We start from the raw sequence: 44,624 nt of genomic DNA, 5'->3' as shown, positions 1-44,624 counted from the left end.
CAACCGCACCCCGCGCACCGACGACCCCACCGAGGACTGGCCCGTGCGGCCAGGCGACCACCATGCGACCACCACCTGACCCGACAACAGAAAGAGCCGGCACCTGGTTTCCCAAGTACCGGCTCTCACAACCGACTTCACAGTCGGGACGACAGGATTTGAACCTGCGCCCCCTTGACTCCCAGTCGCCCGGCGATAGCCATCGCTGCACGTCAGACGGTAGACAGCCCGCGCTGTCCGTTCACCGAAAGGCGCCACGGGGGTGGCGGTGAACGACGCGTGGTCCCCGACCAGTCCCCGACTCGCCGCCTTCCAAGCTCACCTTCCATGGGCAGGCCGGGGGTCCTCACTCTTCCTGGTGCTCATTGGATTTGCAGGAACGGGCTGGGGGCACCGTGCCATGAGATCGACAGTGTGTCGCGAGCACGGGTAGCGGCGACGAAGAGCAGATTGCGGCTCTGCTTGAGTTCGCGCTCGTAGCGCTTGGGGTCGGTGTGGAGGTACTTCTCGATCAGGGCGGTGCGGGGCAGGATGCCGTCGCTTGCGCCGATGATGGCGAGCTTCTGGTACTCCAGGCCCTTGAAGCGGTGCATGGTGCCGATGTGTACCTCACCACCGCCCTGGGGGCCGTCCTTGGTGAGGGTCGCGGTGGTGATGCCGTGCTTGATCGCGAGGTCGGAGGCGACGCGGCCGGCCATGTCGCCGTCCGCGACGCAGACGGCCATGGTGCCGTGGGGATTGCGGACGGTACCGTCCTCGGCGGGTCGGGTGATCTCCTGACGCCAGAGCTTCAGCCTGGCGGCGAGCTTGGTGATCTCGTCGTCCCAGTCCGTGCAGGCGATGAACTCCGGTGCCGGGCCACGGAGCAGGGAGTGGTAGCCGTTGAGGTTGTCGGTGCCGTCGTCGAGGTCGTCGTAGGTCGCGTCGCCGACGACCTTGGCGGCCTGGTTGAGGATCTCCTGCGTGGTGCGGTAGCTGAGGGTCAGTTTGGAGGAGCTACCGCGGATGTTGATCCCGACGGTGGAGAGGGTGACCTGGCGGTCGTAGATCCGCTGGTGGGTGTCGCCGGCGATGAACAGGTCGTTCGAGCCGGGGGCCGCCATCGCGCGCAGCATCTTCCAGTGGGCGGCCCCGAGGTCCTGTGCCTCGTCGACGACGATGTGCTGGTAGCGGTGGCGCAGGTAGCGGATGGCGGAGCTGTTGTCGTCGAGGTGTTTCAGGTCGCCGCCGCCGATCGCGGCCTTCTGCTCGGCGCGGTCCTTGATCTTGCGTGCGCGCTCCATCTCGTAGCGCGCGGCACGCTCCGCGGACTGCGCCCAGGTCTCACGCTTCATGCCGTTCAGGCGCAGCGTGAACTGTTCCAGCACCTGCCAGACGCTTGCGCGTTCGGGGCGGGTGAGGGAACGGCCCATGCCGGCTCGCCGGGCTTTGAAGTAGTCCTGGCGGGTGGCGAGCGACTGGCCGAGGATCACCTGCTCCCACTCGTCGAAGAGGAAGTCGGCGTCCCAGCGCCGCTCCGCGTCGTATTCGAACAGGACTTCGCCGAGGACGTCCTTCGCCTGGGCGTCGCCAATGAGTGAACGCTGTGCGCCGGCGGCGCTGTTCTCGTTGAGGACGCCCTGGGCCAGGAGGTCGATGTGCTTGATGTCCACCCGGGCGAGCAGGTCGGGGGTGACCAGGGAGCTGAGCCGGGAGCGCAGGTCGGCGGTGAGGTTCTTGGTGTAAGTGGTGAGCAGGATCGGCTTGTCCCGGCCGGGTGGGAGCTGGGCGGCGAGCCTGGCGGTGCGGTGCAGGGCCACGATGGTCTTGCCGGTTCCGGGACCACCGCTAACCCGGGCCGAACCCTTGTGGTTCCGCTCGACGATCTTGCGCTGGGTGGGGTGGAGATAGACCTTCCAAGCCCGGAAGTCGCCCTCGGCGAGCACGTCGCGCAGGTCGTCGTCAACGGTGGTGACTGCGGTGCGGGTGAGGGCGGCGCCCATGTCGTCCTCGAAGCCGGGTTCGAGGACGGTGGCGGCGGGCCCGGTGATCTCCTCCTCCACCTCCTCGACGCTCATGCCGGCGCCCAGACCGGTGAGTACTTCGGCGGTGAGGCGCGGTGCGCCCGCGACGAGTTGGTCGAGTTCATCATCGGTGGTGACCTGGAGGGCCACCTCGATCAATGCTTCCGCGACGCCGAGGCGGCGGAGGTCGTCAGCGGTGCAGGCAGCGAGGAGCGGCGGCGCGGAGGGTTCGACGGCAGGCGCGGCAGCGGAAGCGGCGGTGGCAGGTTCGTCCGGGTGGACCGCCTCGGCCGGATCGGGCGTGAGCTGGATACCGGCCCGCTTGAGCACGCTCTGGCCGACGACGCCTAGGTCGACGAACTCGATCTCTCCGGTGACCCGGTTGATGGCGACGCTGAGTTCTTCGTAGACGTGCTTGCGGTGCCGGACCGCGACGACGAGCCATTGCTCGACGCCGTCCGGGCCCACACCGGCGGGGGCGAGGAGCGCCCGGTACGAGGGGTCGATCCTGGCCCGGAAGATGCGGCGGTCGCCCTTGAGTGGTTTGAGGTCGAGCTTGGGATGCCCCGGATCGTTCCGGAACAGGTGGCAGAAGTCGTAGAACTTCGTCTTGACCGACGAGTCCATCTTGTAGAGCTCGTTCTCGGCCTTCTGGTACAGGCTCAGGCGTGCAGTCATCGTGCGGCACTCGGTTCGTGGGAGTCGGAGGCGGAGTCGGGCCGGTCGGTGTGATCGGGGAGAGCGACGCGCAGGTCATCGACGAGGCCGAGCCATTCGTCGGCCGCACGGACGGTGAAGCCCGCGTCGCGGTACGCCTGCCAGGTCTTGCGGCTTTCCTCGTCCTCGCTGTCGTACGGATCGGCCATCACGGCGATCCGCACACCGGGGTCGGTCCAGACGAGGTCGGCGAGCCAGCCGCGCTCGCCCAGCTCGAAGCCGTGGACGGGGGCCCTCTTGCCATGGTCCGCCAGGGCGTGGGCGAGGCGGGCCAGCGGGGCATCGGGGTCGTCCTCGTCCAGGTAGCCGAGGATCTCGCGGTCCCACAGCAGGTCCCGCACGGCGGCCTCCAACGGGGTGTCGTCGTCGCGCAGCCCGACCACGGCAGGCTGAGCGACAGCCCGCTCGCCCTCGCCGTACTGGACAACCAGGGATTCGAGTTCGCCGATCCCGCCGAATGCCTTGAGTGTGCCGGGGTCGAACCCACCCGCGGTGGCCGTGGTGAGCTGGATGCCATCGCCGCCGTTGTGGGCGAGGAACTGCAGGAGGTTGGACCACTGGAGCCAGGCGCGCCACCGGGCCTTGTGCTCGGGGGTGCCGAGCTGATCGGTCTCCGCATCGTCGAGACACACCAGCGCCGTCCAACCGCCGGTGGCACCGTCGACCAGGAACGCGACGGGCAGCCCGGACTGATCGCAGCTCTGGAACAGGTTGAGCGTCCCATTTCCCGTCACGGCGGCCGGGTCGATGCCGTCGGTGCGGCCCCAGGCTTCGAGCAACGCCGCGAGCGTTCGACGCGTCTGCTCCGCGGAGCCACCGGCGACGAGCGACACCGGATCGTGGCGGAGCAGTCCGCCGACCACAGCCGCGGCCCGCCGCCCCCACGCTGCGTCGTCTGGGCTGCGCAAGTACGCGAGGACCTGGCTCATCGGGTCGAGAAAGGCGGTGGAGTCCAGGTCCTCCGCACCGTGCTCGGTCAGCAGCTGCCTCGCCAGCCCCCGGGCGGTGTGCGAGTAGGGCGGCCACACCGACTCGGCCACCTCGCGGTCTCCCGAACTGACACCCATCTGCTTTTCGAACGCGACCAGGTCGTCCCAGGTGAGCTGGAAGACCGCCCGCCCCTTCGCCCGCAGCCGGTTGCGCTTGTCCGCATCCCCGGCGAGCCGGTTGTGACGTCGTGAGGCGTGGAAACGGCGGCCGTCGAGGTACACGGTCACCTTCCGCTTGGGGCCCTCAGTGCGTTCGAAGGTGAAATCGGTGCGGGTGAAGCCCTCGCCGCGCTGCGCGGTGAGGCGCCAGCCATGGACGGCGGTCGAGTCCTTGAGCCGGAGGTAGCCGCTGTTGTCGCCGCTCTCGTCGAGCGAGGCGTCACTGTCCTGCTGCTCGACCCACGCCCGAAGCACGGTGAGGAAACGTGCCTCCAGGTCGGATTCGACCTGTCCGTCCAGGCCGATCTGGTCGGTGTTGCCGATGTCCTCCGTGGCCCAGGCGTCGGTGCCCCGGCCGAGGAGGTCGTCGAGGATGTCCAGCGCCGCCTGCCGGGACACCGCGTCGATGTGCCGTTCGTCGGCGTAGCGGTACAGGCAGCGGTGGCAGGCGGACCGGTTCTCCTGGACGCACGGGCAGTCGAGGAGGAGGGTCCGGGCGTCCTCCAGGACCTGGCGGAAGGCGTCCTTGCCGGTGAGCCGGTCGAGGTAGCCGGTGCCGTGCGGGAGCCGGTCGTACAGGACGAGGAAGTGCCGAGTCTCCTCGGTGTCGCGGTCGGGCATGGTGGCCAGGCAGGAGTCCAGGTGCTGCGGGTCGCCGCCGAAGGCGCGGTCGACGCCGAGCCGCAGCGCGGCCTGGAAGGAGTGCACCTTCTCGTCGACCAGCACGGTCGCCGCGGGCAGCAGGATACGCAGCGCCTCGGTCTCCAACTCGTGTGCGAGCAGCACCTGTTCCTGCGCCACGGCCCGGGCGCCGCGCCGGAGCGGGCACCAGGGCGCGTGGTGCTTGAGGGCGCGCTGGCGGTTGGCGGAGATGTCGACGGCGTCGCGGTCGTCGTCGAACACCGGCTGCCCGTCCGCGCTGGCCGCGCCGCACGCGGTGCAGACCTGGAACGGCGAGATCCGAACCGGCTGCCCGGCGAGCTGGTCGCTCTCCTGGGCGCCGACCCTCAGCGGTCCGACGTTGACCCGGCGGATCATGGCTCGCCGGGTGTAGTCGACGCCGAACGTCTTCTTGGTGTGCCGCCAGGAGGTCCTGGGCACGAAGTGGCGGGGATCGATGTCGACCAGGTCGACGACGGTGTAGAACCGCCGGTCGCGATCGTCGCTCTCGTCGCCGATGCGGGCGTCCTCGCGCTTGGCGCGGGCGGTGACGGTGGTCGGCTGGACGATCTGCCACAAGCTGCCGGAGTCGGCGATGCCGGTGTCCGCGCAGCGCGGGCAGGGCGAGATGTCCTGCTGGGCGTCTTCCGTGCGCACGTGGCCGCAGGAGGGGCAGAACCGCCAGTGCCGCCAGTCCTGGTCCTGGCCGGTGACGATGTCGATGCCGGTGACGCGGTGCTTGTAGCCCTCCGCGTAGAAGGTGTTGCCGGGGGCGAGTTCAGCAATGGCGAAGGACCGCGGCCGGTCGTAGCTGTACGTCTTCGACCGGAACTGCTCCGGCCCGGTGCCGGTCTTCCCCTCCGGCCAGTAGAGCGTGGCGGCCAGGGTGGTGGTCGAGTCGATCAGCGCGTAGTTCGGGAGCAGCCCGAGGTCGCACAGGACGCTCTGCGCCGGTTGGCGCATCCTGGCCCCGCCCTTCTTCAACAGGGCGCGTACCTCGGCTTCCAACTCGGCCTTGGTGCGGGCCTGTTCCTCGTCGCCGTCCTTCAACTCGTCGATGGCCGAGCGGATGGTGCGGATCCGGTCGCGCAGCTTCTGGCTGGTGCGCGCCCAATTGCGCTCGGCGCGCTCGGTGGCGCTGCGCAGGCCGCGTACCGCGTACGTGGTCAGTTGGGCGCGCGCGTTCTCGTTCACGCCGGTCGGGAAGAGGGCGAGGAAGTCGCGGACCAGTTCCTCGCCGTGGGCGAGGGCGGCCTCGGCGAAGTCCTCGAGGTAGCCGGAGGGGCCGAACAGCTCGTCCACCCGGCGCGGAAGGGCGGCCAGCGGCCGGCCGTCCTCACGCAGCAGTCGGCCGCGGGCCGCGAGGTCGAGCAGGTGGGCGGTGTACTGGCGGCGCAGGATCTCGACGGCCGACAGGTACGAGCCGGGCGGCACGATCTGACCGTCGATCATGTCGCGCGGCCGGTCCAGGAAGTACAGGTCGCGGCGCTTGCGGTCCGGGATGGTGAGCAGGAACGCGTTGCCGGTGCGGCGGCCGGCCCGGCCCGCCTGCTGGGTGTAGTTGGCGGGACGGCGCGGCAGGGCGCCGAGGACGACGGCCGACAGGTCGCCGATGTCGATGCCCATCTCCAGCGTCGGGGTGCAGGACAGCACGTTGGGGTCGTTGAAGCCCTTGCCCTCGCGGAACGCCTTCTCAACGCTCTCGCGCTTGCCCCGCGACATCAGCCCGGTGTGCTCCGCGGTGATCACCTGGAACGTGTCGGCGCCGCGGTACAGACCCCGGTAGTAGTCCTCGCGGTAGTCGCGGTCGCGGTCGTGCCGGTCGACGGTCTCCTGCCAGCGGTCGCCGGCCACCAGCCGCCCGGAGGAGCAGCGGTACGCGGGGCACGGCTGGTCGTGGTACTGGGCGAGCAGCGTCGGGTGCACGGTCTGCTCCCAGAAGCACCTGGGGCAGCGCACGTACGCGCGGTTGACCTGCTCGTCGGAGAGCAACTGGAGCCGCACGGCCCCCGGTTGAAGCCCGTAGATCCGGGCCGCCGAGTCGCCGGGCGTGCGGACGGCGAGCAGCCCGGCATCGGCGAGCCGGGGCAGCAGGCGCAGCCAGAACTCGTCGGCCTGCTCGCGGGTCAGGCCCAGGCAGCGCTGCGCCCAGGTCTCGTACCAGGACAGGCGGCCGGCGGCGACGTCGAACTCGCTGTTGGACTTCGGCTTGGCGAGAAGGAACACCGGGGCCGAGACACCCTTGGGGAAGGCCTTCATGCCGGGCTCGCGGCCGCCCCAGACGAAGAACCGACTGGTACCCGCCTCGTCGAGGTACTTCGCCAGCCAGCGGTGGCCGACCGCGCCGCGGGTGCGCAGCCGGTCCAGGAAGCCCCGCAGGAAGGCGAGGTAGCTGGCGTCGTCGTGGGCGGTCGGAGCAAGGCCCCGGTCGGCGCTCTCCTCGTGGGCGGCGCGGACCAGTGCGATCGCGGCCAGCTCATCGGGGATGTCGGCGAACGCAGCGGCGGTGCGGGTGAGTTCGAGGGTGCGGCCGTTGCGGGAGCGGTGGCCGAACTCCATTACGGCCTCGAACGCGAACCGCTCGCCGATCAGGTCCCAGGTCCGCCTGTCGCCGCCGCGACCCGCGCCCGACAGCAACCGGGCCACGCCGGTGTCGTCGTGCAGGTCGGGCGGGACGACGGCAGCCAGGGTCACCGGGTCGGTGGTCGCCTCGACAACGTCGGCCACCATGTCGTTGAGCGCGATCGGCCTGTACTCACTCAGGTGCTTGGCGAACAGGACGCGCAGCGAGAACGTGTACGAGCGGGAGGCGACGAAGCCGGCCCGGTGCGCGGCGTCCTGCACCGAGTCGTTGAACATCAGCGTCTTCGTCTCGCGTTGCTTCTTGTCCAGCTCGCCGCCGGTGAACAGCTGGGTGACGGAGGCGGCGGCCAGCGCGGCAGCGCCGGTGCCGAGGAAGCGGATCGCGTTGTGGGTGCCGCAGGCCGGGCACCAGTCGTCCTTCGCGGCGCGCTCGGCCCGCTCGCCCAGCTGGACGAGGACGAACGCCGTGTCCGCACCCCGGGGTTGGGGCACGCCCTCGGTGGTGTAGTCCGCGGCCGGATCGGGCAGGCGCAGACGCCGGTCGGGGCCGTCCAGCACCATCAGCACGCCGGCGCCGCCAGTGGTCAACGACCGCTGCGCGGCCCGGTCCATGGCGGCGCGTCCGCTGCCCTCCATCGCCTCCTTGTCGGTGGCCGCGATCAACGCGCGGACCTTCGCCTTGTCGGCGGTCACCGACGCACGCCGAATCTTGTGCGACTCGAAGCTCAGCTCCTCGTCGTCCGACTCGGGCGCCAGCACCGACCAGCCGGAGCGGCCGCACTCACGGCAGTACACCGCCGGCAGGAACAGCCGGGTCTCGTCGCGTGCCACGGTGGTGTCCGGCGTCGTCCGCGGCTGGGCCTGCGCCCCGGCCGCGTCCCATACGAACGACGCCTGCGGCCACGGCTGCACGCCACGCAGCATCCGCGTCACCGACCGCGCCCACTGGTGCACCTCCACCTGCACCAGCGGACGGCTGACTCCGACGGGCGCGTCCGGATCGCGGGCGACGGACAGCAGAGCGACGAACCGAGCCAACGCGAGAGCAGCCACCTCCGGACGGGTGGTGACCGCCTCGTCCCAACCGGCGGCTCCCTCGCGCCGTATGACGTCCAGGATCTCGTCGTAGCTGCGCACAGCGCCGTCGAACGCCGACAGCACGGCGTAGGTGAGCCGGTGCCGCTTGAGCGCCGTACCCAGCTCCCGGGCACCGTGCAGGTCGGCCGTGTCGATCCGGCGTCCGATGACGGCCTCGACGAGCGAGGCGAACGCGGCCGGTCCGGAGGCGGGGTCGGGGAGGGTGGTCAGCTCCTCGGGCGTGGGCACCCGGCCGGGCAGGAACTTCGGGTTCGGGACGGTCTCGTCGAGCATGAACTCGTCGACCGTGAGCCGGTCCTCGCCGACGATAGCGTCCTCGGTGAACTCGGTGCCGAAGACGTGGGCGGCGACGTCGAGGAGTTGGCGAACCCCGTCGGAGCCGCTCCCGGACGCGAGGGTGGCGGAGGTGGCGACCGGCGTGATCGTGCCCAGCGGCCGGCCGTCCAGCGTGGCCCCCACCGCGGCGGCGAGACGGCGCAGCAGCATCGCCACGTCGGTGCCCTGCGCACCGTCGTAGGTGTGGAACTCGTCCACCACCACGTAGCGGATGTCGCTGCCCTCCCACAACGGCGCATCGGCGGAACGCTGCAGCAGCAGGTCGAGCATCTTGTAGTTGGTGATCAGAATGTCCGGCGGGGACAACTGCATGTCCTGCCGGCGGGTGTAGACGTGGTCGTAGTGCGTCGCCGTCTTCTCGCCGATGTAAAGACCGGCCCGGACGCCCGTGAGCGCGTCCCGGTGATCGGTCAACAGCTCGTTGATGCGCCCCGCCTGGTCGGTGGCGAGGGCGTTCATCGGGTACAGGAAGACCGCCTTGACGCCGGCGTTCCCAGCGGCCCGCTCGCGGGCGCAGTGGTCGAGCACCGGGTAGAGGAAGGACTCCGTCTTGCCGGAACCGGTCCCGGTGGTGACCAGGGTGGGGAGCGGGGTGTGGCCGTTCTTCGTGCTGAGCCGGGCGAAGGCACGGGCCTGATGCGCGTACGGGGACCAGCCGTCGGCACGTCGCCAGTCCAGGTGCTGCTGCCAGCCGTCCTGCGCTCGCGTGAACGGTGTGCGCAGGCGCAGGTACGGGCCGCGGAACATGCCCGTGGTCTCGTCGCCGAGGAAGGTGTGCAGGGCCTTGCGGGCACCCTCGTCGGCGAGGCCGTAGGTGGTGGAGAGGTACTGGAGCAGGCTCTCCTTGAGTCCCTGTGCTTCGAGAGTGGGCCTCACGGCTTCGGGACCTCCATCGTCGTCGGATCCCACAGGCCCTTGGCCACGGCGTCGCTCAGACGCTCGGTGAACTGGGCGTGGGCCTCACGCATCTCGCGCTCGCGGTCGGCCTTGTAGAAGGGTGCGGCGTAACCGTCGGGGACGGGGTTCGCCTCGGGGTTCTCCTGGTAGGCCTCGAACTGCTGCCAGTGTTCCTTGGTCTGATCGAAGCCGTAGGTGTAGCGGTCACCGGCGATCTTGCGTTCGTTGGCGTCGAACCAGGTCACCCGGTCGAAGTCCTGCATGATCGGGAATCGGGCCCGGTACATGGCGACAAGGGTGTCCGCGTCGATGCCGAGCCAGACCGCGACGAGCGCGTCGATCTCAACCAGCGCGGCACGGCGCGCATACTCGGTGCGCAGCGGGGTGTCCCGCTGCCAGGAGGGGGTCACGGTGTGCAGCTCGGTCCTCATGCCGGGCCACTGGATCGCCCAGGGCTCGTAGCCGGGCCACTTGGGGTCGTAGAGCTCTTGCCAGAGGTCGGTATAGGCGGTGGTCAGGCAATTCAGGCGGAGAGTGCGGATGAGGAGGGTGGGGGCGAGGGGGTGATCGGGTTGTGCCTGCGGCAGACGCCTGGCCTGGGCAACGTCCAGGTGTCCCACACCCGCAGTACGGAGAAGGTAGTCCACCGGCAGCGCAGCCATGAACCCAGCGGCAAGGACGGTCAGCCGAGATGTGACAAAACACGCGGAACGCACCGCATGAATATGAGTCGTTCCCGGCGGGATCAGAGCCCCGTACAGAGCACGCTCGGTGTCAGGTGCGACCCTTTCGCGCCATGCCAGGCGGTACCACCGACTGTGCGGTACACCGGCCTTGTCCCGCAGAAACTCCTCGATCTCCGCCTCTGCGACCACTTCGGGCTCCACCTTCCGCTTCCGTGCAACCGCCAGCCGCGCCGCCAGCCGCTCCTTCTCCGAAGCGAGCAACTCCTCATAGCGGTCCCAGTCGGTCCAGTGGTCCTGCTCTCCCAGGAACACCCCAACCGGGGCCACCCGCAGGTACTCCGACTCCGGCACCGCGTTGTCCACGAGGGCCTGCGGGTCCAGACCGCGGGTCTCACCGCCGCCCTGACTGGGCTGCTTGAACATCGGGTTGGCGACCCCGAGCTGCGGGCCCTTGAGGATAACGTCCTCCCAGGACGCCGCGTGGTAGTCCTCCTGGTCGTCAATGCCAGTGTTGTAGTCGATGAGCCGCACGTTCTTGCCTGGGCCGAACTTCGCCTTCTTGGCACCACTTTCGTCGTACCCCCGAGTGATCTCCGGCTCCAGGGCACCGAGCCGCAACGGGTACCGGCCCAGTGCGTCGATCGCCGGGTCCTCGGCGGTACTCACCGGCGTGAGCAGGCGGGCGTGCTCCAACGGCCCCGAGTCCCCGGCGAGGCGCTGCCAGCGTCGCAGGGTGTCCGGGGTGACGCGGATGACTCGCTTGGGGTGCGGGCGTTCATCCCAGTCGCCCCGGTACTTCACACCGGGGTCTTCGTCGTCCTTGTCGACAACGGCGGCGGCCGACATCCGCAGGGTGTCGACCGTGAACAGCCAGGACAGCGAGTCGAAGGCGATCTCCCCCGCGCTCCCGTAAATGTGGACGCCGAAGTGGCTCGACCGACCCACTGGCGGCGGGAAGAACCGGTTGCCCGCGTTGACGAAGTCGCCGTGCACCCGCAGCCGCGCGTAGGCGGCTGCCCGCAGCTTGGCCTCCTTGTCGCCGGCGAAATGCGTATCCGGATGCACCATTCCGGCCGTGCCGCCGACGCTCGCGTGGTCCCACACCTCGCACATGAACGCGCGGTACAGATCAGGCTGGCTCCCCGAGATCAGCGGGTACACAGGCGCAGAGGCCAGGTAGGACGCCGTCGTCACCGTGCTTGTGGCCTCGCGCAGCAGGTACTCCTGCACCTCCCGCTGTCCGAGCTCGTCCTCCCGCCGAAGGGCCTTCTCCTCGGCCTTCGGCTTGTCCGTCAGCATGAACCAGGGCTCGAACTCCGCGAGGACGGCGTCTTCTTTCCACTCCGGCCGCACCCACGGCGGGTTGCCGACCTGGAGGTCGAACCCTCCGCCCGGCCCCGCGAAGACCCCGGCATACTCCAACTCCCAGTGCAGGAAGCCCTGTTCCGCCGCGATGTCGCGAACGGTCCGCATCCACGGGTAGCGCATTTCGACGGCTCGGCGGGCATCGTCCATGCCCATCTCGGCCTCGACCAGCTTCTCCAGGTCCTTCAGCTTGGTCAGCGAGTCGACGGACGCAGCGAAAGTACCCTCCGGCACCGCGCCGGTGCCGACCATGGACTCCAGGAACGCGAGCCAGTCGTCCAGACCGGCGAGTGGAATGACGCCACGGCGGCGCACCGGCCCGCTCGTCACCTTCCGGCCGGACGGCACGGCCTTCTTGATCACCCTTCGCTCGACGAGCTCGCCCTCGTCCTCTCCCTCGCCGAAGGCCAACTGGTCTCCCGGCATGGCGAACAGCAGCCCATGCTCCACCACCACAGGCTTGGCCTCGACAGCCGGCGTGACGTCCCCGACGACCCGCGCCACCCCGGACGCCAGCAGCGTGTCCAGCGCGACGACCGGCGCGGAGGCGTACTCGGGGTCCGAGCCGTCCAGCAGGCCGACCTTGTCCAGCGGCCAGAACCAGAGCGCGCACCAGGCGTCCATGACCTGCTTGAGCCGCCAGTAGGGCGAGCCCTCCGCCTCGAACAGGTCCTTGAACACCTGCTCCTTGGTCAGCGGCAGCGCACCGCCCGCCTTCTCCTTGTCCCGGCGCAGGAAGGCGTACTCCTCAGCGTCCTCCGGCCGGTCCGCACCCCAGACGTCTATCGTCCGGGCGATCTCTCGCTCGCTGAGTTCCAACCGCTTCGCGACCAGTCCCCACAGGTACTCCACCCGCTCCGCGACGGCCTGGAGCCGGGCCAGCTGGCTGCTCTTGCCCCCGGTCGTCTTCGGCTTGGTCCCGACCGCCTTCCGCCACGCCTTCAGTGCGCCGAGCTGTTCACCGGCGAGCTGCTCGACGAGCTTCTTCGCGTCCCCGCCGGCGTCCGCGACGGCGCCCCACCCGGGCGAGGGCAGCAGGAACTGGTGCACCGCGCCCGTCGGCAGCGGCTGCTTGGCGCCGGTCTCCGCCGACCGGAACGACAGCCTGTCCGGCGTGTGCACGGCAGGCGTCCGCTCCTGCTTGAGGTGATCGGCGGCGTACACCCAACGCCTGGCCCCAATCAGCGAGTTGCCGCGCCGCAGGTGCAGGCCGAACCAGGGCGCGCGCATACCGGGGTGCATGGTGTTGAGCCACAGCGACACCTCCGCCAACTCGACGCCTGTCGCGTTGAGGTCGACGCCGTACGCGTTGTGCAGCGCGATGTACGCCTTGACCTTCTGCTTCGCCTCCAGCGCCTGCGAGGTGTCGAGGGTGAGCCCCAGTTCCTTCTGGCGGCGCTTCAAGTACGCCTCGGCAACCTGGTTGATCGCCTCGTTGAGGAACGCGCCGGAGCCGAGGGCCGGCTCGCAGATGGTGTACCGGAGCAGCTCGCTCGCCCGGGCCCTGACGACCTCGCCGTTCTCGTCCCGCTCCTGGTCGAGCCGGTGCTTCAAAGCCAGTTCGACGGTGACCTTGGTCAGCGACTCGGGGGTGTAGTAGGAGGCCGAGGTCTCCCGGTCGCGTCCGGCGAGCCGGTAGACGAAGGTACCGGGGTCATACTTCTTCTGGCCGCGGAGCCCGTGCTGCTCGGCGTCCTGCGCCGAGTAGACGACGTGCGTGTTCGCCGGGTAGTCGTTCAGCCGGTCGGCGGGAACGAGCCAGGAGCCCTTCTCCGGGTCGCCGTGCTGCTGGGCGCCGGGCTTGGCGACCTCGGCCAGCTGGCGTTCTTCGTCGATGATGCCGGTGTACGACATCAGGCCCTCGTAGACGGCGCCGAGTTGATTGATGCCGAGGTTGCGGTAGGAGATGAAGCCGCCCTGTCGGCCCTTTACGCTCGCCTCCTTCATGGTGAGCAGCCGCAGCACCTCGTGCAGGGCGGCGTTGCGCAGCCGGAGGTCGAGCCACTTCGGGCATTCGTCCGTTCCGCCGTCGCCTTCGCTGCGCGGGTCTCGGACGCCCCGGCCGATCAGGGTGATGGCCTTCGGGTCGAAGAGTTCGCTGCGCAGCGGCTCGAAGCGCAGGCCGCGCTGCTCGCTGCGTTCGACAGCGGCCTTGTCGTCGTCGGGCTCGGTGCCGTGCGGGCGGTGGCCGTAGTTGACCTTGTTGAACAGGACGTCGAGCGACGAGTGCAGGTGGAAGCCGTTCTTGCTCTCCTCGTCGACCAGTTTCCGGTCGCGGGAGACGAGTTCGCGCAGCCGGGCGACCGAGTATCCGGCCTCGTAGGTGGAGTCGTCGGCGGGCAGGATGCCCAGCTCGGGGCGGGCCTCGGCGTACAGCAGGAAGAGGATGCGGTAGAGGTAGCGCAGCGATTCGCGGGTCAGCTGCTTGGCGAACAGGCCGTGCCGCTCGGGGTCCTCGATCTCCCGCGGGGTGACCTCGTGCTGCTTGAGGCGGGCCAGCACCTCGTTGGCGATGATCTCGACCGAGCGCTGAAGGCCCTTGCGCAGTTCGGAGTTGACGCCGACGGCGTTGTCGCGGGACGCCTTGAGCAGGTCGTCCATCCGGCGGCCCTTGCCGTCGGGGCGGGGAGCGAGCATGTCGTGCGAGAACAGTGCGGCGAGGAGGGCGAGTTCGCCGGTCTTCCTGGTGTCGTTGCGCAGCAGCGCCGCGTCCACGCTCGCCGCGAGGTAGCGGCCCTCAGACCAGGTGGCTCGGTCGGCGAGGACGATCACACCGCCGCAGAGCAGCAGCACGAAGCGCGGTGACTCGCCGCCGGGCTCGTCCAGTTCGCTCTGGAACAGCCAGCCGGCGAGTTTCTCGCCCGTGCTGATCACGCCCTCGTGGGTTTTGAAGGGGTGCAGCAGGCGGCCCGCATCCTCGGGGTCGAGGGCGTCGTCGAGGTTGTCGGTCCATCCGCAGTCGAGGGCGACGATGCCGTTGCCGTGCCAGGCGACGGGGAGTTCGTACCCGCGGCCGGCGTTGTGCAGCGTCAGCACGGTGTCGGACTTGCGGTAGCCGAGCGCGGTGAGCAGGTCGGTGTGCCAGGAGGTGAGCCGTTCACCCCACAGCTCGTCCCGGTCGTCGTACGCGGCGAGAGCCGGCCGGACCCGGCTCGAGTACTCGCCGTGCAGCCGTAGGACGCTCTCACGCGGGGTGGACTGCGTGTCGTGCTCGTCGGTCTCGCGGTAGGTCCACAGCGTGAACAGGCCCTCGTCGTCCGCGGACTTCTTCTTGAGGGTGTTCTCCAGTTCCTCGCTGAAGTAGTGCGCGGAGAGGTACTCGCCTCGGTTGGCGAAGGAGTCGAAGGTGTAGCTCATCGGGCGGACTCCTCGGCACGGAGGGCAGTGGTTGCGGGCGCGGCGGAGTACAGGGGTTCGAGGACCGCCAGGACCCGGAGCATCGGATCGCCGGAGGTGCGCAGTCGCCGGACCAGCTCGCGGCGGTCGGATGCGGTGCCCTCCACCTTTTCGCGGCGGCGGAGCTGGTTGCCGGCCACGTCCAGCGCGATCTGCTCCCAGACCTGGACGCGTTCCTCGTACGGGGCGAGGTAGCCGTCGATCTGCCGGTCGTACTCGGCGCGGCGGTCCCGCAGGTGGGACTCGGCCGCGTCGACGGCGGCCGGCACCAGGGCCTGCAGACCGTCCTCGTCGAGGATCCGGTCCCGCCCTGGCATGTTCGGTCCGACACCGCAGGCGGCAAGGAAGGCCGAGTCCATCCGCCACACCCGGGGGTCGGTACCCGCGAGGCCGGTGACGGCCATCCACTCGACCACGGTCGGCTTGCCGGCGGCGTTGGAGTACACGCCCTGCACGAGGTAGACGGGGCCGTCCAGCGCGGCCGGCAGCTCGGGGTGGATGCGCGCGGCTCTCGCGGCGTCGGGCCGGTGGGCGAGCACGAACGCCTCGTCGTATTTGAGTGCCGCCAGGACCTTGTCCGTCAGCCAGTCGAGGACCGGGTGGATGTCGGAGACGTAGGAGACGTTCGGCCACTGCGACGCGGTCTGCTCGGTCTTGCCGCGCTTGGCATCGCGGGCGGCTTCCAGGCGCTCTGCCGCGTACTTCCGGTCGAAGGTGATGCTCAGTTTGCCGTCGTACTTGGAGGTGGTGAGGATCTTCTCCTGGTCGAGATAGGAGGCGGGCAGCTCGCGGAACCGGTACTGGAGGTCGTCCGGCGGCGTGAACTCGATCCGACCCCGGTCCGTGACCGGCTTCCACCCCATGGCATCGCGTTCGGACTGCGGGTAGACCAGGTCCATCGCGGCGTGGAAGTACGCCTCGGTGTCGGCGAACAGGTGCGGCACGTCCGCCTTCGCGACCGGTGGGAGGCTCGTACCAACCGGCGCGGCCGACGGGTCGGCGATCCGCGCGTGCACGTTCGCCAGCAGGCCGGCCAGCACGCCGCCCGCCTCGTGTCGGGACTGCTGGATGGAGCGGTCGACCGTGCTGCCCTTGATCAGGTCGCGGGTGAGCCGGTCGTCCTCCTTCTTGGCGTCGTACAGGCCGGTGACGGCCTCGGCACAGCCTTCCCCGGACTCGATCCCGTGGGCCTGCTCCTCGCGGCGCAGCAGCCGGACGCCGACCAGCCGGTCGTCGAGGGTGAGCTGCTCGCCGGTCGCCTCGTCGCGTCGCCAGGGGACGTCGGCGGTCAGGGTGACGGCGCGGAACTCGGGACTGACGGCCTGGCCGTAGCGGTCGATGCGGCCGTTGCGCTGCTCGATCCGGATCAGCGACCAAGGCAGGTCGTAGTGGACGAGGTCGTGGCACTGGTGGTGCAGGTTGACGCCTTCGGACGCGATGTCGCCGGTGAACAGCAGCCGTACCGGCTCGTCGCGGCGGCCGAAGCGGTCGACGATCTCCCGCTGCTGGTCGTCGTTGCTGGTGTCGCCGTGCATGACCTCCACGGCTCCGCCGTACGCCTTCCAGGGGCGGGTGCGCTCGGTCAGGGCGGGCTTCGTCTTGAAGCCCAACCGTTCCGGGACCACCTGTGCGAGCCACTCCAGGGTGGCGGTCCGCTCCGAGAAGACCACGACACGGCGTTCGGAGCGCGGGCCGACGCCGAGATCCTTGAGCGTGGCCACCAGCGCGTCCAGCTTGGCGGAGTCCTTGTCCTCGAACTCGGCCACGAGCGCTTCGAGTTCGCCGAGGGCCCGGAGCTCCGCGGCGAAGTTCTCGCGGTCCTTGGGTGCCGCGGTGGCGCGCCGTGGGTTCTCCAGGTAGGCGCGGCGGTTGGCGAGCGTCTTGCGCAGGGCGACGTGGGAGGAGAGGAACGCCTTGAGGAAGCCGTACGCGACCATCGCATCGGTGCACACCGAGGAGCGGGCGGGATCTCCGGGTGTCCACTCGGCGGCCAGTTTCTCCAGCACGGCCACCTCCTTCGATGTGGCCGGGGCATGGACCGGCCGGGACTCACCGCGTTCCGCCCACGGCTTGTCCTTCAGGCCGTCACGCACCTCGCGGTCGGTCTTGGTGCGGCGGATGTAGAGGTGGCCGAGGTCCTCGACCTTGTAGTTCTTGCTGTCGGCGATCGCTGCCGGGTCGAGCATCCCGATCAGCTCGGCGAAGGACTTGGCGTCGCCGTTGTGCGGGGTCGCCGAGGCCAGGACCAGCGCGTCGGTGCGCTTGGCGAGGAGCTTGGCGAGGGTGTTGTTCCGGGTGCCCGTGTTGACGAGGTTGTGCGACTCGTCGATGACCACCGCGTCCCAGCTGGTGTTCTCCAAGTGGTGCGCGTAGGTAGCCGACTTGAGCGTGTCGACCGAGACAATGACCCGCTTGAAGTGGGCGAACGGGTTGCGGCCGGCGGGGATCTCCTGCTGGATGCGCTGGATTCCGATGGAGTCCAGGCGCACCAGCGGCAGCGAGAACCGGGTCCACAGCTCGCGCTGGAACTGCTCCAGGACGTGCGCGGGTGTGACGACGAGGATGCGCTCGCCGCGGCCCCGCCGGATCAGCTCTGCCAGGGTAATGCCGATTTCCAGGGTCTTGCCGAGACCGACCACGTCGGCGATCAGCAGCCGCGGCTGCGGGTTGCGCATGGACAGGGCCAGCTCGGCCGGACGCAACTGGTGCTCCTGGCGGTCCATCAGGAACGAGTCGGTCAGGGCGAGCCCGCGCTCGGTCTGTGGGAGCGCGGTCTTGCGGATCACTGCCTCCAGGTAGAGGCGGGCCTTGGCGTGCTTCGAGGTCTCGTCCGCGACAAGGCGTGTCTTCGCCGGGTCGAGGACGTCGATCTGGTCGAGGCCGTCATAGAAGACGGCGTCCGTACCGCGGACGAACGCGGACACCCCACTGACCTCGACCATCAGCCCGTCTCGGCTGTCGGCGACCGACTTGACCAACCACTGCTCGTCCCGGATGCGGACCTGCGCGCCGGGGGCGAACGTCGGCTTCGTGCCTGCCGGAAACTCCGGGTCCGCGGCGGTGCCCGCAGCAGGATCGTCGGGCAGTGGCGCCGTGGTCAACGTGGTGCTCCTCGATGAAAGGTGTGCTTGGCCGGTACGACAATGCCGCCGTACCCGGGCCTGCTGTCTACGTGTTCTACCGCAAGCAGTGGAGCCGGTGCATGGCCTCAGGACCCGCGGTGCCCGGACCAGGTCAGCTGCCCGCGCACCGCGTACCGTGTGCGCAGTTCCTCGGCCACGCGCTGGGACGCGGGCGGACGGCCGGGTCTCGCGGCGGCGGGCCGGTCGTCGTCGGGCGAAGGTGCCGGGACGGGCACCCGCTCGCCGGGGATGCCGACCGAAGCGGGGATCGGCTCGCCGGGCCCGATGCCGGCCTCCGGCTGCTCCCTCAGTTGCTTGTCGAGCGCCTCCAGGCGGTCCAGCATCTGGGCGTCCGGTTGCGGAAACGCCTCGGATGCCCCGCTGGTCGACCTGGTGTGCTGGATGAGCGTGTGGCGGGCACGGGCCGGGCTGGTGCCCAGCTCCCGCAGCAGGTCGGCGCAGCACCCGGTCACCTGGCCCAGGGTGGGGCGATCGTCCGGGTCGAAGGCGAGCATCGAACTCACCAGTGGGATCAGCCTCGTGGGCAGCCCGGACAGATCGGGCTGGGCGTTCGGGTTCACCACCTGCACCGCGACGGCCTCCCATCGCGCGCCGTCGTAGGGCGCGTGGCCCGTGGCGGCGTGCAGAAGGACCGTACCCAGCCCGTACACGTCCGCCGCCGCCGTCACCTCGGTCTCGCCGCGGGCCTGCTCGGGCGGCATGCAGCGGACTGTGCCGAGCACCGTACCGGGCTGACTCATCGAACCCTTCGATGCCTCCAGGAAGGCACCGAGACCGAAGTCGATGATCACCGGCCCGAAGTCACCCAGGATGACGTTGGATGCCTTGAGGTCCCGGTGCAGCAGACCTGCCCCGTGCACCGCGGCCAACCCCTCGGCGAGCAGCGCTCCCACACTCGCCACCAGCGGCGCCGGCAGCGGACCCTGGTCCTGCACCACCTCGGTCAGCGGCCGGCCGGGTACGTAGTCCATGGCCAGCCACGGCTGCTCGGCGAGCGGGTCCGCGTCCAGGAATCGGGCCACCCGGCCCGTGCCGGAGATGGTGCGCGCGATCTCCGCCTCCCGCTCGAAGCGGGCACGGGAGTGCGGATCGATCTTGTCGGGCCGGATGACCTTGACCGCGACCGGATCGCCGGCGACGGAATAAGCCAGGTACACCGCCCCCATGCCTCCGGTGCCGAGGCACCGCTCGACGACGTACGGGCCGATCTGCTGCGGCAGGACGGCGCCTATCACCAGCTTCCCTCCGAGTTCCACAGTGCCGACGCGAACGGGATTGACGAGAGCGCCCCGCCCGCCTCAGGAAGCCGCACTGAGCGGTGTGGACACTGACGAATCACCCGCACAGCGTACCGACCAACGCCGGCCTGCACAGAAGGTGACGCCGTTCTGTGACCGGGGGATGAGTCAGAGTGACGAAACCGCAGCCTTCATCGGCCACTACCAGCGACGCAGCAACACTTTGCCTGGACGCCCGGGCGAGGCCGGGGCGGAACGGCCTTCAACGATCGGTTGACGGAGCCGGCACGAGGGGCGGAGCCGAGGGCTTGCGGGCCATGGTCCGGAGCGTTCTGGCAGGCTCCTTTCATGGCGATGATTCCTCCTACTGATGCCGCGGACTTCACCTTCTCGCTGGGCGACGCACTCGACATCCCGGTCCGCGTTCGTTCCGACGGAGATCTGGCGAAATGGGACCGCAGGAAGGCACCCAAGGCCGTACAGCCGTGGCCGACCAGTGGCGGGCTGCCGGTAGACGGCGAGTACCTGACGACGACCACCTGGCGTCAGCTCGTCACAGCGGCGGCCGGCGCGGGTCGCGACCTGGCGCCCTGGTTGCGCAAGACGCCGGCCTTCGCGGTCAACGAACTCATCGCCCGTGTTGCACCGCTGCAGGCGTACCTGTCCCTGAAGAACGTCCCGGCGCCCGCGGCCGCGGCGGGGCGTCGTCTGTTCGTGAACGCGGTCTACCGGCACGGCACCGAGCGCAGCGCCCACGCCGCCTTCGGCTACCACCTCGGCATGACGATGGCCCAGTGGCTGACTGTCGGCATGGCCGGGCTGCCGGCCACCGTCCACCTGGAGGCGTGTGGGATCACAGCGTTGACGGACCCGGCGAAGAAGCTCCCAGACCTCTACGGCAACCACGTGGCCGAGGGGCTGCCGTGGCTGATCGAGGCCAAAGCACGCAAGTCACTCGGCGGTCCCGGCATGCAGGGCGGGCAGCAGCAGTTGGACCTGGCTAGCGCGGAACTCGCCGTACCCCACCGGCAGGTGCTGTGCGGAACGGTCCTGCCGGAGCCGCGCCGATGGGCGGACGACCATCTGGTGATGATGGTGCACACCACTCTGGTCGACCCGTCCCCCGGCGGCGGCGTCCATTCCCTGCCGGATCCTCCGAGCAGCCCGGGAGCGCCCCCGCTGGACGAGTCCCCCGACGAGCTGCTGAGCATCGCACGGGACCAATTGCTCGTCTTCCGGGCGCTGGCGTTCGGCGCGGTGCAGGATCTGCGGATCGTGCCGCTGGCGGAGACGGGGACGGAGCCGACCGGGCGGTCGGGGCAAGTGGGCAGGACGAGGCCGCTTGAGCGGGACGCCGGTACCCGTGAGCTGCGCGGTCTGCTGCTGGACGAAGGGGTGCCCTACGAGCGGATCCGGCAGGAGCGGGGCCGGAATCTTCAGGAGTTCGTGGTGGGGCGCATTCCCGGCATCGGTGTCCACCTGGGTCTGTCGCGTGCTCTGTTCGCAGCCTGCGCCCGCCTGCACCAGGTACAGGCGGAAGTCCCCGCGGAGGAGCCCCTGTTCCCCGCAGACCCGTTCCTCACGCTGCGCGGGGAGGACGAGGTGCGTGAGGAGGTGAGCCGCGAGGCGCGGCGCACTTTCTACGAGCGTGAGGACGAAAGGCTGGTGACGGCCAAGCGGGAGATGGCCCGCGCGTATGCGGCCCAGGAGGTTCCGGTCGAACTCCTGCGCGGTGCTCGCCTCGCGGTGGAGCGGCCCGAAGCCAGCGGGCTGCTGGAAGCGAGGACGGCCGAGACATACGTGGCCGTCGAGCCTGCCGATCCGATTCTGTCGAAGCGCCGTTGACCCCAGCCGTTGCGGAGTCGGCGGGCCGGCGTCATACGGTGCGTGATCAGCAGGAGTCGGGCCGGCTCTGTGGTGTCCCCCGAGGAGCTGTTCCTCCCGTTCCGGCAGATCGCGCCGGTGCGCCCCGGTCCGTATCCGGTGCAAAATCACGTCGATCACCTGCCGGTGGGAGCGCCACCACCAGCACCCGGATTCAGCGGGTTCCCCGCTTGGGCCGAGAGGTCGTGAACCGGACGGGAGCGGTCCAGGCGCGGTCGCCCTTGCGGGCGGGGCAGGCTTTGTCATAGCAGCGCCAGTACCAGCCGGCTTTGCCTCGTCTGAGGTCGAGTTGGCCTCCTCGGCAGCCGGCGCATTTCGGAGGGCGGGCGAAGTCCTCGGCGTGCTCGTGGTCGAGGATCTTGCGGGCGAAGTGGGCGCCTCGCACGGTCAGCATGATCTCGCGGGAATGGCTCTGGGAGAGGGCGTTGAGGCTGCCGAGCAGGACGGTCCGCTCGTCGATGACGACGATCTTCTGGTGCATGACGTTGACAGGGATCACCGAGGGGGTGACGGCCTTGAGTTCGTCGAGGTACTCGGTGAAGCGCTGCTGGTTCTGGTCGCTCTGGTCGCGGACGAACACGGTGATCCGTACGCCGCGGCGTACGGCGTCCTCCAGGGCGGGGAGCAGGCTGCGTACGCGCTTCGCGACCCACGGGGTCCAGATCCACAGGGAGTGCTTGGCCTCGGCGATGTGGTCGGCGAAGGTCTTGTGGAAGGCGACTTCGTCTTGGACGTCGGCGATCTCCACGTGGCGGCTGAGGATGTCCGCGAGGCGGGCGCCGACGGGGCCGAGTCTGGGGGCCTGGGCGGTGAGCGGGGTGATGAGGTCGGCGGCCCGGATGGTGCGGACGGAGCCGGCGGCGAGGAGTTCGCGGACGGCGCCGAGGGCGGTGTCGCTGCGTGCGGCCGTGATGCGGCTGCGGCTGCCGATGAGGTAGAGGCGGTTCTGGACGCGGGTGGCGGCGACGTTGAACAGCCGCACGCCGTTGTTGACCCACTCTCCGGCCTCCGGTCGGCGTGCGGCTTGGGCCATCCACATGCCGCGGCCGTGCTGCTCCTCGACGAGGTCGAAGACGACGACGGGGAATTCGCGGCCTTGGAAGCGGTGGGCGGTGCCGACTTCGGCGAGCAGGCCGGAGTCGCCTTCGATGTCGCGCAGGGCCGCGAGTGTTGCTTCTGCCTGGGCTCCGTAGGGGGTGACGATGCCGGTGGTGTCTCCGTCGGCGCGGTGGAGTTCGACGAGGGTGCGGGCGAGGAGGAGTCCGGCCGGCCACCAGCCGCTGGCCTGTCCGAGGCGGTGGACCTGGGCGAGGCTGCCGAGTCCGTCGGTGTCGACGATGACGATCTCCGCGTCGTCGCCGTTCCTGGTGCGGGCGCGGGCTTGGACGGTGGGGCCGCCGGTGAGCAGACCGTCGTAGGCGAGGGTGTTGGCCAGGCGCATGACGTCCGGGCCGAAGCGGTGTTGGACGTCGAGGCTGATGCATCCCGGGTGGGCGTGGGCGGCGGCGGGGGTGGTGATGCGGCAGTGGTCGAAGACCTCGGTCAGCAGCCAGCGGCGGATGTCGGGGCGCTGGTTGCCCTTGAGTACCTCGGGCAGGACCGGGCCGAGCTGCATGAAGTCGCCGAGGAGGACGGCGGTGCTCTTGGCTTTCGCGACGGCAAGGAGGACTTCGGGCAGGGTGGCGGCGCCGACCTCGTCGACGAGGACGACGTCGTAGGGGCCTTCGAAGACGGTCGGGTTGGTGCGGAACCTGGCGAGGGTGGTGGCGACGAGGCGGGCTTCGCGGATGATGTGGCCCTGCGCGTCGCGGGCGAGGCGTTCGTACTGGTCGTGGAGTTCGCGGTGTTGCCGGAGCAGTGCGGGTTGCCGGGCGGTGTCGGCGGCGACCAGGGGCCGCAGGGTCTCGGCTTCGCGGTGGGTGGCGGGGTGCCCGCAGCGGTCGGCTTTCTTAACGTCGTCGGCAGCGGCCAGGGTGAGGCGCAGTTGCTCGTCGAGGTGGACGATGCGGGCGGCTGCGTCTTCCTCCTGTGCGCGGGCGTGCCGGAGGGCGGCGGCGGCCTGGTGCAGTTCGGCGTCGATGGCGGCGAGGTCGTCGCGGGTGAGCGGGGTCAACCGACTGAGCCGGGTGATGGCGGTGTGGGTCTGGAGCCGGTGGCGGTCGGCGAGGGCCCGGGCTTGTCTGGCTTGCTCAAGGGTGTCCTGCTGGCGTGCGCGGGCGGCGTCCCGATGCTTCTCGGCCGCGGCGATGGCCTGCCGGGCTTTGAGTCTGGCGAGGCCCTTCCTCGATTCGAGTGCGTCCAGGGCCTGTTGTGCTTCGGCCAGGTTCTGGCGGGCGAGGAGGTCGCGGGCCTCGGCGCTGGTCGCGGCCTCCTCGACCTCGGCCGCTTCGGCCTCCAGTGCATCGATCTGCGCCCAGGCCGTGCGGTGGACAGCAGTGTCGATGCTTCGCCGGGCGGCTTGCTCGGCTCGGTCTTGGACCTGGGCGAGGAGGGGTTGCAGTTCCCGGTGCCGGTCGGAGTGGGCGGCGAGTTGCGCGGTGAGGTGTTCGGCTGCGAATGCCGGGGCGTCCAGGCGCCGGCGCTGCCGGGTGTAGTGGTCGGCATCGAAGCCCGCCAGGCGCGCGGTGAGGGCGGCGAGTTGCCGGGCGCGCTGCTGCAGGGCGCTGAGTTCGGCGGCCACGCTCTCGCGCTGCCCGTCGATGGCGGCGAGCTTGGCGCGGACCATGAGTGGCAGGCACACCTGGGGGTCGTCGGCGATCTGCTTGAGGTGGGGCGGGCCGACGCGGACGAGCTGCCCGGGAGAGTGCCGTTGTTCCTTGACGACGCCGAGCAGGGCGTTGTCGACGGCGATGTTGGTCGCCGACACCAGGAGCACGCGCTTTCCGGCGGCGACGAGGTCGCTGATGGCGCGTTTGAGGACGGAGGTCTTGCCCGTGCCGGGCGGCCCCCACACTAGCCACAGTCCCGTGCCAAGGCAGGCCCGGTAGGCGAGGTCCTGGGCGGGCAGGAGGACTCCTTGCGGCAGGCCGTGCGGGGAGAGGCGGCCGCCGGGTTCACCGCGGGCGAGGAGGCCGGCGAGTCCGTCGTCGGTGAGTCCGGCGATGCCGTCGCGGAGGGCTTTGGTCAGGAACGTCGCCGGTTGCTGGTAGAGCCACAGGCACGGGTCCGCGGGCTCGGCGAAGTCGGGGACGCGCACGCGCAGAGCGGTGCCGTCGTGCGTGACGTCCAGGACGGGGTGGCCGTCCTCGACGGTGTTCTCGTCCGGTTCCGCGAGACGCAGGCTGTCGCTCTGCAACTGGTCGGCGTTGATGTTCAGGCCGCGGACGTCGACCGCGTACTCCCCCGGCCCGGCGACAACGGCCCGGCCGAGGATGCGCCACTGGGCCTTGCGTCCGGCTCCGCCCTCCAGGGCGAGCCAGGAGTCGAGCGCCGTCACCGTTTCCTCGCGCCAGCCCACAGTCTCCCCCAGAAGGCGTCCCCAACGGCCTCTGTCCTACCACCGGGGACCGTTCGTCGGAGGAGTAACGCCGAGATCCGGTCCCGTGACGCTGGATGGACGGCCGCGTGGAGTGCGGAACCGGCCAGTTCCGGCCAGCGCAGCCGGCCACCGCCCGACGCCAGCACCGGCCACCGGCAGGGCACGACTCGCACTGCCACAGGTCCACACTGGGCTGTGCGTCCACCGGAACTCCGGAAAGAGGACGTCATGCATGGTACCGGAACGGTCTACAAGCGATGCGGCTGCCGCAGGGCCCCTCACACCGGCCGACAGGTCGGGAAGCTCTGCCCGGACCTCCACAGGCGCGGCCACGGCTCCTGGTATCTCGCGATGCCGCGCCCGGCGACCGTGGGCCGCCAGCAGATGGAGCGGTACCATGTGCCGCTGCCCGGCCAGGAGCTGCTGTGTGAAGTGACCAACGAAGTCTTCCAGCGGGCGTTCAACACGATCGTCCGCCAGCACCACACTGCGATGAACATTCCCTCTCCGACTTGCACAGACGTGCCTCACGCACCGCCCCGTACGAGCTGCCGCCGTACCCAATTCACGGCGAACCCTCAGGGCGCGGATCACGACTCTGCGCGGGGTCGGCGGCCCAGGACGCCAAGGTACGTTGCGAGCCCTCCAGGACTGATTCGCCGCGCACCAGCCCCGCCTCGTGGAAGAACGCACGAGCGGCACCGTCCACCCGGAGGACCGCCGGCCGCCGCAGTGCCGTCATCGAGCACATCCGCCAGCTCCTGGAGTCCGGAGGCGACCTCCACGTCGCCTCCACCCAGATGATCGAAGCCGGCGTCGACCTCGACTCCCCCTGTGTGTTTCGTGCCTGGGCACCCGCAGAGTCCCTGCAGCAGGCCACCGTGACGAGGGCGCCGTCGTCGTGTTCGTCGTGTTCAAGGTCCACGACGCCTGACAGCCCTGTGCCAGGGCCAACACCGCCGCGCGCCACCGCCGCCCACATCGGCCCGGACCTCGCCCGACCCGACAACCTCGACAAGTACTACCCGCTGCGCTACGCCCTCCAAGGCAGCGGCCCCAGCGGCATGGGTGCCCATCGACACCCTGCGCACCCAACTCGACTTCCCCGCCGTCGACGACGTTTTTCGCATGATCGACGACACCCTCAATCGGCCCGCCGTCATCATCCGCGACGAATCCCACCGCGCCGCCGTCGAAGCCGACATCGCCGACGAGCGGACCATCTGGACCGCGGCCCAGGCCGTCCGCTTCCTCCGCTACTGCCGCTCCGTCGACCCCGACTTCGCGGACCTGATCGAGCTGATCATCTGCACCGGCCTACGCAGAGGCGAAGCCCTCGCCCTGCACTGGGACGACATCCACCTCGACCAGGACACCCTCGACGTCCGCTGGACCCTCTCCGCGATCGACAACAACAAACTCGTCATGACCAGCCCGAAGACCAAGAAGAGCCGCGACTGGGTCGCCATCTCACCCCGGCTCCGCACAACCCTCACTCGACGCCAGGACCAGCGACGGAACACCTCGACCACGACCCGCAAGCCCCCCGGCAGCGGGCTCGTCTTCCACCGCGTCGACGGCGTCCGCTCCACCCCGAGTACGTCCTCAACCACTTCCACTACCTCGCCCGCCACGCCGACGTCCCCTGCTGCGGCGTCCACGACCTGCGCCACCTCGCCGTCCCCCTGGCACTCACCGAAGGCGTCGACCTGGTCATCGTCTCCAAGACCGCACTCCACTCCACGATCTCCACCACCGCCAATATCTACGGCCACCTCACGAAGGCCGCCGCCCGCAAAGCCGTCGACGCCATCGCCACCGCCCTCGACCGCGAAGAGAAACGCCACGACCACCCCACGACCACCCCACGACCACCCCACGACCACCAGCCCACCCGCCCACCCGCCCACCCACCCGGCAACGCCCAACCCGCAGCGCCCAGTACGGGAAAGCGGCATGAAACCGAGTCAGAGCTGAGGGAGGAACAGCGGCCGATCTACGACCACCCAACGACCACCAACGGAAAAGGCCGCTCCCACCATCCGGTGGAAACGGCCTCTGACCTGCGAAAAGCAAGTCGGGACGACAGGATTTGAACCTGCGATCCCTTGACCCCCCGTCAAGTGCGCTTACTACCTTGCCGGTTGGCCGCCTACTCGACGGGTCCCGATCGGGCGGCCAACTCCTCTCCCTCAAGGCAGAGTTGATCCCAAACGATTGCTCGCGCTGTTCGCTCGACCTGACGGAGGCCCAGGTGTTACCTCGGCCAGATATGTCCAACTCCGTCCACATGCGTCCACCAGCGGCCAAAACAGCTGGTCCCAAAGTGGTCCCAACGCCCAGCGACAGCAGTGGACACACTGAGTAACGGGGCTCCAGGTGCCACTCGCCGCACACCGATGACGTAGCTCGAAGCAGCAGCCTGCAGGGTCGCCTGCAGCGGGGAATCCGGGGCGGATCAGAGCCGCATACCCGCCGACTACGTGCCGTGATCTTCCAAGCGGCGTGTCGTCCTGTGCGTGTTGCCACAGCGCAGCCGTGGCGTGCTTCGTGCCCTGCTGTGCACGCTCTCCCGACACGCCGAACATGCCAGCGAACCTTGTTGCCGGAGAATACCGAGTGCAAGGAGGTGCTTATGGGACAGCGTCCACAGCGGGGAAGGGTGTACCGGCGGTGCGGCTGCTCGGACGGCAACAGCAAGCAACTGGGTCCGTGGTGCCCGCAGCTGGCCGCGGACGTGAGGCACGGCAGGTGGACGTACTGTGTCGACCTCACCCCCGAAGAAGGGCGCCGCCGCACCCGCCGACGGGGCGGGTTCGCCACCCGGGTCGAGGCCGCGCGGGAGATGGCGGCGGTCCTCGACGGCGAACTGCGCGGGGTCTACGAGAACCGCCGCACCACAGTCGCGAGCTTCCTGCGCGAGTGACTGGTCCTGCAGAAGGTGCGCCTGGCGCCGAACACGTACGCGGGCTACCAGGCATGCGTGGAGCGCGACCTGATCCCGGCATTCGGCCACCCCCGGCTCCTAGACCTGCGACCCAAGCACATCGACGAATGGACCACCGCCCAACTCAACGCCGGCCAGGGCAAAGTCGCCGTCTCCCGCACCGCCTCCACCCTGCGCAACGCGCTGAACGCCGCCGTACGCTCCTGGCGCCTGCACTACAACCCCGCCAAGCACTCCGTCCCACCCAAGCCCCGTGCCGCGGAACGCACTTGCTGGACACCCGCGGAGGCCGCCGCATTCCTGCACCACAACAAGGAGCAGTACGCGGATCAGCTGACCGATCTGTTCGAGGTCATGCTCGGCACCGGCATGCGCCGCGGCGAAGCCCTCGCCCTTCACTGGTCCGACGTCCATCTCATGGACCGCAAACTCTTCGTCCGGTGGACCCTCGGCGCCATCGATAACGGCGAACTCACCTTCGGACAACCGAAGACCGAGGCCAGCCGCGCATGGATCAGCCTGTCCCTCAGAGTCACCGCCGCCCTCCACCGACACGCCGCCATTCAGATGGCCACCCACCCCGACGGCCGACTCGAAGGACTCGTCTTCGCCCGCCCCACTGGGGACCCACTGCGGCCCCAGTGGGCCCTCGACCAACTCCGCAAACGCACAGCAGAGATCAGCCTCCCCATCATCGGCCGGCACGACCTGCGCCACACAGCCGCCAGCATCATGATCGCCGAAGGCATCCCCCTCGCCATCGTCTCCAAGACCCTCCGCCACTCCACCCTCGCCACCACCATCAACCTCTACGGCCACCTCTTCAAAGACTCCGCCGACCAAGCCGTCACAGCGCTCGCCCAAGCCCTCGACCGCGCCGAGCTCAGCCGACCGCGCTTCCGCAAGGACGAAGACGGCGAGAACCCCATGCCCGTGGCGGCGTAACCCGCACTCTGGCCGTGCTGCGGCAACGATAGGTCGCCGAGAAGGCCGATCTGTGGCAGGTCGCCCAGGGGGGCCGGCCGCAGATCGACAAGGGCGACACGTCCACCTTCACCCCGGCACTGGGGATCGACGAGGTCCAGACCTTCGCCGAAATCACCCCCACCAGCTGGATCCAGCACTGACGACGGCGGTCCCCGACACGAGGGGCTGGCGCGGTGCGCAGGTCCCAAAAGTCCAGGTGCTCTGCGCAGCTCCAATCAGAACTGGCAGACTCACGGACAGCGGTGCTACTTCGCCTGCGGGGTAACGACCGACACCAGCGCCGGCACCAGCACGCTGGCAAGTGCGATGGCGGGCAGGGCGGCGATACTTGGTGGGATCCCGAACCTGGACGCCGCCCACGTCCCGGCCACAGCCAGTACCGCCACCACTGCGGCCACAGCGACCAGACGGGTCAACGACAAGAGCGAAGACAGCAACCATGTGGTGTAGTCCCGCACCGGCTAGAGGTCCTTGAGCTCTTCCTCCGGCAGCAGCGCGCCAACTCGGCCAGCGACGTAGTTGTCAGCTATCTGCATCACGAGAGAGACGATCTCCTTGGCGGCGCCCTCCGCATCAACGTCGAGCCCGGCCTCCGCCGCCCGCAGTCGCGCTGCAACGAGCCGGGCATGGGCCCTCAGTTGAGAACCCTGGGGGGAGAACCGCGGCACCATACCCCGCTGGCGGTACATCTTGAGGACGTACTTCTCGGCGTAGCGCATCAACGGCGGAATCCCTGCGAGGTGGTCCGGGCGACTCCGCGATCCGGCTGCCAGCACCGCCGCGCACCCGGTGACGACATCTTCGAGGCTTTCAACCGGCACGAACTTTCCGATGATGCCGAGCCATCCCAGGCTGGTGCTGCTGATGAATATGTACATGAAGATCTAGCCGAGGACGGCCACCGCGATGACCAGGAAGAGACCTCGCCTGACCGGAACAGCGGGCGGGAAGGACAGCCGGGCAAGCCGTATCGAGCCCCTCGACAAGCCCATGGCGCCGAGCAGCAGCACCATGGCACCCAACAGGTTCCAGCCGTACTTGCGCCAGCCGTAGGCTCGCCGCCACGCCGCCCGGCGCATCGATATCGGCATCGGCCCGGTGAGACCGGCACGCTGGAGCGATCGCGCCAGCTGCTCAGCCTGCTCGCACGTCGCCTCTGCGCGCCGGTTAAGAGGAGCTAACACAAAGCTCGGACGCGCCTGTAGGTGATCACGCAGCAGGCCAGTTTGAGGAACGCCTCGTGGATGTCGTCACGTATGTCCCAGCGGATCCGCAGGCGGCGGAAGCCATGGATCCAGGCGTTCGTGCGCTCGACTACCCAGCGGACGGTTCCAAGTCCGGAGCCGTGTGGCACTCCTCGGCGGGCGATGACCGGTTTGATGCCGCGCTTCCACAGCAGGCGGCGGTACTTGTCGTAGTCGTATCCCCGGTCGGCGAACAGCTGTCTGGGCCGGTGGCGAGGCCGGCCTCGCGTACCGCGGATGCGCGGGATCGCGTCCAGCAGCGGCAGCAGCTGGGTGACGTCGTGGCGGTTGCCGCCGGTCAGCGTGATGGCGAGCGGGGTGCCGTGCGCGTCGGTGATGACGTGGTGCTTGGAGCCCGGCCGAGCGCGGTCGACCGGGCTCGGGCCTGTTTTGGGCCGCCCCGACGGGCCTGGCGGTGAGAGCCGTCGATCACCGCCCGAGACCAGTCCAGCTTCCCGGCGCGGTGCAGCTCGGTCAGCAGCACCTGGTGAAGCCGGTCCCAGACGCCGGCCTCGTGCCAGTCCCGGAGCCGACGCCAACACGTCATTCCCGAGCCGAAGCCCAGCTCCTGCGGCAGCCATTCCCATTGGATCCCGGTGTGCAACACGAACAGGATCCCCTGCAGGCAGCCCCGATCATCCAGCGGCAGGCGCCCCGGATTACGTGACCGGCGCTGCCGAACCGGCAGCAACGGCTCGATACGCGACCACAGGTCATCCGGCACCATCCACGGCGGGCCCTTCAGCTTTCCCACGGATGGACCAACGAGCGGACAGACGAGGAGACATGGTCACGCGACGGCTTTGTGTTAGCTCCTCTAAGTGCGCCAGACGTCGGCCGACCTTGGAATGGCATCACAGATCGCCGCGAAAATCGTGGATTCAATGCCAATCGCCCGATGTAACCCAGGGATCGGCAATCCCATTTACCCGGCGTCCAAAATGCCCCGATTCGCCATATCCGAAAACCGCTAGAGGCGGCCTTCCTGTTTCCAGGAAAACCGCCTCTGACCTGTGACGTTACCGCCGGGACGACAGGATTTGAACCTGCGACCCCTTTACCCCCAGCGGCGCGTCACTCTGAGTTTCCTCTCTATACTCAGAGTAGTTCAAGAAGTAGAGGTAGCTACCCCGCCGTCCGCGGAAGCTGAGCGTCATACGCAAGGCGTCCAACTCTGTTCATGAGCCGGCGCTGGCATGCACAGCCGGATTCACTGCCCAGAAACAGATCTCCCCCAATGCGGCATTGAGATAGAACTCCCCTGAGTCGGAGTTGCCCAGCATGGTTTCGTCAAAAGCCTTGGAATGTGTCCACCCCGCAGCCTGAAGGCTCGGGTCCAGGCTCGACGGAACCTTTCCGGTCCCCGCTGGCTCCCAGTTCCCGGCCTGGGTGGCGGCAGGAAACCGCGCCGACGAATACCAGACGACCCCGAAGATCTTGTAGACCGAGGGCCCGGGAACACGGTCACCCTGGCCCCCTAGGACTTCCGCGGTCCAACGAGTCCGATCGAAGTTCCCGAGCCCGGGAAATCTCTTCTCGATCGGCGCCCGATCCTCTCGCGCCGACTGTGAGGCCCCCGGGCTCCGCGGAGGGCCGTTCGGGTCCACCGCCGCCGGCGACCCGCACCCGGCCGCAACCGATACGGCCATTGCAGCGGCGAGCAGACCTCGCAAGCCGGCCATGGATCGAGCGGAACTCATCGCGCAGTCTCCCCCATCGCCAGCGTCGATCCGACCTGCCCACGCGTCCAAGACATATCGAGCGTCACCTGTCCGAAGGTCATGAAGGGCTTGGCCCAGCCGAGCGTGGCGAACCTTCCGTTCACATCATCCGGGGTATTGCTCGCAATGTCGTGCATGCCCCGGTTGAAATCGTACCTGTCCTGTGCGTGGACCGTGGCGTGTATGCCGATCGTGTCCCCATCCACCATGACGGTGGCGCTGATCCAGACGTGGTGGTCACCGATGGCCTTTTGCCAGTTCTCTGTGCCGGGGTAGTGCTTATTCCCCGTCATGCTCGCAGGGTCACCGATGATATCGAACGATCCATGAGACACGGAGTCCGCCAGGTACTCGGCCCACTGTCGGGCGCTGGCGACCTCTCCGTCCACGAATGCGCGGATGCCCGGGTCCTCTCGATACGCCTTCGTGTAGTCGAGGTCGAAGTCGGTTCCGCTGCCATCGAGGTAGTGGAGGTACGCCTTCGAGGCATCATACAGATCGCAGATCCGAGCCAGGCTGCAGTTCGCTGCAAGTGATCCCTTCGCAAGCCACTCGGCATAGCGTGCATAGTCACCCTGAGTCGCTGTTACCGAAGGCTCGTAGGGGAAATCGTCCGTGTACTGGATGGAATCGTTCCTTCGAGAAGTCGGCTTTCCGATCCGGTAGCTTCCGTGCGAGGGCCGCTGAGGAGAGTAGGCAGGAGAGTCTTTGTAGCCGGGCTTTGACTTGACCTCGTTGACGGCCTGCTGGAGCTGCGCGGTCGTGCCGGCCGAGGTACCCGTCTCAGGGTCGTAAGCCATCTTGCCACTGGGGTCGCTGAGGTTGACGGGGTTGCCGTCACCGTAGGCGTAGCCGTTCCACTGTTGGGGGTGGGTCGTGTTCAGCAGGGGGTCGGGGCTGAGGAAGCGTCCTGTCGTGGGTTGGTATTCGCGGGCCCCAAGGTTGGTGAGGCCAGTCGCGTCGTCCTTGGTACCGCCGACGAAGCCGTGGTCGCCTGCCCATGTGGTGGGTTGGGTGCCGCGCGGGTTGCCGAACGGGTCGGTCGGGCGGCGGGTTTCTGTGAGGGTGGTGCCGTCCAAGGCGAGGTTGCCGGTGCCGTGGTGGTCGCTGATCTGGTAGGTGGCGGTGGTGCCTTGCCGGACAAGGGTCAGGCCGCCGGGCATCTGGTAGGTGCGGGTGGCCGTGGTGGTCTTGGCAGCGGTGTCGTAGGTGAGTTCGTCGGCCCCGAGGAAGATGGTGGTCTTGCCGGGGTTGTGTCGGACGAGTTGGTTGCCGGCGACGTCGTAGACGTAGCTGGTGGAGTTGTCGGGGACGGTCCATTTCTGGCCGGCCGGGACGGTGGTGGTCCCGCAGGTGGCGACGACCGTGGCAGTGCCAGCAGTGCTGACATCACCGGGAACAGCCAGGCACAGGTTGGTGCCGGCGTTGAGGATGGTGCCGTTCGCCTGCGGGGTCCAGGTCTGCACGGCGTTGCCGCTGCAGGGCTGAAGCTGCACCGCGGAGCCCGAGGCTGTGCCCGTTGCGGTCAGACACTTGCCCATGATCTTGAGCAGGTTGCCGGTGGTGGCGAACTTCTGGGCACCGATGGAGGAGCAGGTGTTGATCTCCGCAGGGGTGTTGTCAGCACTGCTACTGCCCCGCATGTAGAGGCACTTGCCGCCGATGCCCTGGATCTGGACCGCGGGCTTGTCGGTTTGGAGCTTGCCTTCTGCGTTCCAGGTGTAGTTGGTGATGCCCTGGCTGTAGACGTCCTGGGTCGAGGTGTTGCCCGCCGCGTCGTAGGTGCTGGTGTTCAGCGCACTGGTGGTGCCTGTGACGGCGGTGGAGGAGGTCAGCGCGTGCGGACCGCCCTTGCTGTTGCCGGAGTTGACGGCGCCAGCGGGGGTGAAGGTCTGAGTGGTGACGGTGTCCTTGGCCCTGTCCCCGCTTGGGTCGTGCTGGGTGAGGCTCTCGCGGTTGCCCGTCAGGTCGTAGGTGTAGTCCTGCCAGTACGGGACGCTGCCGCCGACGGTGTTCTTCGCCGGGGCGACAGCTCCACTGGTGGGCGTGGCATTGGCGCAGGCGCCGCGGCCGCCGACCGTCGGGTTGGGGAGGAGGTTGAGCGCGCCGGTGTCGGTCCAGGCAGTGGTCAGCCGGCCGAGGTAGTCGTAGCCGAAGCATTGCAGATCTGTGGACGCCGGAAGGTTGTCCGGGATGCTGCGGATCGCCGTGATCTGTCCTGCGGCGTTGTAGGCGTAGGTGTTCTGCTGGACCGCACCGGTGGATGCGGTCTGCTTGTCGACGAATTGCTGGAGTTGACGGCCCGTCGACTCGTCGTAGGTGTTGGTGACGACGATCTGGCTTCCCCACGGGTTCACTGTGGAGCGAATGTTTCGCCCGTAGGCATCCCAGTCCGAGGACAGGTCGTACGTCGAGCCGCCGAACGCTCCGAAGGTGCTCAGCGGACCGTTGTCGTCGTACGTGTAGGTAACCGTCTCTTCGGCGATGTCACCGACCTTGGAGCGCTTGTCAGCGGTCAACGCTCCGGTGATCGGGTCGTAGATGGCTTCGTAGGTGTAGGTAAACGGTGTCACTCCCTGGCCGATCTCGGTACCAGGGATCGTCGTTGTCGTCTTTGTGGTGTGGTAGGCGGTGTCGTACGCCAGGATGGACATGGTGTAGGCGGCGCCTGATGCCCCGTTGACGTAACGGGTCGAGGTGGACGGCTGGCCGTTGACGACGGTGTCGTAGGTGGAGGCGGTCAGCTGGTTGGCCGGGCTGACTGTGCCGGAGTACGTTCCGGTCACGCGCCCGAGGAGGTCGTAGGTGTAGGCGATGGTCTGGTTGCGCGCGTCTGTGGCCGAGGACAGGTGGCCGGCTGCGTCGTAGACCTTGGTGCTGCTTCCGGTGTCCGGGTCGACGGACGTGGTCTCGCGGCCCCGGGCGTCGTAGGTGTGAAGCCAGGTGTTGCCGGCCGCGTCCCTCCACGTGGCAGGACGGCCTTCTGCCGTGTAGGTGTAGCTGGTGATGTCGGCATCGGCCGGGTTCCCGGTGGCGGTGGCGGTCCGATACTGCCACAGCTGGGTGGTCTGTCCGCGTGCGTCGGTGAGCGTGGTGCTGGGAGTGGCACCGGTCGGCGGCGTCACGTCCGTTCGATCCATGCCTGGGTACGACGTGGTGGTGGTGCTCTGAACGGTTCCGTAGGCGACGAACTCGCTTGCCACCGGACGGCCGAGACCGTCGTAGACGGTGTGCGTCTGCGCCGGGACCTCCTGCGTGGTGGTCTCGTAGCGCGTGGTTCCGGGAGCGGCGGCGTCGTTGTACCAGCTCGGGTTGGACCGGATCACCTGACCGCGGGAATCGTAGACCGTGTCGGTGATCATCCGTCCGTGGTAGGCGGACTCCGCAGGACTGGACTGAGTCTGTACGACTTGGCCCAGGCCGTTCATGATCTGAATCGCAGTGGAGTACGAGCCGTTGGAACGGAGTGTGGAGGTGGTGGTCGTGGGGGGCACGACCTGTCCGGCGACGACGCCGAGGGTGGTGTATGCGAAGGTCTGGCTGGCGCTCAGGTTCGTGGCGCGCCCGGGCAGCCAGACGTTGGTCAGGCGGCCGAGTGCGTCGTGAGCCTGGGTGGTGCTGCGTCCGTTGGGGTCCGTCACTGTTATTGGCAGCCCACGTGCCATGTCCAGTGTGGTTGTCGTGGTTCGACCGGTGTTCACGTCACTGGCGCCTGCTGGGGCAGGGGTGGTGACGGTCGTGCGGTTCGGCAGCTCGCCGGCCTGTGGTGCCGTGTAGGACGTCGTGACGGTGGCACCGTTCGGGTGTGCACTGTCGGTGTTGGTCGGGTCCGTGACACTGGAGGGTCGGCCGTAGTTGTCGAACGCGGTGGTCGTGGTGCTGAACTGCGCGGTGCCCGTGTTGTCGAAGTGGTCGAGTGTCAGTGCCGATGTGGGGTTGTGGGCAGTGCCGAGTTGACCCCAGGGGAGGTTGTCGTAGTAAGTCCGGGTCCAGGAGCTGGTATTGGCAGCGGTCGGTAGGGCCGTACACGCGTCCGAGCCGTTGACTGTGATGGTCTCCGACGGCAGCGAGAGGACCTGAGGATCAGAGCCTGCGGCATATTTGGTCCGGGCGCAGACGTCCGGCAACCCGTCGGCCGTGCTCAGCGAGGTGCTGACACGGTTACCGTGGTCAGAGTCCGTCGTAGTGATGGTGCTCGTGGCTCGCCAAGTACCGTCCGCCTTCAGCGCCTTGGAGGTACTGGTCGAACTGGTGGCCGCGTATTGGGCGAGCAGTGGCGGCAAGTTGCCCCTTATGTGGGTGGCCGTGACGACGGGGTTGGTGCTGGCGTTCACAGTGAAGGCCGTGATGGTGCCGCCGGCCTGGGTGTAGGCGTCGGATTCCAGGAGTTGGCCGGACAGCCAGTCGGAGTCGGTGGTCTGTCCACTCATCGGGCCGGCCACCGAGGCACTACGGGTGGTGCCGTTGCTGAGCAGGTCGCCGTCCATGCCTTGGTAGTAGGTCGCCTTCGCCTGTGCCTGGGGGCCGTCCTTGCCGTCTCCGGTGACTGTCGTGACAGAGGCGTAGCCGCGGAACTGGTCCCAGGTGCGAGCCTCTTCGTCGGTCTGGGGAGAGTCGTTGCGGTGCCAAGCGGCGGAACCGTAACTGTAGGTAGTGGTGATCGGGGTCGCCCCCTTGATGCCCGGGTTGACGGTCACCGTGTTGACCGGGTAGTTCAGAAACCAGTCGTCGACCGGAGATGCGCCCGCCGTGGCGCCCGGCGGGTTCCACTTGACGTTGTAGCAGGACGACTTATCGCTGTCGGCCGAGGCCGGCATGACCTTGTCGACGCGGGAGCACGCGGCCTGCTTGTAGTCCACGGCGATGGTGCCGCCGGTCTCGGTGGTGATGAGCTGGATGCGCGGCCGGTAGTAGGCGGGAGGGGCAGGCACCAGATCGGTGCCGTCGACACGGTTCCGAAGCAGTACGGAGTCGAACGACACCGGGGGCAGATCGAGGGAGCCACCGGTTGCCTGGGGATCCTGGCCGGTCCGCCGGATGCTCGCCAGCCACGGAACCCGGGTGTTCTCGGTGGGGTTCTGCACGTCAAGGAACACGTGATTCAGTGCGTACGAGTCCACTGCCTGGTAGGCGCCGTTGACCCGGACCTTGGTGGTGATGTTGGCCAGCCACTTGCTGGTCCAGAACGTCGGCCCGTAATTGGTGCACGGGCCGGTGGCGCTGCACTGCTGGTCCAGTGGGACGTCCGGCCAGTTAATGGCGTTCGCGCTGGACCGGTTCGCCGGGTCACACGCGGATGCGGAGGTGACACAGCGTTCGGCGACGTTGAATACGATCTTTGCTGCGGGGTTGTACGAGCCGCTGGCCTTCAACTGGTCCGACAGGAGCTGGCCGTATCCGATCGATGAGAGCACGCCGGCGCGGGTGTAGGAGGTGTTGGTGCCGGTGCCGCCGTTCTGGCCGCCACCTCGGGCGTAGAAGTTCGTCTCGGGCATGTAGCTGTAGGTGGTCAGGATGCCGTGCGGGTCAACGACGTAGTCCAGGTTCCACCGCCATCCCATCTGGCACCACGATGCGTTCCCCTTCGCGGAGCTGTAACAGGGGTCGCCCGGGTTCGGCGAATATACCGGGACGGTCCACGCCGATCCGGCGTCGGTCCCGAGGGTGGTCGGGTTGCCGTTGGCGTCTGGAACGTGGTTCAGGCCGAAGTAGTACACGGTGCCGCCGGTATCGGTGACCTTGATGAACGAGCCGTTCCAGGTTCCATTGGTGGCACCCGTCAGGAACTGGACCTTTGTACCGTCGTCACCCTTGAGCCGCCAGGTGCAGTCCGACTGCTCCATCCCCGCAGGTGCACCAGTGGCGCAGGATTCGTCGTTCGGAACCAGCTCGCCCGAGCGACCGCCCAGTGCCAGGGTCAGGTTCGCGCCTGCCCAGCACTCGTCGCCCGAACCGGCGATTCCGCCCTTCGAACAGGACTTGAACGAGCGCTCCACGAAGCCTGCTTGGTAATCCCAGCCGTCGCCGATCCACGATGCCTGGGAGTTCGTAGAGGAAGTCTTGCCGTCCACGGATGACGAGTTGTACGAAAGACCCACCTGCGGTGCAGTACCGCCCAGTGCTGGCGGCACCTCGATGGGGGTGCTGAAGGTGAATGCACCTGACGAGTTACCGGCATTCCAGGCTTGCGAGGGGCTCAGCGACGTTGCCGAGTAGGTGCCCGCGCCGCTGGACGAGCCGGAGACCACACCGACCGTGGTCCCCGGAGGCGTGTCCGCAAGCGCCCTAGCACTGCTGCGCGTCGCACGAGTGCTTTCGGGCAGCGCGATATCGGCGGTGATCTTCTTTGTCGAGGGGTCGTACTGCGAGTCCAGCGGCGTCTGCTCCAGGCAGCCCGCAACCTGGGGTGACGTCACCGCACAGTCCGGCAGGAGTACCAGACGGGCGCGTGAAGCCCAGTTCCCGCCGAACGCGGCATCAAGGCTTGACACGTCGATCGCGAGCCGAACGTCGCCCGCGTCGCCCATGGCGGGGCGCGACAACGTCATCGCCAGACCGGATATGCCGGCTGCTGCGGCGGACTTGGCATCCGCGACGTCAATCTGCACTGTCTGTCCGGCGACGGGCGATCCCGCCACGGGTGCCAACGACACCGGAAGCCTTGCGGCTGCGGTCTCGCGGCCGACTGCCGGGCGCTCACCTGCAGCCAGCGGTCGTGCTTCAGGCGCCGAGCCCAGGCGTACCGAATCACGGCCGCTCTGAATCGGATGGGCAGCCACTGGCGGCTTCCACACCGGTGGTACCGGGTATTTGGGCTTGGCGACTTCGGCCGGAGCAACGTCCTTGCCGTTTACCGACGCTGTCCTCGGCAACGCGGTGTTGGGCGGTGACCACTTGCGCGAGTAGTCCGGGCCGTCCGCCGCAACGGCCACTGATACGGGTACGAGCAGCGATCCGATCACTGCGGCGGCGGTGACTGTCGCCACCCGCCGCCTTGCCTGCCCCAGGGCACTATCAGAAGCGCCCGATCTCCTTATCAAAGACAAGGTAAAGAATCCCCTCCTGATTGGGCGTCAACTCACCCCCGTCGTGGGCGAGAACTGGCGGATCGTAGCGGCTTCGACGGCCGCAGGTGCAGTGCCTTGCAGCTACCCAGGGAAGTGACGCATCTCACGCTCGGGCGATAGCGGTGCCCCTCCCCATAATTCGGACACCGCGGTCCGCTAGCTGCTTGCTTTTTGCCGAGAGAGACCGTGAGCGTTGCCCTGACCTTCGCTGTCGTGCGCGAGGCCTTTCACTTTCCGAGGGGATTCCTTTGTACAGACGCCGTTCTCGCGGTGCGTCACACCGGGTGGTGACCGCAACTGCGGCCGCCGCCGTCCTCGCCGCCCTCACTTGCCCGGCGGCTTTCGCCGATGCCTCGTCAACTCTTCCTTCCCAGACGGAGATTGACGCCGCCACTGCATTGCGCTCCCAGGAGCGTCCGCTGGCGAACGAGACCGACACTGCCCTCGCTCAGGCGAAGGCCACAGGCCAGAATGTGTCGATCGGGTCGTTGACCACCGAGTTCAGCGAAACGGCGGCCACACCAAACGGCCACCTCCTGCTGACCAGTCACGCCGAGCAGCAGCGGACCAAGAAAGGCGAGGCATGGGCCGCGTTGGACGCGGGCCTGGCGGCGAACTCGGACGGGACGTACTCGCCGCGGGTGTCGGCTTCCTCGCTCGTACTTTCCAAGGGCGGAAGCGGCCCGTTGGCGACGATGACAAGCACGGACGGCAAGAAGCTGTCGCTGACTGCACCGTTCCTGCTTCCGGCCCCCACTGTTGATGGAGACAGCCTGCTGTATCCATTGGTCGCACCGGACACCGACCTGAAGGTGACCGCGACCAAGGCCGGCGGTCTGACCACCGTGCTGATCCTGAAGACGAAAGCGGCGGCAGCCGATCCGGCCGTGAAGAACCTGCACTTCGCCACGGCCGTCGACGGGGTCACGCTGGAGGCCGACCAGGGCGGCAACCTGGCTGCCAAGGGAGCTGACGGCCAGGCTCGTTGGACCGCGCCAACCCCGCAAATGTGGGACAGCACCGCGCCCACTGTCGTACCGGTGGGCATGCAGTCCAAGGCTGCCGCGGGTGGCACCGTCCAGGGCGCGGACCTCGAACGGCTCCGCGAGTACAGCGACGCCTCCGGGCCGGGGCGCGCGGCGAAGGTCGCCACCATGCCGGTGACTGCAGGCGCCAACGGCGTTGACCTGACGCCCGACCAGGATCTGATCACGCACGGCACCGCGCCGTTCTACGTGGATCCCGCGTGGGTGCCATGGGCACAGCCGGCGAACGCCTGGACCTGGGTGCAGTCGGCGTACCCCGGCACCTCGAACTGGAAGCGGACTGGCGGCAACGACTCCGATCACCCCGGTGTTGGAGTGTGCGCCTACTACCCGAACGGTGGCAGCTGCAGCCCTGCCGACAAGTACCGGTCGTTCTACCAGTTCGACATCAACCCGATCTACGGGGCCGTCGTTCACTACGCAACGATGAACATGGAGGAGTACGTCTCCGCCGACTGGACATGCGGCAACACCTACCCCCTAAACCTCTATCTGACCAGTGCCATCTCCAGCGATACCACCTGGAGCAACCAGCCGTGGCAGGTCGGCGGCTCGCTCGGCAGCAAGTCGATCGGAGGCTCCGGGCACACCGGCTGCTACAACAATGTGCCTTTCAGCTACGACATCACCGGCACGCTGCAGCAGTACACCAACAACGGGCAGCTGACGTTTGGCCTGTACGGCGACGAGAGCAACCAGTACGCCTTCAAGCGGTTCACCTACCAGCCCTCGCTGTCCATCGAGTACGACCGCACCCCCAACGTCCCCACCGACCCGGGGGTTCGGCCGGTCCCGAAAACGGTGAATCCATCGCAGACAACCCAGTCCTGCGGCGACGGAGTCTCCACCCACTGGGCGTGGCTCGGCGCGGGCAGTGATCAGAACGGCGCGGTGACCCTCAATGCGACGATCTCCAGCCTGACGCAGGGCACGCTCTACAGCTGGTCGCACATCTGGGACTACAACCTGCCCGGTGTCCCCGATGTTGACGGCGGATATTCCCCCGAGGTGCCCAACGGGTGGAATGCGCCCTTCACCGTCAAGCAAGGCGTGATCAAGGACGGCCACGCGTACGGCTACAGCATCATGGCCAGCGACCAGCTGCCAGGCGTGCCGTGGTCCAGCTCCACCCCGACCTGCTATTTCAAGGTCGACCTGACCCCGCCGACCATCTCCTTCCCGGCCACCGTCGCCGACACCAGCAAGCAGTTCCCGCCATCCGGCAACGGCCAGGCTCCGAAGATCTACGCGGGCCAGAGCGGCGCGATCCCGATCACCGTCTCCGACCCCAACCCGTCCGGCCTCTACACCTCGGGCCCGGCCTGCCTGCGCTGGAGCTGGGACCCACAACTCGCTGACGCCGCCTGGCAGTGCGGCTCGACGATGCCGACCTCGCAGATCCAGGTGACCCCCGGCCGCTGGGGCACCAACGTGCTGTACGTGCAGGCCGAGGACAACGCGGGCAACCTGTCGCCCATCGGCCAATATTCCTTCTACGTCCCGTGGAACCCGAACAGCCCCGCCCCCGTGTTCGGCGACGTCAACGGCGACGCGGTGCCCGACATCGTCACCACCGACCCGAACGGCGACCTGCGCGCCTACAGCATCCCCGCCACCTCCGTGACCGCCCCGCTCGCTGCCCGCAAGGCCAGCTCCCCCGACGGCGACTCCTGGGCGAACTACACCGTCACCCACCGCGGCAGCCTGCGCGGCGGAATGAACATCGACGACCTTCTCGTCCACAAGGCCGGCGACGCCAACCTCTACTTCTACAAGAACCCCGGAAACACCGGCGTCGCCGGCGTCTTCGACAGCCACGTCACGCTCGCCAAGCCGTCCTGCGACCCGGCCCTGACCGACTGCACCGGCTACCGCTCCGCCGACTGGTCGACCACGCTGGCGATCTCCGCCAGCGGCGACCCCACCACCACCGGCCTGGACCCCTCAAAGAAATTCCTCAACCGCACCGGCCTGTTCACCATCGAGACCGAACCCGGCGGCGACGGCGCCCTGTGGTTCTACCCGACAGTCGGCGACGCCCGCTTCGGCTCGCCCACCAAGCTCGCCGCCACCGGCTGGAAGAACCGCGACCTGCTCTCCCCCGGCGACTGGGCCGGCCAGGGCCACCCCGGCCTGTGGTCCCGCGACCGAGGCAGCGGCGACCTGCGCGGCCAGACCTTCACCACCGGCACCGTCACCGTCACCGACCCGTTCGGCGGCTCCGTCGCCTACCCGACCATCAAAACCCTCGCCACCGACACCTCGATCGGCAACGTCGCAACCGCCGGCTGGCCGGTCCTCGGCTCCAACGGCGACCTCACCGGCATCGGCTCGCCCACCCTTTGGGGAGTGACCCCCAACGGCATCCTGCAGACCTGGACCGGGCACTCCACCACGGCCGCGCCGTACTTCACCTGGACCACGGGCCACACCAACGTGGTCAGCCTCTACGGGCAGGCAGCCCCGATCGCCTTCGCTGCCCCCGGCGGTACGTGCATGGATGTGAGCCGCGCCGACCCGACACCGGGCACCGCCGTCCAGCTCTGGGGTTGCACCACCACCAGTGCGCAGTCCTGGTCCTTCCAGGCCGACGGCTCGGTGCGCGCCCTCGGCGGCTGCCTGGACGCCACCGGGGGCAACACCGCCAACGGCACCCAGCTGCTGCTCTGGACCTGCGTCAGCGGCGCGGGCAACCAGATCTTCCTGCCCCGCCCGGACGGCTCCCTCTACAACCCCTACTCCGGCCGCTGCGTGGACGTGCCCAACGGCACCACCACCAACGGCGCCCGACTGCAACTATGGGACTGCACCGGCGGCGCCACCCAGAAGTGGACACTGCCGGTTCGCAGCAGCTGACGCACCACACCGGAGCGCCGGTCCGCCACCAGTCAGTGGCAGGCCGGCGCTCCGGCATTATGTCCAGAATCCGGCACTGGACGCACCAGAGCTGTCCTGGTCCGATCATGAACAACCCACGCTGGCGCTCGACACGACGGCCCCGCTCAACACCACCGTGAGGGCACTGTGCGCCTTCGCGGCCGCCGTCCTCGCGAACGCTTCCCCATAGACACTGGTCAAGCAGTTGGGAGATGTGGCATCGAACCGGCCCGCACGGGAGCCGTCTGCCGGCCGTCGTTCGAGGCTGCCCCATGGCCGCTGCGGCTGCTCCTCGCCTTCTCCGCCACCGCGATGAACGCCAGCTCGGAGAAGTAGAAGCCGCCCAGCCGGTCCACCTCGCGCACCGAGGTGTACCAAGCCTCGACCTCTTCAGGAGCGACCGCGCCACGACCGTGCCTGGCCGCTGACAGCAGAGACTTCCGGGCCTGGCCAACCCGATCCTGCGTGTGCCCCCGTGAACTCGGTCAACCACGCCAGCAACGGCTCGACGCCGACGAGCTCCAGCGAGCTGCGGGCGAGGAGCAGCCCGAGCTTGCGGCCGATCCTGCCGTCCGCGTGATCCATCCAGCTCTGCGCGTCGTCCGCGAACGCGTGGCACACCCGCCGGTCGAGATCGGTGTCCGCGCCTGCGACGACGATCGAGTCGAAGTCGACGTGTGCGATGACCGCCCGCCCGCCAGGCCGGAGGATTCGTGCCACCTCGGCCAGCATCTCATGCGGGTTCGGCAGGCACTCGATGGTGTTGTACGACAGGACGACGTCCACGCTCTCGTCGGAACACGGGAGAGGATCGCGCAGATCCGCAACAATCGTCGCTGTCGACCCCTTGTGGCCTGCCAGAGCCGCGGGCCTGGCGCAGCGACTCCGCCGAACGGCCGATCCCGATGCGCGAAGCCTGCGGCGCTATCCGGCTGACAGCCCGCAGCGTCGGTCCCGCACCGCAGCCGAGATCGACAACAACCTGGTCGGGTTCCTGCGGGCGGGCAAGTTCCGCAAGACGCGCGTGGATCGGCTCGGCGCTGTCGGACACGGCGCAGGCCTCCTCTCCGGTTCGCGCCAGAGCCCGAGATGGCGGCACCAAGAGTTCGGATTTGCACCATATGACATGCTTCGAGATGCCTCATCCTGAGAAGGGAACCCGCCCCACGGCTGGCTTCTTCGAGCCACCGGCCACTCCAGCAGCACATCCCGCCGGGCGAAGAACACCCAGCCCACAGTCGATGCCGCAGCCACATGCCGCCCCGAGTGCCTCCTGGAGTCGGCCGAGAACGCCGCCGCTGGTAGCCGACGAGCCCCGGCGTTCGCGGGCCGAACCTGCCCATTGCGCAGGTCGGAACCTCTCATCCGGCGGTCACTCGAGCACGATGGTCTCCGCGATCCACTCGCACCGCTGGTCTCAGCCGAACCCGCCGAGGAGCCCGCAACCCGGGCTCAACCGCCCCTGCCCACGGGGGAGTCTCGCCCTCTCTCGGCCGTCGGCGCCCGTCAGCTGCACGATCCAGAGCCATTCTGACGGTGCGTCAGAATGGCTCGGTGCCCAGCGGCGTTGCCGAGCAGATCACCGTAGGTACGGCTTCATGACCCGCTACAGCATCGACCCCGAACAGCACGAGCTGATCGCGACTTGGGGAACGGGCGAGGGTGATCTCGCCTCTCGTATCGCCGCCGTCCCGGCCGGCACGGACACGGCCTTGCTGATGCGCTTGGCCCGTGCCCTCACCCACCTGTCCGAGGCGGCATAACATACCTATACCCACCCGGCCAGCGCCGCCGCCTCCCAGGAGCCCAACTCCGAGGGCTGGCGTCGCGCGGACGAGCGCAAGGCGTTCGACGAGGTCCCCGGCGCCATCACCCGGCCCAACCTCCCCCAGGACGGCATGCTCGACATCGAGTACAGCCCCCTGGTCGAATCCGCCCACCGCGCCGGCCGCGGCAAGGTCACCGTGTACCGCATCATGGCGACCCTCTCCAGCACGCTGACCAGCGCCGTCAACGGCGACCGCCTGTCCCGCAACATCGCCAAACCCCCACTGCTGCCCCGGCCCGCCTCAGCACCCCGACGCATGCGGACCGAAGCCCAGA

At 68.6% G+C, this 44,624-nt stretch carries 18 protein-coding genes and 1 pseudogene; 7 read left to right on the top strand and 12 right to left on the bottom strand.

All coding sequences use genetic code 11. From position 1 onward, the window contains the following. Window positions 1-362 precede the first annotated feature (362 nt). From ACIQF6_RS35570 to ACIQF6_RS35550, 5 genes are all read right to left on the bottom strand, one after another. Window positions 363-2,681 (bottom strand): UvrD-helicase domain-containing protein, encoded by a 2,319-nt coding sequence (locus tag ACIQF6_RS35570; protein WP_400902947.1) that lies wholly within the window; start codon window positions 2,679-2,681, stop codon window positions 363-365. After that, window positions 2,678-9,421: a DEAD/DEAH box helicase gene (locus ACIQF6_RS35565; RefSeq protein ID WP_400902944.1), complete on the bottom strand. Its 6,744-nt coding sequence runs from the start codon at window positions 9,419-9,421 to the stop codon at window positions 2,678-2,680. The genes ACIQF6_RS35570 and ACIQF6_RS35565 overlap by 4 nt, the downstream gene beginning before the upstream one ends. Beyond that, window positions 9,418-14,850, bottom strand: coding sequence for a hypothetical protein (locus ACIQF6_RS35560; protein ID WP_400902941.1), 5,433 nt, complete (start codon window positions 14,848-14,850; stop codon window positions 9,418-9,420). The genes ACIQF6_RS35565 and ACIQF6_RS35560 overlap by 4 nt, the downstream gene beginning before the upstream one ends. Further along, window positions 14,847-17,990: a DEAD/DEAH box helicase gene (locus ACIQF6_RS35555; protein ID WP_400902939.1), complete on the bottom strand. Its 3,144-nt coding sequence runs from the start codon at window positions 17,988-17,990 to the stop codon at window positions 14,847-14,849. Before ACIQF6_RS35555 ends, ACIQF6_RS35560 begins: the two co-directional genes overlap by 4 nt. Window positions 17,991-18,097: 107 nt before the next feature. Then, complete coding sequence (locus ACIQF6_RS35550; protein WP_400902936.1) at window positions 18,098-19,288, bottom strand: protein kinase; 1,191 nt, start codon at window positions 19,286-19,288, stop codon at window positions 18,098-18,100. Window positions 19,289-19,618: 330 nt separating this feature from the next. On the opposite strand from ACIQF6_RS35550, the gene ACIQF6_RS35545 reads away from it, so the two are divergent. Beyond that, a complete protein-coding gene (locus ACIQF6_RS35545) occupies window positions 19,619-21,115 on the top strand; it encodes a hypothetical protein (protein ID WP_400902934.1) in 1,497 nt (498 codons plus the stop codon). A gap of 193 nt (window positions 21,116-21,308) precedes the next feature. On the opposite strand, the gene ACIQF6_RS35540 is transcribed toward ACIQF6_RS35545, so the two are convergent. Further along, window positions 21,309-24,590, bottom strand: coding sequence for an AAA domain-containing protein (locus ACIQF6_RS35540; protein WP_400902931.1), 3,282 nt, complete (start codon window positions 24,588-24,590; stop codon window positions 21,309-21,311). Between the two features lie 1,110 nt (window positions 24,591-25,700). On the opposite strand from ACIQF6_RS35540, the gene ACIQF6_RS35535 reads away from it, so the two are divergent. The 3 genes from ACIQF6_RS35535 (at window position 25,701) to ACIQF6_RS35525 (ending at window position 28,524) form a co-directional block, all read left to right on the top strand. Continuing rightward, the gene (locus ACIQF6_RS35535) at window positions 25,701-26,609 is read left to right on the top strand and encodes a hypothetical protein (protein ID WP_400902928.1); all 909 of its coding nucleotides are present in this window, start codon (window positions 25,701-25,703) and stop codon (window positions 26,607-26,609) included. Between the two features lie 658 nt (window positions 26,610-27,267). Further along, complete coding sequence (locus tag ACIQF6_RS35530; RefSeq protein ID WP_400902925.1) at window positions 27,268-27,558, top strand: Arm DNA-binding domain-containing protein; 291 nt, start codon at window positions 27,268-27,270, stop codon at window positions 27,556-27,558. A 15-nt stretch (window positions 27,559-27,573) separates the two neighbouring features. Then, window positions 27,574-28,524, top strand: a complete 951-nt coding sequence (locus ACIQF6_RS35525) for a tyrosine-type recombinase/integrase (RefSeq protein ID WP_400902922.1) — start codon at window positions 27,574-27,576, stop codon at window positions 28,522-28,524. Between the two features lie 287 nt (window positions 28,525-28,811). Here the strand turns inward: ACIQF6_RS35525 and ACIQF6_RS35520 are convergent, their stop codons facing one another. The 5 genes from ACIQF6_RS35520 to ACIQF6_RS35500 all read right to left on the bottom strand — a co-directional run bounded on the left by ACIQF6_RS35520 (window position 28,812) and on the right by ACIQF6_RS35500 (window position 38,517). Further along, window positions 28,812-29,024 carry a hypothetical protein gene (locus ACIQF6_RS35520; RefSeq protein WP_400902919.1) on the bottom strand — a complete coding sequence of 71 codons (213 nt, stop codon included), beginning with the start codon at window positions 29,022-29,024 and terminating at the stop codon, window positions 28,812-28,814. A 3-nt stretch (window positions 29,025-29,027) separates the two neighbouring features. Then, window positions 29,028-29,444, bottom strand: coding sequence for a hypothetical protein (locus tag ACIQF6_RS35515; protein WP_400902917.1), 417 nt, complete (start codon window positions 29,442-29,444; stop codon window positions 29,028-29,030). A gap of 6 nt (window positions 29,445-29,450) precedes the next feature. Further along, on the bottom strand, window positions 29,451-29,657 hold the full coding sequence (locus ACIQF6_RS35510; RefSeq protein ID WP_400902914.1) for a hypothetical protein: 207 nt from the start codon (window positions 29,655-29,657) through the stop codon (window positions 29,451-29,453). Window positions 29,658-29,743: 86 nt separating this feature from the next. After that, a protein-coding gene (locus ACIQF6_RS35505; RefSeq protein WP_400902952.1) for an IS5 family transposase occupies window positions 29,744-30,537 on the bottom strand; the annotation gives its coding sequence in 2 pieces (ribosomal slippage) (window positions 29,744-30,201 and window positions 30,201-30,537; 795 coding nt in all). Between the two features lie 969 nt (window positions 30,538-31,506). Continuing rightward, entirely contained in the window at window positions 31,507-38,517 is a 7,011-nt protein-coding gene (locus tag ACIQF6_RS35500; RefSeq protein WP_400902911.1) for a ricin-type beta-trefoil lectin domain protein, read from the bottom strand. A 569-nt stretch (window positions 38,518-39,086) separates the two neighbouring features. Here ACIQF6_RS35500 and ACIQF6_RS35495 point away from each other — a divergent pair. After that, window positions 39,087-42,500 (top strand): ricin-type beta-trefoil lectin domain protein, encoded by a 3,414-nt coding sequence (locus tag ACIQF6_RS35495; protein WP_400902909.1) that lies wholly within the window; start codon window positions 39,087-39,089, stop codon window positions 42,498-42,500. Window positions 42,501-42,911: 411 nt separating this feature from the next. Here ACIQF6_RS35495 and ACIQF6_RS35490 read toward each other — a convergent pair whose 3' ends face one another. Continuing rightward, complete coding sequence (locus ACIQF6_RS35490) at window positions 42,912-43,382, bottom strand: methyltransferase domain-containing protein (RefSeq protein WP_400902949.1); 471 nt, start codon at window positions 43,380-43,382, stop codon at window positions 42,912-42,914. Between the two features lie 737 nt (window positions 43,383-44,119). Here ACIQF6_RS35490 and ACIQF6_RS35485 point away from each other — a divergent pair. Then, window positions 44,120-44,284, top strand: coding sequence for a hypothetical protein (locus ACIQF6_RS35485; RefSeq protein ID WP_400902906.1), 165 nt, complete (start codon window positions 44,120-44,122; stop codon window positions 44,282-44,284). 135 nt (window positions 44,285-44,419) lie between these two features. Continuing rightward, window positions 44,420-44,624, top strand: a pseudogene (locus tag ACIQF6_RS35480) (hypothetical protein); the annotation flags it as partial.

The organism is Kitasatospora sp. NPDC092948, from assembly GCF_044754805.1.
Taxonomy (GTDB): Bacteria; Actinomycetota; Actinomycetes; order Streptomycetales; family Streptomycetaceae; genus Kitasatospora.
The sequence above is the reverse complement of the archived record's forward strand: the minus strand, read 5'-3'. Positions and strand labels throughout refer to the sequence as shown.

Excerpts from the sequence above, each read along its gene's own strand:
- ACIQF6_RS35560 (WP_400902941.1), bottom strand. The coding sequence starts at position 14,850 with ATGAGCTACACCTTCGACTCCTTCGCCAACCGAGGCGAGTACCTCTCC.
- ACIQF6_RS35570 (WP_400902947.1), bottom strand. The coding sequence starts at position 2,681 with ATGACTGCACGCCTGAGCCTGTACCAGAAGGCCGAGAACGAGCTCTAC.
- ACIQF6_RS35545 (WP_400902934.1), top strand. The coding sequence starts at position 19,619 with ATGGCGATGATTCCTCCTACTGATGCCGCGGACTTCACCTTCTCGCTG.
- ACIQF6_RS35515 (WP_400902917.1), bottom strand. The coding sequence starts at position 29,444 with ATGTACATATTCATCAGCAGCACCAGCCTGGGATGGCTCGGCATCATC.
- ACIQF6_RS35485 (WP_400902906.1), top strand. The coding sequence starts at position 44,120 with ATGACCCGCTACAGCATCGACCCCGAACAGCACGAGCTGATCGCGACT.
- ACIQF6_RS35510 (WP_400902914.1), bottom strand. The coding sequence starts at position 29,657 with ATGCCGATATCGATGCGCCGGGCGGCGTGGCGGCGAGCCTACGGCTGG.
- ACIQF6_RS35530 (WP_400902925.1), top strand. The coding sequence starts at position 27,268 with ATGGGACAGCGTCCACAGCGGGGAAGGGTGTACCGGCGGTGCGGCTGC.